Source organism: Oceanobacillus alkalisoli (assembly GCF_021556485.1).
Classification (GTDB): Bacteria; Bacillota; Bacilli; order Bacillales; family Amphibacillaceae; genus Oceanobacillus; species Oceanobacillus alkalisoli.
In genome coordinates this window covers 115,343-172,111 of the sequence record NZ_JAKGBW010000002.1, presented here as the reverse complement: position 1 = coordinate 172,111, position 56,769 = coordinate 115,343, and the positions used below count along the sequence as shown (strand labels likewise).

63 protein-coding genes, 1 tRNA gene, 1 pseudogene, 1 riboswitch and 1 other annotated feature (2 of these 67 only partly in view) are annotated in these 56,769 nt (G+C 39.9%); of the genes and pseudogenes, 27 read left to right on the top strand and 38 right to left on the bottom strand.

Features of this window, described 5'->3' with window-relative positions; genetic code table 11:
• Window positions 1–307 carry the 5' portion of a protein adenylyltransferase SelO gene (locus tag LZD48_RS03025; RefSeq protein WP_235761259.1) on the bottom strand. Its footprint begins 1,154 nt before the window's first position, so 307 of the gene's 1,461 nt are visible here — the first part of the coding sequence; it begins with the start codon at window positions 305–307; its stop codon lies off the left edge, out of view.
• 147 nt (window positions 308–454) lie between these two features.
• Window positions 455–550, top strand: a riboswitch (guanidine-I (ykkC/yxkD leader).
• Window positions 551–621: 71 nt separating this feature from the next.
• Here LZD48_RS03025 and LZD48_RS03020 point away from each other — a divergent pair.
• The gene (locus LZD48_RS03020; protein ID WP_235761258.1) at window positions 622–963 is read left to right on the top strand and encodes a DMT family transporter; all 342 of its coding nucleotides are present in this window, start codon (window positions 622–624) and stop codon (window positions 961–963) included.
• Window positions 963–1,277, top strand: coding sequence for a DMT family transporter (locus LZD48_RS03015; RefSeq protein ID WP_235761257.1), 315 nt, complete (start codon window positions 963–965; stop codon window positions 1,275–1,277). Before LZD48_RS03020 ends, LZD48_RS03015 begins: the two co-directional genes overlap by 1 nt.
• 27 nt (window positions 1,278–1,304) lie before the next feature.
• On the opposite strand, the gene LZD48_RS03010 is transcribed toward LZD48_RS03015, so the two are convergent.
• The 4 genes from LZD48_RS03010 to LZD48_RS02995 form a co-directional block, all read right to left on the bottom strand.
• Window positions 1,305–1,772, bottom strand: a complete 468-nt coding sequence (locus LZD48_RS03010) for a hypothetical protein (protein WP_235761256.1) — start codon at window positions 1,770–1,772, stop codon at window positions 1,305–1,307.
• Window positions 1,773–1,809: 37 nt separating this feature from the next.
• Entirely contained in the window at window positions 1,810–2,832 is a 1,023-nt protein-coding gene (locus tag LZD48_RS03005; RefSeq protein WP_235761255.1) for a DUF3231 family protein, read from the bottom strand.
• A gap of 126 nt (window positions 2,833–2,958) precedes the next feature.
• On the bottom strand, window positions 2,959–3,225 hold the full coding sequence (locus LZD48_RS03000) for a holin (protein ID WP_235761254.1): 267 nt from the start codon (window positions 3,223–3,225) through the stop codon (window positions 2,959–2,961).
• Between the two features lie 312 nt (window positions 3,226–3,537).
• Entirely contained in the window at window positions 3,538–5,004 is a 1,467-nt protein-coding gene (locus LZD48_RS02995) for a sodium:solute symporter family protein (protein WP_235761253.1), read from the bottom strand.
• Between the two features lie 124 nt (window positions 5,005–5,128).
• Between LZD48_RS02995 and LZD48_RS02990 the strand changes: the two genes are divergently transcribed.
• The 3 genes from LZD48_RS02990 to LZD48_RS02980 all read left to right on the top strand — a co-directional run bounded on the left by LZD48_RS02990 (window position 5,129) and on the right by LZD48_RS02980 (window position 7,282).
• Entirely contained in the window at window positions 5,129–6,556 is a 1,428-nt protein-coding gene (locus tag LZD48_RS02990; RefSeq protein WP_235761252.1) for an amidase, read from the top strand.
• Window positions 6,557–6,592: 36 nt separating this feature from the next.
• Complete coding sequence (locus LZD48_RS02985; RefSeq protein WP_235761251.1) at window positions 6,593–6,766, top strand: hypothetical protein; 174 nt, start codon at window positions 6,593–6,595, stop codon at window positions 6,764–6,766.
• A gap of 258 nt (window positions 6,767–7,024) precedes the next feature.
• Window positions 7,025–7,282: a hypothetical protein gene (locus LZD48_RS02980; protein ID WP_235761250.1), complete on the top strand. Its 258-nt coding sequence runs from the start codon at window positions 7,025–7,027 to the stop codon at window positions 7,280–7,282.
• 64 nt (window positions 7,283–7,346) lie between these two features.
• Here the strand turns inward: LZD48_RS02980 and LZD48_RS02975 are convergent, their stop codons facing one another.
• From LZD48_RS02975 to LZD48_RS02940, 8 genes are all read right to left on the bottom strand, one after another.
• Window positions 7,347–8,264 (bottom strand): acetamidase/formamidase family protein, encoded by a 918-nt coding sequence (locus LZD48_RS02975; RefSeq protein ID WP_235761249.1) that lies wholly within the window; start codon window positions 8,262–8,264, stop codon window positions 7,347–7,349.
• A gap of 371 nt (window positions 8,265–8,635) precedes the next feature.
• The gene (locus LZD48_RS02970) at window positions 8,636–8,782 is read right to left on the bottom strand and encodes a hypothetical protein (protein ID WP_235761248.1); all 147 of its coding nucleotides are present in this window, start codon (window positions 8,780–8,782) and stop codon (window positions 8,636–8,638) included.
• 87 nt (window positions 8,783–8,869) lie between these two features.
• Window positions 8,870–9,925, bottom strand: coding sequence for a calcium/proton exchanger (gene cax / locus LZD48_RS02965; RefSeq protein ID WP_235761247.1), 1,056 nt, complete (start codon window positions 9,923–9,925; stop codon window positions 8,870–8,872).
• A 190-nt stretch (window positions 9,926–10,115) separates the two neighbouring features.
• On the bottom strand, window positions 10,116–12,221 hold the full coding sequence (locus LZD48_RS02960) for a tetratricopeptide repeat protein (RefSeq protein ID WP_235761246.1): 2,106 nt from the start codon (window positions 12,219–12,221) through the stop codon (window positions 10,116–10,118).
• Window positions 12,222–12,557: 336 nt separating this feature from the next.
• Window positions 12,558–13,229, bottom strand: a complete 672-nt coding sequence (locus tag LZD48_RS02955) for a YczE/YyaS/YitT family protein (RefSeq protein WP_235761245.1) — start codon at window positions 13,227–13,229, stop codon at window positions 12,558–12,560.
• 480 nt (window positions 13,230–13,709) lie between these two features.
• Window positions 13,710–14,129, bottom strand: coding sequence for a GlcG/HbpS family heme-binding protein (locus tag LZD48_RS02950; protein ID WP_235761244.1), 420 nt, complete (start codon window positions 14,127–14,129; stop codon window positions 13,710–13,712).
• Window positions 14,122–14,454 carry a LysR substrate-binding domain-containing protein gene (locus LZD48_RS02945; RefSeq protein WP_235761243.1) on the bottom strand — a complete coding sequence of 111 codons (333 nt, stop codon included), beginning with the start codon at window positions 14,452–14,454 and terminating at the stop codon, window positions 14,122–14,124. The genes LZD48_RS02950 and LZD48_RS02945 overlap by 8 nt, the downstream gene beginning before the upstream one ends.
• A gap of 155 nt (window positions 14,455–14,609) precedes the next feature.
• Window positions 14,610–15,416 carry a 3D domain-containing protein gene (locus LZD48_RS02940; protein WP_235761242.1) on the bottom strand — a complete coding sequence of 269 codons (807 nt, stop codon included), beginning with the start codon at window positions 15,414–15,416 and terminating at the stop codon, window positions 14,610–14,612.
• A 473-nt stretch (window positions 15,417–15,889) separates the two neighbouring features.
• On the opposite strand from LZD48_RS02940, the gene LZD48_RS02935 reads away from it, so the two are divergent.
• Window positions 15,890–16,783 (top strand): SDR family oxidoreductase, encoded by an 894-nt coding sequence (locus tag LZD48_RS02935; protein WP_235761241.1) that lies wholly within the window; start codon window positions 15,890–15,892, stop codon window positions 16,781–16,783.
• A 131-nt stretch (window positions 16,784–16,914) separates the two neighbouring features.
• Here LZD48_RS02935 and LZD48_RS02930 read toward each other — a convergent pair.
• Both LZD48_RS02930 and LZD48_RS02925 read right to left on the bottom strand, forming a co-directional pair.
• Window positions 16,915–16,987, bottom strand: a tRNA-Val gene (locus tag LZD48_RS02930).
• A gap of 74 nt (window positions 16,988–17,061) precedes the next feature.
• Window positions 17,062–17,256, bottom strand: coding sequence for a YjfB family protein (locus LZD48_RS02925; RefSeq protein ID WP_235761240.1), 195 nt, complete (start codon window positions 17,254–17,256; stop codon window positions 17,062–17,064).
• 557 nt (window positions 17,257–17,813) lie between these two features.
• Between LZD48_RS02925 and LZD48_RS02920 the strand changes: the two genes are divergently transcribed.
• From LZD48_RS02920 to LZD48_RS02895, 6 genes are all read left to right on the top strand, one after another.
• The gene (locus tag LZD48_RS02920; protein WP_235761239.1) at window positions 17,814–19,553 is read left to right on the top strand and encodes an ABC transporter ATP-binding protein; all 1,740 of its coding nucleotides are present in this window, start codon (window positions 17,814–17,816) and stop codon (window positions 19,551–19,553) included.
• Window positions 19,543–21,372, top strand: coding sequence for an ABC transporter ATP-binding protein (locus LZD48_RS02915; protein WP_235761238.1), 1,830 nt, complete (start codon window positions 19,543–19,545; stop codon window positions 21,370–21,372). Before LZD48_RS02920 ends, LZD48_RS02915 begins: the two co-directional genes overlap by 11 nt.
• A gap of 64 nt (window positions 21,373–21,436) precedes the next feature.
• Window positions 21,437–22,162 carry an alpha/beta hydrolase gene (locus tag LZD48_RS02910; protein WP_235761237.1) on the top strand — a complete coding sequence of 242 codons (726 nt, stop codon included), beginning with the start codon at window positions 21,437–21,439 and terminating at the stop codon, window positions 22,160–22,162.
• A 474-nt stretch (window positions 22,163–22,636) separates the two neighbouring features.
• On the top strand, window positions 22,637–23,149 hold the full coding sequence (locus LZD48_RS02905; RefSeq protein WP_235761236.1) for a YjcG family protein: 513 nt from the start codon (window positions 22,637–22,639) through the stop codon (window positions 23,147–23,149).
• Between the two features lie 4 nt (window positions 23,150–23,153).
• Entirely contained in the window at window positions 23,154–23,579 is a 426-nt protein-coding gene (locus tag LZD48_RS02900; protein WP_235761235.1) for a GNAT family N-acetyltransferase, read from the top strand.
• Window positions 23,580–23,700: 121 nt separating this feature from the next.
• Window positions 23,701–24,405, top strand: a complete 705-nt coding sequence (locus LZD48_RS02895) for a DUF421 domain-containing protein (RefSeq protein ID WP_235761234.1) — start codon at window positions 23,701–23,703, stop codon at window positions 24,403–24,405.
• A gap of 24 nt (window positions 24,406–24,429) precedes the next feature.
• On the opposite strand, the gene LZD48_RS02890 is transcribed toward LZD48_RS02895, so the two are convergent.
• Window positions 24,430–24,687 (bottom strand): hypothetical protein, encoded by a 258-nt coding sequence (locus LZD48_RS02890; RefSeq protein ID WP_235761233.1) that lies wholly within the window; start codon window positions 24,685–24,687, stop codon window positions 24,430–24,432.
• Between the two features lie 221 nt (window positions 24,688–24,908).
• Here LZD48_RS02890 and LZD48_RS02885 point away from each other — a divergent pair, with 221 nt between their 5' ends.
• Complete coding sequence (locus tag LZD48_RS02885) at window positions 24,909–25,388, top strand: CotY/CotZ family spore coat protein (protein ID WP_235761232.1); 480 nt, start codon at window positions 24,909–24,911, stop codon at window positions 25,386–25,388.
• Window positions 25,389–25,459: 71 nt separating this feature from the next.
• Here LZD48_RS02885 and LZD48_RS02880 read toward each other — a convergent pair whose 3' ends face one another.
• Window positions 25,460–25,906 (bottom strand): CotO family spore coat protein, encoded by a 447-nt coding sequence (locus LZD48_RS02880; RefSeq protein ID WP_235761231.1) that lies wholly within the window; start codon window positions 25,904–25,906, stop codon window positions 25,460–25,462.
• A 156-nt stretch (window positions 25,907–26,062) separates the two neighbouring features.
• Between LZD48_RS02880 and LZD48_RS02875 the strand changes: the two are divergent.
• Window positions 26,063–26,403 (top strand): annotated as a pseudogene (locus LZD48_RS02875) (sporulation protein); the annotation flags it as partial.
• A 114-nt stretch (window positions 26,404–26,517) separates the two neighbouring features.
• Here the strand turns inward: LZD48_RS02875 and mgtE are convergent.
• Window positions 26,518–27,903, bottom strand: coding sequence for a magnesium transporter (gene mgtE / locus LZD48_RS02870; RefSeq protein ID WP_235761229.1), 1,386 nt, complete (start codon window positions 27,901–27,903; stop codon window positions 26,518–26,520).
• A 240-nt stretch (window positions 27,904–28,143) separates the two neighbouring features.
• On the opposite strand from mgtE, the gene prpE reads away from it, so the two are divergent.
• Window positions 28,144–28,884, top strand: a complete 741-nt coding sequence (gene prpE, locus LZD48_RS02865) for a bis(5'-nucleosyl)-tetraphosphatase PrpE (RefSeq protein WP_235761432.1) — start codon at window positions 28,144–28,146, stop codon at window positions 28,882–28,884.
• Here the strand turns inward: prpE and LZD48_RS02860 are convergent.
• From LZD48_RS02860 to yjbM, 3 genes are read right to left on the bottom strand one after another with little or no spacing between them, the layout of a single operon-like run.
• Window positions 28,881–29,771, bottom strand: a complete 891-nt coding sequence (locus LZD48_RS02860; RefSeq protein WP_235761228.1) for an RluA family pseudouridine synthase — start codon at window positions 29,769–29,771, stop codon at window positions 28,881–28,883. The genes prpE and LZD48_RS02860 overlap by 4 nt on opposite strands.
• A gap of 15 nt (window positions 29,772–29,786) precedes the next feature.
• Window positions 29,787–30,605, bottom strand: coding sequence for an NAD kinase (locus LZD48_RS02855; RefSeq protein ID WP_235761227.1), 819 nt, complete (start codon window positions 30,603–30,605; stop codon window positions 29,787–29,789).
• Window positions 30,606–30,644: 39 nt separating this feature from the next.
• The gene (gene yjbM, locus LZD48_RS02850) at window positions 30,645–31,253 is read right to left on the bottom strand and encodes a GTP diphosphokinase (RefSeq protein WP_235761226.1); all 609 of its coding nucleotides are present in this window, start codon (window positions 31,251–31,253) and stop codon (window positions 30,645–30,647) included.
• 134 nt (window positions 31,254–31,387) lie between these two features.
• Here yjbM and LZD48_RS02845 point away from each other — a divergent pair, with 134 nt between their 5' ends.
• From LZD48_RS02845 to LZD48_RS02830, 4 genes are all read left to right on the top strand, one after another.
• Complete coding sequence (locus LZD48_RS02845; RefSeq protein WP_235761225.1) at window positions 31,388–31,975, top strand: CYTH domain-containing protein; 588 nt, start codon at window positions 31,388–31,390, stop codon at window positions 31,973–31,975.
• A 95-nt stretch (window positions 31,976–32,070) separates the two neighbouring features.
• Window positions 32,071–32,457: a globin domain-containing protein gene (locus LZD48_RS02840; protein ID WP_235761224.1), complete on the top strand. Its 387-nt coding sequence runs from the start codon at window positions 32,071–32,073 to the stop codon at window positions 32,455–32,457.
• Between the two features lie 18 nt (window positions 32,458–32,475).
• Complete coding sequence (locus tag LZD48_RS02835) at window positions 32,476–33,336, top strand: DsbA family protein (protein ID WP_235761223.1); 861 nt, start codon at window positions 32,476–32,478, stop codon at window positions 33,334–33,336.
• A gap of 752 nt (window positions 33,337–34,088) precedes the next feature.
• Window positions 34,089–34,268, top strand: coding sequence for a hypothetical protein (locus LZD48_RS02830; RefSeq protein WP_235761222.1), 180 nt, complete (start codon window positions 34,089–34,091; stop codon window positions 34,266–34,268).
• A 36-nt stretch (window positions 34,269–34,304) separates the two neighbouring features.
• Here LZD48_RS02830 and pepF read toward each other — a convergent pair whose 3' ends face one another.
• The 6 genes from pepF to LZD48_RS02800 form a co-directional block, all read right to left on the bottom strand.
• Window positions 34,305–36,113 carry an oligoendopeptidase F gene (gene pepF, locus LZD48_RS02825; protein WP_235761221.1) on the bottom strand — a complete coding sequence of 603 codons (1,809 nt, stop codon included), beginning with the start codon at window positions 36,111–36,113 and terminating at the stop codon, window positions 34,305–34,307.
• A 105-nt stretch (window positions 36,114–36,218) separates the two neighbouring features.
• Window positions 36,219–37,394, bottom strand: coding sequence for a competence protein CoiA (locus LZD48_RS02820; RefSeq protein WP_235761220.1), 1,176 nt, complete (start codon window positions 37,392–37,394; stop codon window positions 36,219–36,221).
• A 96-nt stretch (window positions 37,395–37,490) separates the two neighbouring features.
• Complete coding sequence (gene mecA / locus LZD48_RS02815) at window positions 37,491–38,183, bottom strand: adaptor protein MecA (RefSeq protein WP_235761219.1); 693 nt, start codon at window positions 38,181–38,183, stop codon at window positions 37,491–37,493.
• 261 nt (window positions 38,184–38,444) lie between these two features.
• Window positions 38,445–38,840 (bottom strand): transcriptional regulator SpxA, encoded by a 396-nt coding sequence (gene spxA, locus LZD48_RS02810; protein ID WP_235761218.1) that lies wholly within the window; start codon window positions 38,838–38,840, stop codon window positions 38,445–38,447.
• Between the two features lie 283 nt (window positions 38,841–39,123).
• Window positions 39,124–40,341, bottom strand: coding sequence for a putative glycoside hydrolase (locus tag LZD48_RS02805; RefSeq protein ID WP_235761217.1), 1,218 nt, complete (start codon window positions 40,339–40,341; stop codon window positions 39,124–39,126).
• A 124-nt stretch (window positions 40,342–40,465) separates the two neighbouring features.
• Complete coding sequence (locus LZD48_RS02800; protein ID WP_235761216.1) at window positions 40,466–41,296, bottom strand: MBL fold metallo-hydrolase; 831 nt, start codon at window positions 41,294–41,296, stop codon at window positions 40,466–40,468.
• A gap of 1,176 nt (window positions 41,297–42,472) precedes the next feature.
• Between LZD48_RS02800 and LZD48_RS02795 the strand changes: the two genes are divergently transcribed.
• Together LZD48_RS02795 and trpS are read left to right on the top strand one after the other, a co-directional pair.
• The gene (locus tag LZD48_RS02795) at window positions 42,473–43,381 is read left to right on the top strand and encodes a nuclease-related domain-containing protein (RefSeq protein ID WP_235761215.1); all 909 of its coding nucleotides are present in this window, start codon (window positions 42,473–42,475) and stop codon (window positions 43,379–43,381) included.
• Window positions 43,382–43,995: 614 nt separating this feature from the next.
• Window positions 43,996–44,173 (top strand) — a binding site (T-box leader).
• Window positions 44,174–44,224: 51 nt separating this feature from the next.
• Window positions 44,225–45,214, top strand: a complete 990-nt coding sequence (gene trpS / locus LZD48_RS02790) for a tryptophan--tRNA ligase (RefSeq protein ID WP_235761214.1) — start codon at window positions 44,225–44,227, stop codon at window positions 45,212–45,214.
• A 43-nt stretch (window positions 45,215–45,257) separates the two neighbouring features.
• On the opposite strand, the gene LZD48_RS02785 is transcribed toward trpS, so the two are convergent.
• From LZD48_RS02785 to LZD48_RS02765, 5 genes are all read right to left on the bottom strand, one after another.
• Entirely contained in the window at window positions 45,258–46,016 is a 759-nt protein-coding gene (locus LZD48_RS02785; RefSeq protein ID WP_235761213.1) for a DUF3603 family protein, read from the bottom strand.
• 83 nt (window positions 46,017–46,099) lie between these two features.
• Complete coding sequence (locus LZD48_RS19320) at window positions 46,100–46,306, bottom strand: YuzI family membrane protein (RefSeq protein ID WP_235761212.1); 207 nt, start codon at window positions 46,304–46,306, stop codon at window positions 46,100–46,102.
• Between the two features lie 227 nt (window positions 46,307–46,533).
• On the bottom strand, window positions 46,534–47,775 hold the full coding sequence (gene fabF / locus LZD48_RS02775) for a beta-ketoacyl-ACP synthase II (RefSeq protein ID WP_235761211.1): 1,242 nt from the start codon (window positions 47,773–47,775) through the stop codon (window positions 46,534–46,536).
• Between the two features lie 23 nt (window positions 47,776–47,798).
• The gene (locus tag LZD48_RS02770) at window positions 47,799–48,737 is read right to left on the bottom strand and encodes a beta-ketoacyl-ACP synthase III (RefSeq protein WP_235761210.1); all 939 of its coding nucleotides are present in this window, start codon (window positions 48,735–48,737) and stop codon (window positions 47,799–47,801) included.
• A gap of 161 nt (window positions 48,738–48,898) precedes the next feature.
• Window positions 48,899–49,855 (bottom strand): BMP family ABC transporter substrate-binding protein, encoded by a 957-nt coding sequence (locus LZD48_RS02765; protein ID WP_235761209.1) that lies wholly within the window; start codon window positions 49,853–49,855, stop codon window positions 48,899–48,901.
• Window positions 49,856–49,880: 25 nt separating this feature from the next.
• Here LZD48_RS02765 and LZD48_RS18690 point away from each other — a divergent pair, with 25 nt between their 5' ends.
• Entirely contained in the window at window positions 49,881–50,006 is a 126-nt protein-coding gene (locus tag LZD48_RS18690; RefSeq protein WP_255770386.1) for a hypothetical protein, read from the top strand.
• Window positions 50,007–50,008: 2 nt separating this feature from the next.
• Here LZD48_RS18690 and LZD48_RS02760 read toward each other — a convergent pair whose 3' ends face one another.
• Complete coding sequence (locus LZD48_RS02760; RefSeq protein WP_235761208.1) at window positions 50,009–50,638, bottom strand: hypothetical protein; 630 nt, start codon at window positions 50,636–50,638, stop codon at window positions 50,009–50,011.
• A gap of 170 nt (window positions 50,639–50,808) precedes the next feature.
• Here LZD48_RS02760 and LZD48_RS02755 point away from each other — a divergent pair, with 170 nt between their 5' ends.
• Window positions 50,809–50,985 carry a DUF2929 family protein gene (locus LZD48_RS02755; protein WP_235761207.1) on the top strand — a complete coding sequence of 59 codons (177 nt, stop codon included), beginning with the start codon at window positions 50,809–50,811 and terminating at the stop codon, window positions 50,983–50,985.
• Between the two features lie 52 nt (window positions 50,986–51,037).
• On the opposite strand, the gene LZD48_RS02750 is transcribed toward LZD48_RS02755, so the two are convergent.
• Window positions 51,038–51,355, bottom strand: a complete 318-nt coding sequence (locus LZD48_RS02750) for a hypothetical protein (protein ID WP_235761431.1) — start codon at window positions 51,353–51,355, stop codon at window positions 51,038–51,040.
• A 113-nt stretch (window positions 51,356–51,468) separates the two neighbouring features.
• Between LZD48_RS02750 and LZD48_RS02745 the strand changes: the two genes are divergently transcribed.
• Entirely contained in the window at window positions 51,469–52,281 is an 813-nt protein-coding gene (locus LZD48_RS02745; protein ID WP_438822743.1) for an undecaprenyl-diphosphate phosphatase, read from the top strand.
• Window positions 52,282–52,905: 624 nt separating this feature from the next.
• Here LZD48_RS02745 and LZD48_RS02740 read toward each other — a convergent pair.
• Entirely contained in the window at window positions 52,906–53,217 is a 312-nt protein-coding gene (locus LZD48_RS02740; RefSeq protein WP_235761205.1) for a metal-sulfur cluster assembly factor, read from the bottom strand.
• An 84-nt stretch (window positions 53,218–53,301) separates the two neighbouring features.
• Entirely contained in the window at window positions 53,302–54,063 is a 762-nt protein-coding gene (locus LZD48_RS02735; RefSeq protein ID WP_235761204.1) for an alpha/beta fold hydrolase, read from the bottom strand.
• Between the two features lie 146 nt (window positions 54,064–54,209).
• On the opposite strand from LZD48_RS02735, the gene LZD48_RS02730 reads away from it, so the two are divergent.
• The 3 genes from LZD48_RS02730 to LZD48_RS02720 all read left to right on the top strand — a co-directional run bounded on the left by LZD48_RS02730 (window position 54,210) and on the right by LZD48_RS02720 (window position 55,865).
• A complete protein-coding gene (locus LZD48_RS02730; RefSeq protein WP_235761203.1) occupies window positions 54,210–55,040 on the top strand; it encodes a Cof-type HAD-IIB family hydrolase in 831 nt (276 codons plus the stop codon).
• A gap of 240 nt (window positions 55,041–55,280) precedes the next feature.
• A complete protein-coding gene (locus LZD48_RS02725; protein ID WP_235761202.1) occupies window positions 55,281–55,472 on the top strand; it encodes a DUF3813 family protein in 192 nt (63 codons plus the stop codon).
• Between the two features lie 129 nt (window positions 55,473–55,601).
• Entirely contained in the window at window positions 55,602–55,865 is a 264-nt protein-coding gene (locus LZD48_RS02720) for a NifU N-terminal domain-containing protein (protein WP_235761201.1), read from the top strand.
• Window positions 55,866–55,912: 47 nt separating this feature from the next.
• Here LZD48_RS02720 and LZD48_RS02715 read toward each other — a convergent pair whose 3' ends face one another.
• Both LZD48_RS02715 and LZD48_RS02710 read right to left on the bottom strand, forming a co-directional pair.
• Window positions 55,913–56,326: a membrane lipoprotein lipid attachment site-containing protein gene (locus tag LZD48_RS02715; protein ID WP_235761200.1), complete on the bottom strand. Its 414-nt coding sequence runs from the start codon at window positions 56,324–56,326 to the stop codon at window positions 55,913–55,915.
• A gap of 5 nt (window positions 56,327–56,331) precedes the next feature.
• On the bottom strand, window positions 56,332–56,769 hold the 3' portion of the coding sequence (locus LZD48_RS02710) for a YitT family protein (protein WP_235761199.1). It continues 405 nt past the right edge of the window; only the last 438 of its 843 coding nucleotides appear in the window; its start codon lies beyond the right edge, outside the window; it ends in the stop codon at window positions 56,332–56,334.

Here is a 56,769-nt window from a genome sequence, read left to right as displayed (position 1 = left end):
CCGGTGTCACTTGTTCTCCAAGCAGCATGGCACGTCCATCACCGAGCATCGTGAAATGGCCGAATTGATGACCAGCATAACTTTGGGCAAGAGGGATCGCATTTGGCGGAAGAGCATTTCCCGCATATACAGCAACAGCATCCTCATGCTGCATTTGTTCATTGTTAAGTCCAAGTGCTTTGCCAAGTTCCTCATTATAGAAAACAAGTTGGGGTGCCGCAACCGGATTCGGGGTCAATTTTTGGTAAAAAATCTCAGGAAGTTCACTATAGGTGTTCTCCAAGTTGAAATTGAATGTTTTCGTCATAGGTTCTCCTCTTCTAGCTTGTCATTATCTTATAGTATACTTGTTTAGGTCTAGTCTATTCCAATACAAAAGCTTGGTTGAAATATTCAAGTCTTTCCTCTTGAAAAAACACTCCCACTCCTTTATAGTATACATTAATTGCATAAGTTGAATGTTTTCTAGGGTTCCGCAACTTTGTTGGTCTGAGACCGAGAGAAAACTCGCAGCTTTGCTGTGCCACGGAAGGATAAAAGCCTGGGAGATACTGTATTTTACAGTTTCTCCCAGGCTTTTTTTGTTTTTCCGGGGAAACTAAATTTGGAGGTGCAATACAAATGAATAATGAATGGATGAAAGTATTTATTGCTGCTTTCTTTGAAATTTTTTGGGTGATTGGTTTAAAGCATGCACATGATTTTTGGACGTGGGTTGGAACCATAGTTGCTATCTTCGTCAGCTTCTATTTAATGATTATGGCTGGAAGGAAACTCCCGGTCGGTACGGTATATGCGGTTTTTGTCGGCTTAGGAACGGCGGGAACTGTTTTCTCGGAGATTGTATTCTTCGGGGAGCCATTTGTGTTAGGTAAAGTATTATTAATTCTTGTTTTATTAACAGGTGTCGTTGGTTTGAAATTAGTGACACCGGATAAAACTCAGGAAGGCGGTGAATCCTAATGGCATGGACTGCGTTAGTTTTGGCAGGTTTATTTGAAATGTTCGGTGTTGCCATGATTAATAAATTGCATATCGACCGAAACTTTAAAGCATTAGCTTTATTAATTCTTGGGTTTGGTGCTAGTTTTATTCTTCTTGCTTACGCCATGATAACTCTTCCGATGGGAACGGCTTATGCGATTTGGACAGGGATTGGCGCTTCTGGTGGAGCAATTTTAGGTATGCTGATTTACGGCGAATCTAAGGACTGGAAAAGGATTGTTTTCATAGGTATGGTTCTTGGAGCTGCAGTTGGTTTGAAACTGATTTCATAAATCGGAAAAAAAGCGGAATCCCCTTTTTCAAGAAGGGGATTTTTTCATGTGTTGAATGATAGCTATGATAGCAAGCCCAATACACGCACCTATCACAAAAAATATAATCGGCAGGAAAACAGGTCCTATCAGTAGACCCAAAATTCTTAAGTTGGAGGAATATATTAATCCAACCGTTCCAAAGTATGCACTGAAAACAAACGGAAGAAAAGAGTAAGGATTCCTCCCTCCCCCAGCATCACGATAAGCATCCCAAATCGCAAACATATACACACACGGATAGAACATAAGCCAGAGATAATTTGTCTCCGCAATAGCCATTTGCATGTCACCATGGAAACTATAAATGATCACCTGATTCAAATTCGCTTTCACATTAATAATGAATTCTGCTGTAATAAAAATAAGACCTTTCACAATTTTTCCATTCAACAACTGTCCAAAGCCCGGCAGCGCAATACTCCAAAATATTTTTTCGAGCGGTGTTTGCTTCATCCTTTCACATCCTACAGATTAAACGTTTGAAACGAGATTAATTATGCTTGGTTTTATTTTTAGCTAGCTTTTCCTTATCGACTGTACCAGGAGGTTGCTCCAACCATTCGTTTTCTATCATAATTTCTGCACCGTCTTTTGCATATTGCGCGACTTCAAGGGATAAACGTTCATAGCCCACCACAAGATCATTCCGCTGACTGGCACCGGCTGCCAATGCGTAATTTCCGATTCCGATTGCACACAACTCCGAGAACAAGAACATCCCTAGCTTTTCAGAAAAAGGAGGGATCGTTGAATCTGTAATCGAAATATCTGACGAAAGGGGTGCCTGTATATCATTATCAGCAAGAATTTTCGAAAAGATTTCAATATGTTTCTTCGTCATATCCCTTCCTCTGAGCATCCAACCTTGCACCTTCTTAATAGCTGAAGTTTGCGCAAAGCTTATGGCGAGCTTCCCTCCAATCATATTTGTCCGTATATTCATATGGAGATAGGATATTTCCACCGCATTCAATGGTCGTTTGCTGCTGAATGGGTTCATTCCACTAAAATATTTCTTGCTAACTATCATGTCTGTTTTCATTGGATAAGGAATATATGGAGGTCTCACATATAACCCTTTATCCATGGAAATATCTGTCGCCTTGTCATATAGCTCCAATACTCCTATGATTCCTTCTTTAAAAAGTGTTTTAATATCTTTTCTGGCACTAGTAGTCGTTAAACCGCTATATGCAAGTAACCCAACCCTAGTTAAATATCCAATATATTCCAGCATAAATGCGTCAGTATATAAACGTGGTGCATTCAGATTAATATCTTCCTTCCCAAAGCCAGTAGGAAGCGGAAAGGCTTCTTTAATAAAAAGTTGCTCTAATTTAGTTACATGTGTATTGGTAAAATCATAGGCTTGCTGGACAAGTGAGCGAATTTCCATATCCTCGGCATCTTTCAAAAAATATTCTAATATACATCGATTCATACTGTCATTCATGTAAGACGTCCAAATCGCTGCGATTTCAGAAGTCGTTAATTGTGCATTATAGTTCGTCATCCCATTACCTCCAACGAATAATTACAAGCATTTTTATTCTTCACATATAATGTAAATTGATACATAAAAATTGAGCGCCCCTTAGCGGGAACGCCCTTTAGTAATGCATGTATAAGATGAATAAGCTTACTCTTCTTCTGGGTAACTGTTATCTTTTCCATTCTTGCTCAATTCAAACAATCCCGTAGCAGCAAGTCCACTAATTCCTCCAGCCCAGCTTCGTACAAGGAGATCCGCACCGAGAAATGTTGCAGATGCACCAAGACCAACCCCAATAAAAATAGCGGCTAAAGGTAAAAAGCGCTTAGGAACTATTTTCGAAACTTTTAATGCCTGAACAATGCCAGAAGTAACAGGAGCAATTACGGTTCCCATCATAAGAATCTCTATCATGGTTAACCACCTCACCATCTTACAACATCTTATGAAAAGCAATCATAACATGTCTCTGCGGTTTGCTTAGATAGCATTCAGATTGGTTGCTACGCTGAAAATTAATAAGGTGTGTTCCCTTTCCATAAAAGAACAAACCTTTTTTAAATTTAGTCCGTATTTTTCTCTGATTTTCCTTTCCCATAAAACTTCCATAAAATAATTCCCTGTATAATTAAACCTCCTATTGCCATAAATAACCAAATGGATAACATAGGATTAATCCACATCAATTCTTAAGCTCCTTTCCTTATTGTTTTTTAACAATTAAAATTAACCATTCTGATCATCTGGCCGTTTTAATACATTAGCCAAAATGACCATCACCGCAATACCGACACAAGTTGCCCAACCGCCGGCTGCAAGCGGACTCGATTCAATTCCTGTGAGCACAATGATTAAATAGGATACAAGCCCAAAAATCATAGACGCTTCGGCCGCACGTGGTGAAGCTTTTTTCCGGCTGAAAACAGCGTACATAATAGGACCAAGTGTACCTGCAGAAACACCTGAAATCCCAATCCACATCAAGTCCCCAAGAAATGGAGGCGGACTTAAAACAAGAAAACACGCAAGTACTCCGACTACAATCACAGCCCAGCGACTAATGCGCATCGCCGTCTTTTGCATTTGTTCTTCGGTTACTTTAACAATACCCCGCTTAACTAAAAATTTTCTATAAATGTCATTCGCAAAAACGGTAGACATGACGACAAACAATCCATCTGTAGTTGATAGCGCAGCAGCTAAAATCGTAACGACAACAAGTGCACCTAAAAATGCCGGCATGCCCCACTCGACATAAGCAAGTAAGCCTAAATCAGGATTTTGCAGCTCCGGTACAGCAACACGGCTATAAAAGCCACCGAATAAAACAAGTAAGCAAAGGATCGTCGTAATAATATATACAATAAACATTTTCCGTAAATCTTGAGGCTTTTTAAGTGACAATACTTTGTTGAATAGCTGAGGTTGGGATGCAAAAGCAAACTGAATGATAAATAATCCCAACACTGCTGAAAATGCGTAATAATTCGATTCCGGGTTAAGAACTTTTAATAAATTCCCGTCTTGTCCTTTAAAGTTCTCCGTAATATTAGTAAAAGCTGTATTCATATTTCCATCACCGAATATAACAATACCAGAAATAAATACAATGATAGCAACGATAATCATTAACATTGCTTGGATGGCATCTGTATAAATGTCAGCATAAGAACCTCCTACAAACACATATGCTATAACAATAACCGCTATGATAACTAACCCTACACCATAACTGGTTCCAACAATCGTTTCAAATATTTGTGCACCAGCAGAGAATTGAGCAGCGATATAAAACAAGTTAAATAACATGATTAATCCAGAACCCACTCTTAGAAAGTCACTATTATAATAGTCTCCAAGCCAATCTGGAAGTGATAAGGAACGTTGGGTCGTATTTACTTTTCGAATCATTTTTCCAACTGTAAGAAAGCCGATAGGGGTAGCTACGGATAATGATAAATACAACCATAAGTTACTAAATCCCCATGCATGAGAATATCCTGGATAGCCCATAAATGTCGCAGCACTCATTACCGTTGCAGCGAAAGATAAGCCTAAAACAACGGGTCCTAAGTTTGCTCCACTTATAGCAAAGTCATCGATTGTTTTTGTTTTTTTCGTCGCAACTACGATTACTGCAATCATCGCTAAAATAAATATCGCCAATTGAATCCAAAACCATGTTGATAACATTATCTCCCTCCTAATGATTAGAATTTTTAAAAACCAATTTATTTCATTTTAATAAGCAATAATGTGCTTTTAAAGACATAAAGTGGTTGTACTACTATCAACATATCTAAAGGGGGAAGGTTTTATGAATGAATTCTTATTTAAAGATATTCATCGTCTGGCAAAACAAGTAAAAAAAGGAGAAATATCTCCAGTGCAAATTGTCAAAAGCGCGCTAGAACGAATTAAAAAAATTGATTCTAAATTAAATACGTTTATCACAATTAACGGAAAACAAGCTATTGCAGATGCGAAAGAAATGGAAAAGGATATTAAAAAAGGCAATTATAAAGGACCGCTTCACGGTATTCCACTCGGAATTAAAGATAATATTTTCACAAAAAATATTAAAACGACAATGGGTTCTGAAATATATAGGGATTTCACACCAGCGAAAAATGCCTTCGTAATAGACAGACTAATACATGCAGGTGCCATTATTATCGGTAAAAACAATACACATCAGTTTGCTTATGGCCCGACAGGAGATCGCTCTCATGTTGGGCCAGTACACAATCCTTTTAATACAATGAAAATGTCAGGCGGGTCCAGTGGCGGTTCAGCTGCCGCAGTTTCAGCTTATCTTTGTTATGGTTCTTTAGGAACAGATACTGGTGGCTCTGTTCGTGTCCCAGCATCTTTTTGCGGGGTTGTAGGCATGAAACCTACTTTTGGCAGTATTAGTAACCGTGGCGTCTATCCCCTTTCTTGGTCACTCGATCATGTTGGACCTTTGACAAGGTCTATAACGGATAATGCTTTATTATTAAATGCGATGGTTGCTTTTGACCGCGAGGATCCTAAGTCGATACAGCGAAAAAAAGAGGATTTCACTCGTCTATTGGGGATAAATGTGAGGGGGAAAAAAATCGGTATTCCTGCAACTTATTATTCCGAAGCCATCGATGAAGAAATTCAGCTTGCCGTCACGAAGGCCATCACTATTTTTGAAAAGCTGGGAGCAGAAGTAAAGCGAATTAATCTTTCCATTAGCGAAAAAAGTTTAGAAGCGCAAAGTATAATTCTTAAGACCGAAGCCTATGCCGTCCATGAGAATAATCTCAAGGGATATCCAGATCTTTGGGATGTGGAAGTAAAAGAGAGATTACTGACCGGTGTTCTAGCAAAAGGATTTGAATTTGCTCAGGCGCTTCGGCAGAGGGAAAATGCAAAACAGGAGTTCAACGAGGCGCTCAGTGATTGTGATATTCTCCTGACCCCTACCATGTCTATTTTGCCGCCTGAAATTGGAAGTAGAGATACAACAAGTAGCAATGGAGATAAAAGTCATATCCGCTCGACAATTACGCGACTGACCTCTCCGACCAATTTAACGGGACTTCCGAGCTTATCCATTCCTTGTGGTTTTTCAAAAGATGGCCTGCCTATTGGAGTACAACTGATAGGAAAAGAATTGGATGAAGCAACTTTATATCAGTTCGGTTATGCCTTAGAGCAGGAACTCGACCATGAAATTAATAAAAAACGTAATGCTGTCATGCTATCTTTATAGGTAGCATTTTCCAGCAAAGTTAAAGGAGAGAACGAAATGAGCATGAAGGCTACTATATTATTTGCAAATGATCCATTAATTACGGGCAACGAATCCCTAAAGCAATTTGTAGAAAACAGCTCAACATCCATTAATAAGGTATACAAGGATGGCGAGTTATTTGTTGTTATAAAAAAACGGAAAGAGGAACGAAATCCTATGAAAATGTGAGAATGACAGCTGGATCCATTGCCCGTGAGTTAAGCAAACAGAAGGTGGAATATGCTTCTATAAATGAAAATGCGCTTACAGGAGCATACGACTCGTTAGAAAAATGACTGGTCGTAACGGCTTTTGTTGAGGGGTGGGCATTAGGTTCCTATCAATTCCTGAAATATAAATCGATAAAAGAGGCTTTTAAGACAAATTTACAAGTAGATGGCTATGGCAAAACACAATCCTATATAAATGCAGGTCAAATACGAGCAGATGCTGCTAGTTAACGCATATGAAAGCTACTTAGCAAGTGATTATGCTGATTTCAACAATACCGGCAGTAAAGCGGAAGCCGGGTCAATCGTTGCAGCATTGTTCCTCCGTCGTTCCATTCCAAAATCCAGTAAGTGGCTGCATGTCGATATGGCGGGCATGATGACCAGTCAAGAAACAGGTTATTACGCGAAGTCCGCTACTGGGTTTGGTGTGAGATTATTAGCTGACTTTACGGAGCATGTATCGAAAGACTAGTGTGCGTATATATAAATAATCGTGGATAAGGTCGATGGCAAGATCTTACCCACGATGATTATAACTATTTCTTAATCAAGTCAATCTCTAATTGTTTGAGCAACCATTTCGGCACGACAAATCGAGCTGTTTTTAACGGATTGACAACTTGACAGACTTCCAACTGAGCGTTCATGCTCACGAGCATGGTCACTTCACTCAACGAACGGCCCGACTTTTCGGCAATACGCCGAGTCATGAGTGCTGTAGCAAGATTAGCCGCTTCATCAAACGTTTGACCTGTCGCAATCTGCGTAAACACTTCGTCATTTTCAAGCATTGGCTGCTCCAGCTTGTCACTTTTTATTACATCCAACCTAACGGTGACCTCGCCTGCTATCTCTACACCAGTTCCACTTACTTCCCCGTCACCCATTGCTGCATGGAGATCTCCGAGGGCAAAAAGAGCACCATCAGCAGACACCGGGAAATAAAGGGTTGCTCCTTCTTTCACCATCGTATTATCCATGTTTCCACCGTGAGCACCTGGTGTTCCGGAGTTCACTCCTTCACCTTCAGGAGCAACACCGATAACACCTATCATTTTGTTTACTGGGGCTTCCACTCCGTTAAACCGTACTTTATCATCTTTTATCTGCATGATTCTCGCTTCCATTTTTTCGATGGACTCACCCATGACACCCAATTCTGGCACAACAGCCATCACACCTTGATCCTTAACATCAATCTTTTCAATCTTGACCTTTAGAATATCTCCCGGCTTGGCGTTTTCAACAAATACAGGGCCTGTTGCTGGATTGATTCGGTTCCAATCGATTCTGCCGATAACCGTGTCTTCTGATTGAATCTGATCTTCAAAGCAATCATAAGTCTCAATCGTTAACGTTGTTCCTGATGCAACCTTCTTTGTTGGCACATTTTCTTTATTGAATTCATAAATAATACCTGAATCTTTCGTTAGTTTTGTGATTACTTCTGCCATTGTCTACTCCTCCTATGTTTCTATTATAATTATAAATATAATGAATTTCATAATACGTATTTAATGCTTCACCATCACCATATGTAGTTGAGTTGGTTCGTTCCCAACTACATATGGTGATGGAAAAGCCGACTTTGGTAATTATGAAATTCTTTCAATAAATTGAATGAAGCAGTTGAGAACCATCATGAAGTTTTATGTAATATTGTATCAAACATTTGTGATCACTGCACTTGATACAGCTTTTATCAAGAAATAAAAGTCTGGTAAGTGTTCCAGAGAACATACAAATAAGCGCACTTCCCTGTTCTCATTTAAGGGTAAGTACGCTTCTTATAATTCCCTGTTATTGGCAAGGGAAAAGTAGCATTTTAATTCCGCATGGCTCCTGCTTCTCGAGATGTCATTGCACCTTGTCCCCGGCTCACATCTTTCCGAATCTCCTGTTTTACCTTATCTGGATTTGTTCTAGATTTACTGGATTCTAATTTCTGTTTAGCTTGGTGACGTTGCCGCATCTAATACCTCCTATGCTGATTGCTTAACAGGTATATTATTTACATAATCAACTGGAATATCCGCGGAACCCTCGTCTTCCCTTCTCATCAAATAAAATAAAATCCAATCCCCATAATAAAATACGCTGCAATTAACGCTAATCCATCAAACCAATTCGAATCGCCATCACCCGACAGGATAATCATTAAAAATACCGCTGTCACCATACTGATTAATTCCGGCCACGTGAAAACAAGCGGCATGGATGTGGTAAAGAATTGGGATAGAATAACAAGAATAGGCAGGACAAACATTGCTACTTGCAAGGTTGAACCGACAGCAATTTCAATTGCGACATTCATTTTATTTTTATAAGCCATGATGACGGCTGACGCGTGCTCTGCCGCATTTCCAACAATGGCAACGATAATCACACCGATAAATAGCTCCGACCAGCCAAATGTCGCCCCTACCACATCGAATGTCGAAACCAAGCCTTCTGATACATAAGCAACGGCAATTGTTGCGAGTGCTAATATCATGATAGCTTTTCCTTTTCCCCATTCCGGTATTTCCTCTTCTTCATTTGATTGCTTTTCCGCGGGCTGGTAAACCCCGCGGTGTGTTACAAATTTAAAAAGCAGAGCGGCTAAATATAATACGATTAAAATGATGGAAACACCGACACTAAGAAACATGGTTTCCTGTTCATTCATCGTATGTGTAAACACCTCAGGAATAACAAATGCAACAATAACAGCAAACATGAGAAGTCCAGCATTATGCCGCGCTTCAAAAATATCGAATGATTGACGCTTATACTTCAGACCACCTACAAAAAAGGAGAGTCCTCCAACAAGAAGCAAATTTCCTAAAACAGACCCTGTTAATGAAGCAAGGACGATACTAATCAATCCTGCTTTAAGCGCAAAAATGGATATAATAAGTTCAACAGCATTACCAAAAGTGGCATTAAGTAACCCGCCGACCCTAGGTCCCAATACGATTGCCAAGCTTTCCGTAGCCCTTCCGATAAAACCTGCTAAAGCGATAATGGTTAAACAATATATAATAAACATGATCACTGCTGACCACTGAAAAATCGATCCCGTGACAGCAAGCGGTAATCCAATACAAACGAGTGCAGTAAATAACTTATTCATTACCTATCTCCGCCTTATATGATGATAAAGTTAGCATTCCCGTTGTGAAAGCAAACTAATCAGGAGAGGAAAGCCTCAATAAGCCCACATCTATTATTCAGATGTGGGCTTATTGAGGTTAAATGAGTACGTTGTTAATAGAATAAGTCTTCTTATAGAAGCTAGGTCTATATATGCTCTCCAGTAATAATTAACTTATCGCACCTATCTCATTCATTAAATCATAATGACGAAGTTTTAACTCAAACAAGATAAGGGGATCTTGATATAACTCGGGCTGTTCACGCATCTTATTTAAAGAACCGTTCTGTTCTGCTATAGCTGCTTGTACTTCCTCGATTATATGATGAAGCTCTTCCTGTGGATGTAAGAAAAACTTGTTAACATCCCATTCGATGGATTCCTCAAAAAACTGTAATTGCTGGGTAAATGTGTTTGTCATTTCCCCTGCCACTTCACTGTAATCTGCATTTTCGATATAGTCCTTATACCTACCGAGGAGCATCTCTTTATTTTTTGATAAAGGAGCTAACAATTTCCCCGCACCTTTTAATAACAGCTGGGAAGGATTATTCCGCAACAATATATTTATTTCTTCAAAACGTGATGCTCCCCTTGATATTCGCTCAATATCCCGTTTCCAGTCATCCAATACTTTAAAGTCGCCGGACAATACAACTTTCTCTTCTTTAAATTGCTCGTTTATATTTTCACTCACTTCATTAAAGAGCATCTGACTTTCTTGAAACTCTCTTTCACTAGTTTCTAGCCATTCCTCTGTGGCAGATTTAAAATCAGCTAAGACTTCCATTTCCATATACTGTGCCATCCGGTTATTCATTTCCTCATTTAATACAAGATGAAGTTTGGAAAAGTCACTGTCCTCCTTCACTAAATCGGAACAGTTCTTCAGCAGCTCGGGTAATTTAACCTGCACCTTCTCCATTAATTTATGCTCTAAATCACGGAACGAACTTGTCATAGTCTTGGCCTTTTCTTTTTCCACATCAAGTATCTCTTGACGGAATTCATGCAATTCTGTTAAGACTTCTTCGCTCCAGTCGATTTCCCGCAAAACAACATTCTCGAGTTCCGCCTGTTGATCTGAAATATATGCTAATGCATCTTTAATAACATCTCGCACCCTTGTTGGGCCTACCTCTTCTATTTTATATTCATCAAGTCTTGGCCCCATATATTCTGTTAACCCTTCCAGCATGCCTTCTTTCTCCGCCCACACTTTAATAGAATCCAAAAGCTCTATACCTTCTTCTTTAGCGTTTTGACTCGGACTTGCATTTTTAAACGCTTGTTCTGCTTCTTGAACCAAAGCTGCATCGAGCGCTGACGGGAAGAGCTCATTCCAAGCCAGTATTGCAGCTGAAGAGCTGAGCCTGTCGGAAACTTGGGAGACCGCTAACCAATTCGTTAAATGATCCGGTACTAGAGCCGAAATATCGTTCATGAAAAATCTGCCACTAATGAAATAGAAATACCCTTCCTTAAATAAGGATGGTAGCTTCTTCCAGTTGTAAGAGGCTTCCATGTTCTCATACAAGAGAAGCTGATTTATCTCTTCTAGCCAACGAAAATAAAACTCACTCTGTTTAAAGCTGTTCCATAATCCAGCCGTCAAACGTTCAAATTGATATTTATCTATAGAATATAATGTCACCAACACGTTATTGAAAAAGCTTGGCTCATGGTTAGCTGTCACGCCGAGGTTGGCATACCCTTCCAACACCTCAAACCAATGGAGAGATTCCGTCCGGATTGCCTCGTTAATGGCGAGCTCTATTGCACTATCCCAATCTTGAATACTTTCAAAATAACGCTTTGCTATTTCTGTTACATCGGCATAATCCGGATTTAATTGAACCGCCTTCTTAATGATATCAACAGCCTTTTCTTGTTTGTCTTGTTGGATATACAGCGAGAAAAGTTGCAGTAAGACTTCCGTTTTCAATAGAACAGAATCCGTCTCTACTTCCTGATAAAACTTCTCTGCGTAATCCAATAAGCCCATTTCCATGTGCGCATCCGCTATATTTTTCTGTCCCCATGGTATGAAGGCTTTGTCCAAAGGATGCTGCCACTTATAAATCGCAGCTTCATAGTCTTGATTCAAGAAATAAACTTCTCCTTGAGCAAAACGGATAGCGGAAAGTTCGGGCTGTTCCCCTTTCATTTCTTCCATATACATCACACCCAATGTCTTGATTGGATGCTCTTTTTCATTTTCATCTATAATCGTTTGATAAAAGGATTTCATAATTAATTCATTCTCAGCTGTCACAATCATCCCTCCGTATCTTATAATAATTTCGACTGACTCATTTTCACACTGATACATAATTAATCGTATTCATTCGTTCACGTATCAATCACCAAATTTTACTACAGGATGGTAAAGGGTACAAATCTTATCGTCAAAAAATGCTCCTCCCCCACCAACTTGCTTCTTAAAACGTACACAAATGGCTAGAGCGCCAATCTATCACTGTAGAAATAGCGCTCCTTGATTTCAAAAAGTGATTCGATTAAACGATACTTCATTCAGTGAGAGCTTTATGAGCAGTTCAACGCGGTAAATTTCTGGATAGGCTGGATTATTCCCACTCGGAACATGGATTTAACCAATTTTATCCTCGGATATGAATCCATCCCTGCTTCCAGCATAAGTAGACACCTGTTTTTCTGTCATCAAATCGTCTAATATTTTCTTACTGTATCCTAATGCAGTCTGCATCACCGGGCCAAGTCCAAAAGCCATGATGACCGTACCAAGACCGATCGGCCCGCCTAATAAAAATCCAGCGAACGCAACAATGACTTCTATCATCGTACGTGCAACACGTATACTAAGTTTAAGTTTTTTAACGATAAGCAGCATTAAGCTATCTCGCGGTCCTGCTCCCAGATCCGCCGAAATGTAAATACCAGAACCACTACCCAGCAATAAAATGCCTAGAATAAAACTGACAAGTTGCAGAGGAAAAGTTTGGGGATCAGGGATCAGCCAGTTAAAAAAGTCGATAAATAAACCGACCAGAATCATATTCAAAAAGGTGCCTATTCTTGGAAATTCACGTAGACCAATAGAAGCAATCGTAATAACGATAATTCCAGCAATAATGGACCACATGCCAATCGATAGCCCTAGATTTTGGAATAATCCGATATGCAGCACATCCCAAGAACCAACACCGAATCGCTGACCTTTAATGGTTAACGATGCTCCGAGACCTAACAGCATGATTCCGATAAAAAAGAATAGCCAACGGTAAACAAATGCTTTAGTCATCTATATCCTTCTTTCTTTTTATGTACGGCAGAAAATGCGTATATTTTTCATCATTAATAATTACTCAACTTAATGAATTTCATAATACGTATTTAATTTTGGTAATTATGAAATGCAATCAACTAATCTATTATAGCAGATAAAGCTTACTTATTGAAATTAGTTGACCAATATGACTAAAGCCGTCAAATTCTTTGAGTCAGCGGAAACTCGCTACCAATTGCACACTTCTAAGGGAAATTTTAAGAAGGAAGATAAAGCTAGATTTAAACAGATTAAACACTTGAATTTTAATGCTTAAAGTTGTATCCAATAGACAAAATCGCTCAAATCAACCACAACCCGTTGAAAGAATATGGAGTGTTAAACTTTCTATATGGAATAGAAAAAAATCAGTCCCCTGCCATGCTAATCCTTTAGCACAACAAGGAACTGACCCTACCACTTCAGAGATTCGCCTCTATGGAACAATTGCTCCACTCATCTTACTTTTATATTTTCAAATACATCAACCGCAGCCTGGGCAACTTGGATATCATGCTCAACAGCACTTCCACTTGCGCCGACAGCACCGATTACTTCATCATTTTCCACTAAAGGGATGCCTCCGCCAAAGAGAACTAACCGTCCATTATTTGTTGTGTTCAAACCATAGAGCTCTGCGTGCGGAACAGTCGCTTCAGCTAAATCTGCTGTTGGCATTTTTAATGCAACCGAAGTCCATGCTTTGTTTTGCGCGATATCAACGCTAGCTAACCATGCATCATCCATACGATGTACTGCAATTAGATTTCCACCTTCATCCACCACAGAGATAACCATCTGGATTCCAAGCTCTGCTGCTTTTTTCTCGGCTCCTTCGATAAGCTGTTTGGCCAACTCAAGATTCATTTTAGTCATGTATGATATTCCTCCCTTTTTTATTAACAATAACTTCAATAAAGTCTACAAATCTAGATAAAATCGCCGAATGACGGGCACTGCTTGCCCTAGAGGGTCCCCGACTATTTTTTAGACTGTCATAACTTACTTTTTTGTTATCTGCTATTAAAACAAGTTCCTCTTTAAAAACCTCAATCTGCTCAATGTCAGGGTGATTCCCAAAGCCTATAACAAAGGCACCGTCTAATTTGCAATTCAAAATATCTCGTATTAAATCATTGTTGACACCTGTTTTCATGGTTAACTCTACATTTGGATAATTATTATGATTAATGAATTTCATAATATGTATTTAATGCTTCACCATCACCATATGTAATTGAGTTGGTTCATCCCTAACTACATATGGTGATGGAAAAGCCGACTTTGGTAATTATGAAATTCATTCAACTATTTAATAAACATCTAGTTAGACCTTCATACAAAAAGGCAGTCTGATCACTCTATAAGCGTGATGTTTACTGTTTTTCTACCCCAGTTGTATGCTTCCTTCTTTGTCGGAAGATGTACATCTATTTTATATCCTTTGATGGCACCGCCTGTATCACCTGCCACGGCATATCCATAGCCTTCTACAAAGACCTGTGTACCTAGCGGAATAACATTAGGATCTACGGCAATGACTTTTGCGTATGGATCGTTATTCAGATTAATTCCAGTTGCCGTAATACCAGAACAGCCAGAGCAGCCTGCAGTATAGGCGGTTGCTTCAACTGCAAATGTTTCCCCTTGAACGTCATTGGTTGTTGTTTCCTCTACCTTTTCGGATGATTCAACTTGCTCTTCTTCTACTTCTTCACTTGCATCGGCGCCTGTCTCAACTACCGGTTCATCAGCTGTTTGCTCCACCTCTTCGGTTGTTGTCTGTTCAGCTCCAGTTCCATTCACCGTTAAACTCTGCCCCGTTATTATCAGATCAGCAGATAGATTATTCCATTCCTTCAATTTATCAACTGTTACATTATCACCATATGCATTACTAATATGTGTAAGGGTATCTCCCTCCTGCACAATATAAGCCTCTGCTTCCGTCTCTTCCACTCCGAGTTTCAATACTTGTTTCGGATGAATTAATGACGTTTTGAGTTCGTTTATTTCCATCAATACTTCAACAGTTGTATTATGTTCATTCGCTATTTTCCAAAGACTGTCTCCCTTTTGCACCTCATAATCAGCTGCTGACACTGATGTCGCAGCAATACCAATCATAACCAGACCTATCAATACGGATACTAACTTTTTCATTAGTAGTCCCCCTTTTGTTATTGATAAGTCTAATCCTAGCATGAGGAAGTCCCTCTGTGGTTACAGCTTGTTTAAGAGGTTATTACAAATAATCCTAATATATTAAAAATTTGATAAATATTTACTTTTAGGTTCTATTTACTTTTTTTAAACATATGAATGAATTTCATAATTACCAAAGTCGGCTTTTCCATCACCATATGTAGTTGGGAACGAACCAACTCAACTACATATGGTGATGGGAAAGCATTAAATACGTATTATGAAATTCATTAATATAAGAAGCATTTCTATACTCCAAATTCTAGTTAATTGACGTAGTGCAGAGTGAGTGAGAAAAGGGTAAGGTTTGGAGAAGTTTAAAGAAAATGAACTTAGGGAAAATCATTAAAGCACAGGGTGACAATACAATTGCGCAACCTGTTTAATAGGGTATTCAGATCTTTTTGCTAACAGATAGGAGATGATTTTTAATGAAAAATTCATATCTAACCGACCCACGAAAGATGTTCCATACGGAAGAGTTTCCGGATCAGGAACAGAACACTCCAGCGATACAAAATAAAATGAGACCTAAACCTGACAGCGGAGAAGAAGCTTATAAAGGAAACAATCGCCTGGAAGGACGCAATGCCTTGATTACTGGTGGCGATTCCGGGATTGGCCGTGCCGCTGCTATCGCTTATGCACGCGAGGGTGCCAATGTTGCCATTCAATACTTCCCCGGAGAAGAAGAAGATGCCAACGAAGTCAAAGAATTAATTGAAAAAGCAGGCAAAAAAGCATTATTGCTGCCGTATGACTTGCGGGATGACGGAGCAGCAACGGAGATTGTTACAAAAACAGTGGAAGCTTTTGGAAGACTAGACACACTTGTATTGAATGCCGCGCAACAAATCGCTCAAGCCTCCTTGAGTGATCTTCCAATGAAGCAAGTGCATGACACCTTCAAAGTTAACATCATCAGCATGTTTGAGACGGTAAAAGCGGCTGAAGAACATCTCGAACCAGGAAGCGCCATTATCACAACGACATCCGTTCAATCGTTTGATCCTTCCACCCCTTTATTGGATTATGCAGCTACAAACGGTGCAATCAGCAACTTCACGGTTTCCCTGTCTTCGTACTTTGCGTCAAAGGGGGTACGTGTCAATGGTGTCGCTCCAGGTCCTATTTGGACGCCGTTACAACTCGATAACGGAAAATTGGAAGGGCAAATCCCTGAGTTTGGGCAAAACGCTCCTCTTGGCCGTGCAGGACAGCCGGTAGAGCTTACGCCGGTGTATGTTCTTCTTGCATCCGATGAAGGGAGTTATATCACCGGTCAGATTTACGGGGTGACTGGTGGAAAACCGATCAACTTGTAATCTTCAGTGTGAGACAAACAAATCCCAGAAATCAGTGATGCTTCATTGTATCGGAATCTATTACTGGAAGGGGCACGAAAAAAAAGGCGTCAATCCTCTGATATACAAAGGATTGACGCCTTTTTAGATAGTGATTCCGATTGGGCTCGAACCAACGACCTCTACCCTGTCAAGGTAGCGCTCTCCCAGCTGAGCTACGGAATCGTTTTTTCAACTGCAAGATTTAGTATACAATAAATTTACATTTCTTGCAAGCAACATTTTACATTTCGTATTTTTTATACTTGAATATCAATTTTTCCACCTAAATACGGATGACCTGCATCCGGTGCACTTACACCTTCATCCAGCATTTCAAGCATATCATTCGCTTGAACTTTTCCAGTGTCCATCATCATTTTCATTACTGAAAGGCTTGCTTGCTGCTTCACTTGGGATTGGCTTAATACTGTAGAAAGCTTTGCAATATCCATTTCCTTACCCCTTTCTCTGTAAATCATTTGACTATATCTATTATACCATATCTATGAACGTTTCCAAGTCTCTCTTTCTATCAATTTGATAGCTAGGAGCAAACGAGAAGCTCCCACTGTATCGAACCAACGACCTCTAAGCGCTCTGCCAACTGAGCGATGAACAATCATTCTAAGCGTAAGATATTGTATATACTGACCTATATATTTGCGTTGAATTAAGGATTCTGTTTTCCTTTACTGTCTATTATTGAAAATGCTTTTACATACAAAGGTGTTAGGATTATAAATGTAACCGTTACAAGTAATCCATCAGCCATTAAGTCAATAAAGGCTCCATTCATCACAATGATGGATAGTAAAATTAAAACTATCAGTAAATAAACATAATCAAAACTCATTTGTTTAAAAATAGGAGGTTTCAAATAAATGAAACAAAAAACACCAATCATTATACAAAACTTCGACCCCCGAAATATGATAGTGGATAAATAACCCGGTTCCCCTTATAATAATTAAATAATTGCTATTATTTTTCTTGCTTGGAGGGTCAGCGTTTGAAAAATGTTTTTTCCTTTTTAAAACCTTATAAAATATCCATTATTTTGGCTTATATATTTATGTTTTCTGAACTGATTATCGAGCTCCTTCTCCCTTTATTTCTCGGGTTGATGATCGATCAGGGAGTGCTGCAGGAAGATGTAGGAAATATTGTCATGTGGGGAGGCATCATGATTGGACTCGCAGCTTTATCCCTCGTTGTCGGAGTGTTGAACTCATTCTATTCTTCTCATGTCAGCTTTGCATTCGGTTATGACCTAAGACAAAAGCTGTTCTCCCGCATCCAATATTTTTCCTTTAAAAGCTTAAGTAATTACCCAACTTCAGCACTTGTGACACGCTTTACGAACGATATTCGCCAGATTCAAAATATGGTCTTCATGGCGCTTCGGATCATGGCAAAAGCCCCTTTCCTTGTGCTTGGCGGAGTGACGATGGCATTTATTGTAAATACACGCCTAGCGTTGATCTTTCTTGTGACAGTTCCTTTACTCATACTCTTTTTATTCCTTGTGATGAAGTATGCCAGTAAGATGTTTTCGAACGTTCAGGCGAATGTCGATCACGTCAACCGGGTTATGCAGGAGAATCTTGCAGGCATGCGGCTCATTAAAGCGTTTGGGCGTAGGAATTTTGAGAAAGACCGCTTCACGAGTGCAAATGAGAATTTAGCGACTTCAACGAAAAGTACTTTCCGCTTTGTGGAATCCACGATGCCGATCCTTTTATTTATTATGAACTTAAGCCTCATCTTCATCATCTGGTTCGGAAACGTCCAGTCGCTTGCCGGGAATGCAGCAGTTGGAGAAGTTGTTTCTATTGTCAATTATGCAATGCGCGTTGCGATGGCAATTTCGATGTTTTCCTTTATTATTATCATTCTCTCAAGAACGAAAGCATCGGCAGAACGGGTAAATGAAGTACTGACATTAGAAGATGAAGGTGAGTCAGAGTATGATGAAGCTGAAACAGAGGGTAACATTGCAATTAAGGATGGTACAGTGGAATATCGCAATGTATATTTCCAATATCCTGCAACAGATGAGGTTATTTTAAAAAATGTTTCCTTCACGATTCAAGCAAAAGAAACCCTTGCGATTATGGGCGCCACCGGATCGGGCAAAACATCAATATTCCAACTGATGCCAAGACTTTTCGACCCGACTAAAGGAGAGGTGCGGATTGACGGACAAGCAATTAATTCCTATGCCTTTCATACCTTAAGGGGCAGTATTGGATATGTACCGCAAAATCCGCTCCTATTCACCGGAACGATTCGAGATAATATCGTTTGGGGAAAAGGTGGTGCGTCTGATGCAGAAATGATACAAGCCGCAAAAGATGCACAAATTCACGATACAATCATGCATTTACCTAAACAGTATGATACGAGAGTCGGACAAAAAGGAGTGAATCTCTCCGGCGGACAAAAACAGCGGATTTCGATTGCAAGAGCACTGATCCGGAAACCGAAGATACTCATGCTTGATGATAGTACAAGTGCACTTGACCTTGCGACAGAAGCACGATTGCTGCAGGCAATTGAAGCATACAGCTGTACCATCATGATTATTACACAAAAAATTTCCACCGCAAGAACTACTGACCGGATCCTATTAATGGATGAAGGAGAAGTGCTTGCAATAGGGACACATGATGAATTACTTAAACAATCCAAGCTTTATCAGCAGATTGTGGAATCCCAGCACGGAAAGGAGTATGCAAATGTCGAATAAAGACTGGAAGGCTCCCTTCCACTATGAGAAGATCAAGCTTGATTCTATCCAGGTCAATCAAGACAAACGGGCGAAAAATATGGGAGCTACCCTAAAACGGATTTGGGAATACCTCTCCCGGCAGAAAGGGATGCTTTTTCTCGTCATCTTCATGGTGTTTTTTAGTTCTAGTCTCGGTTTACTTGGTCCCTATCTGATTGGGATGGCGATTGATGATTATATTGTAACCAGAGAAACAAGTGGACTTGGAACGCTGCTTCTCGGCTTGATTTTTGTTTTCCTCTTCCATTCACTTACGATTTTCTTACAAAACTTCTGGATGATTGGCATTGCCCAGAATACGGTATTTGACTTGCGAAAGGATTTATTTGAACAATTTCACAGACTGCCGATTTCTTATTTTGATAAACGGCAACACGGGGAATTGATGAGCCGACTGACAAACGATATCGATAACGTCAATAATACGCTCAACCAATCGGTCATTCAAATCTTCTCAAGTGTTCTGACGCTTGCCGGAACCTTGATTGTCATGCTTATACTCAGTCCGATCCTAACGGTTGTTACGCTCGTCATTGTTCCTCTCATGTTTTACGCGATGAAATGGATCACTTCCCGCACCGGTCCGCTCTATAAAATGCAACAAAGACATCTTGGGGAAGTGAATGGTTATGTAGAAGAAATTATTTCCGGTCAACATGTTGTGAAGACGTATTCGCAGGAAGAGAAAGTGATTAACGGGTTTGAAGAAAGAAATAATGAATTAAAGCGCACTGGTTTCTGGGCGCAGATGATTGCCGGTCTCATTCCGAAGATCATGAACATGCTGAACTTCTTAAGCTTTGGATTAATTGCCCTTGCTGGTGGCCTGCTTGCGATTTACAGTAATCAGGAGCTTGTTACAGTTGGGATTATCGTTATATTCACGGAGTATGCCAGACAGTTCACCCGGCCTTTGAACGAGCTTTCCAACCAGTTCAATATCCTTTTATCCGCGATTGCCGGCGCAGAGCGTGTATTTAATGTGATGGATGAGGAGATAGAAGAACGGGATGAACAGCATGCAAAAGAACTAATGGAAACGTCCGGGCACATTATATTTGATGAGGTTCAGTTTGCTTATGAAGCGGATACCATCCTGGACGGGATAAGCTTTGAAGCAAAACCCGGCGAGACGGTTGCCTTTGTCGGACATACTGGTGCAGGGAAAACGACAATCATTAATCTGATCTCCCGCTTCTATAATTATAATTCAGGGGAAATTACCTTAGACGGCATCGATATAAAAGACATTACGAGAAGCAGCTTAAGAAAACAAATGGCTTTCGTCCTGCAGGATGCCTTTCTGTTCCAAGGAACCATCAGAGAAAATATCCGTTATGGAAAGCTTGATGCAACGGATTCAGAAGTCGAACAAGCTGCAAAAGATGCGAATGCACATGACTTCATCACAAAACTTCCCAATGGGTATGATACAATTCTCGATCAATCGGGAAGCGGTATTAGTCAGGGACAGAAACAGTTGCTCACGATTGCTCGCGCACTGATTGCCAATCCATCGATTTTGGTTTTGGATGAAGCGACAAGTAATATTGATACGATTACAGAACTCAAAATCCAGGAAGCTCTTAAACGGCTAATGGAAGGCAGAACAAGCTTCGTCATCGCCCACCGGCTGAATACAGTCAAAGAAGCAAATACCATCATCATGCTCGAACACGGAAAAATCATTGAAAAAGGAAGCCATGCTGAACTTATTAAGCAAAAAGGTGCTTATTATAATCTTCATGAAAGTCAACTGCTTGAACAGGCAAACTAAGCAATAGAACAACAACTACAGACATGATATTATAAAGTTAACATATGAACAAGAGGTGGAATCATTGGCACGAAGAGGGAAAATGGTCGACAAAGAAATCGAGAGCAAATATTTAGGAGAAACAAAAGTATTAAAAGTTTATTACCCGGAAAGCTTCTCAGACTTATACAAGTACAACATTTGCATGATGTTCGACGGGGATGATTATTATCAGATGGGACGGATTGCAACCTTTAGTGACCGACTGCATGAAGACTATGAACTTACGAACACAATATTTGTTGGGATCCATTACAAAGATGCGGAGGATAGACGGAGAAAATACCATCCAAATGGAAATGAATACGACGCTTTTACGAAGTTTGTCGTGAAGGAAGTTGTTCCGCTGCTTGATGACCTCCTTCCTACGTATCATATGGGGAAATCGCGTATTCTGATGGGAGACTCACTTGCCGGAACTTTTTCGTTACTGACTGCTTTGCGGTATCCGAATACATTCGGAAAAGTAATTCTGCAATCCCCTTTCATCGATGAACCGGTGATGGAACAAGTAAAACAAGCAAAAGACCTAGCCGCACTTGATATATATCACACAATCGGCGCAAAAGAAGACGAGGCGAAACTAACGGACGGAAGCACCGTAGACCAATTAACTCCGAACCGCGAACTAAAAGCCTTATTGGAAGCTGGAAACAGCAATTATCTCTATTACGAGTTAGAAGACGGCGAACATACGTGGAAATATTGGCAGAAAGATATGATCCGTGCATTAACGTCCATCATCGACTAGAAAAATACAGCAATTTTCATCTATATTATTAACTTTCTGAAACAAATGTAGCATAATTTTCTAAGTTTGTTATAATTGAAAACAAAGGTGGAAACGCCCGTTTAGCAACGCATAAACTGTGCCTCCCAGGATGGGAGGTAGTCCGATGTTGCCCCAGGAAGGGGCGAACTTAATCGAACCTCCTTTTTACCGGAAGGGAGATAAAGGAAACTCAGGCGAGGATGGTGAGTTGATGTTGAGTTTCACCACAAGGGTATAAGTGCGACTAAGCCTCTGGCTGAAGCCAATCGGCAAGTCTTCTTTATCGATTAGAGGAGTGTGAAGTTTGATTGTTGTTGGGCGTTGGAACCGGACGTGGCTAGGGTTAGCGATGTTGGTTAACCACAGCATTTTCGATTTAGAGTTTACTACGCAAAATAAAATTACCTATCTATGTGCACTCAAACAGACTACTAATAAACGGGAGGTTTTATGATGAACTTTGGAATCGCTTTTTTTCCGTCAAAAGAAATTCAAGATGCAGCCAACTCCTATAGAAAACGTTATGACCCACGCTACACACTCATCCCGCCTCATATTACGTTAAAGGACAGTTTCAAAATTGAGGATGGTAAGATGGATGAGACTGTCACGGAGTTGAAACGAATCGCAATGGAAACAGCGCCTTTTCCGATTCACATTACAAAGGTAAGCTCCTTCGAGCCTGTGACCAATACAATTTATTTCAAAGTTGAAAAGTCTGAGGAAATCATAAAACTGGAAGAGAAACTGCATAGTGGAAAATTTGAAGATACCCGGAAGCATCCTTTTGTACCGCATGTCACCTTAGCACAGGAACTGACTCATGTGGAATTTACGGATATCCTTGGGAGACTCAATATGGAAAATCATACGTATGAAGATACGTTTGACCGTTTCCAGTTATTATATCAATTAGATAACGGACAATGGACGGTCCATGAAACGTTTGTACTTGGAAGGGAATAATCGAATGGATTTACGCATTGTGACAACAGAGAAAGAAAGAGATGACGCCACCCTCGTGCGCATGATTGTCTTTGTAAAAGAACAGCATGTTCCCGAAGAAGAAGAGCTTGATCAATACGACAAGACAGCTATTCACTTTGTTGGATATGTTCAAGATGAACCGATTGCTGCCAGCAGACTGCGTTATGTGGACGAATATGGTAAGCTGGAACGAATCTGCGTACGAAAAGAGTTTCGTGGTAAACATTTTGGCAAGATGATAATAGATGAAATGGAACGAAAAATTCGAGAGGACGGCTACCTGAAAGCAAAGTTGAACGCTCAAACCCATGCAATTGGATTTTATGAAGACCAAGGTTACACGAAGTTATCCGATGATGTTTTTATGGATGCCGGAATTCCGCACGTAACGATGATAAAAGAATTATAATGAATAAACCGTATGAAAGCATGCGGTTTATTTTTTTAGCTTTTTCCCCAATTGATAAGTGGTTACCGAATAAAATGCTTGGTAACGGTTAAGCTATACTCGTTGATTGGAGGAGATTCCTATGTCTGGCTATGCCGAAATGTTTTTTGACCTTGTCTTTGGCTTCTTTGCCTTATTCGCATTGACGAAAATTCTTGGTAAAACACAAATATCCCAAATCACAGCATTTGACTTCATTTCAGCAATTGTCCTTGGGGAACTAATCGGTAATGCTCTTTATGATGATAAAGTCGGTATTCCTCAAATTGGATTTGTCGTCATTGTCTGGGGTGGTTTAATGTATACGACAGAATATATTACCCAGCGATTCAAAGGTTCACGTTACCTGTTGGAAGGAAGTCCGGCAATCGTTATCTATAATGGAAAGCTTATCCGTGACGTAATGAAAAAGAATAAATTGGACGTCAATCAATTGAAACATATGCTGCGGGCGAAGGACATCTTTTCTATGGATCAAGTGGAATATGCAATCCTTGAAGCGAACGGGACAGTCTCGGTGTTAAGGAAATCGGATTACCAATCACCGACAAGGAAAGATATGAAACTCGCGGCACAACCGGTTCAATTGCCGATTACATTAATTAATGATGGAGAAATAATTTATGATAATCTCAAGGAGAGAAACTTAACGGAGGATTGGTTGCTTGGGGAACTAAAAAAACAAAATTACAAGCTGGAAGATATTTTTCACGCGGAGTATGAAAAAGATAAAGACCTGCAAATATACCCGATTCAAAATCGGAACCATCAAAAATGGGATGTTTAACCGTTTCTTAAACATCCCATTTTTTTATATTGTTTCGCTGAAGATCCTCCCTTTTCCTGTTATCTCCGCATACGTCTCCTCTACTGCTTGCTGATGTTGTGGTGTCCTCGTTTTATAATTACTCGGGAATAAACGTTCATATTCACTGGACACTTCTTGATGCTTTCTTTCCAATATCGGACGAAAGCTGGCATTTACCGGTGACACAGATAATTTATCCGAAACCGCCCGTTCTTGATAATTGATGTACTGATATCGATCAACCGGCATAATATAACCCATCAGCTCCCCCTCCCTTTCGTCTTTACTTTGTATTATATGTTTCGGTATTGAATATTGATTTCTGACGGTACTCCTATTAAACGATACCCTTTATTCTGAAAAATATGCCTACTTTAGCTAGACAATCACACTAAATTTGGATGAGATTTGCCCACACCAACCACCTATTCACACATATGTTATTACAGAAAGTCAATAATTTGTGAAAGGAGTAATTATGTATGAGTTGTGGTTGTGGAAAAGATTATAACACAGGGAACTGTGTCATCGACGTGTTGAAAGAAATAGAGAGAGCACAGAAAGATGTAGTGGAGCAATGCTGTAACACAAGTTGCGAACGCTCAATCAATGACCTGCTTGGCGAGACAGATACGAACAATGGTTTAGATACTGTACCAGTTATTCTATACTGTAAAGACGGGTGTAAGCCATTTAAAGGATTTGGAGCAGACCGTAAATGGGAGGAAAAAATTGGCCCAATTGTAGCAAGCTTCATTTTCCGTGTGAAAAGCATTGATGATGATGGTTGTGCAGTCTTAGAGTTGTTATTAGCACATGAACAGCCATGTGGCTATAACGACTTGAAAGATCCAACCGAGCAAAAAACAAAAAATTTACAAGCAACAGGAATCTGTATTACGGTTGACTTGCATTGCTTCTGCCACGTTACATGTCTTCCGGCAATTAGCGTCTTTAACTAAGCATGATGAAATAAGCGCCCGAATGATGAATTCTTTCATCATTCGGGCGCTTACCTTTTTTGACTCGGAAATTATAGACTAAGCAAGCGAATCCGTTCGATTGTTTCATAAGGGAGCTGGAGGCTTCTTCTTCCGCTTCGTATTGTAGCTGCTCCGTCCTTATAATCTAAAACAATGCCCTTATAACTGCGTTCGGTCGTTCTAATTTCACAAATCAGCCGTGGTGCATAAGAAGGTTTATCGGCTAAGTAAATGAGCTGCTCCTCAACCGTCATATCCTGAAAGTTTTTATCTTTCTCTCGTTCCGTGTCATCTGTTTCGCTTTCATCTGAAACTGAGTTATGATTGTAAATCGGTACCGTTCTTTTAATCCGGCCGGGATTGGATGGTTTTTCTTTTTTTTCTGCAGCTTTCATTTTGGATGACCGATAGTACTCTTGCATATTGGCATTGATCTTCTCTGTGCGAGCCTGGTGAATATATAATAATGGAGCCTTGGCATACCGTTCCTTATCCAATATCCGTCTCCCCTTCAATTATAAATTTTCATAATCAGTATATGCCGAAGACGCCCAGCCGTGTGTAAGTATATTGGAACAAAATAAACGGATTGAAATATACTGTTTAAAAAGCCTAATCATTTAACATCCATTAGGTCTTTAGAGAGGATGGATAGTTCTAAAATAATCCTTGGGGTGCCATTATATGGATACGACTGGGAACTACCTTATAATCCCAATACGATAGCAACTGCCATTTCGAACCATGATGCAGTCGATCTTGCAATGCGTTCTGGCAGTCCGATTCGTTTCTCCGCAGAATATGCGTCACCTTATTTTTACTACGCTGATCAATTCGGACAAAGCCACGTTGTTTGGTTCGAAGATTCTACGAAAAGTTTTCGCTTGTTAGAGAATACGGGCTTCTCGGTACGGGAGCTTGGCAAATTGGTCTTGGCTTTACACAAGGGCCTTGGATTTTGACTAAGTTTTTTAATATTAGAAAGGTGACATGATATTTATTTTCCCGATTTAATTCGGGTATTCTTTGAACCTCCCAACACGGAGGTCACGAGTGTTCTTGGTTTATTTTAAAAAAAAGGGGGGATCACTCCACCCCCAGCTTCCATTCACACAAGATACGACATGAAAGTTGTTGCCATGCCGAAATAGATTAGGATCGATGTAATATCGTTCAAAGTCGTGATGAATGGCCCAGATGCAACCGCCGGATCGATGTTCAATCGTTCCATGAGCATTGGAATGAAAGCTCCTGCGATTGTCGCTACAATCAGAGATGCCATAATCGATACTCCAACAAGCATCCCTAAAACCAGATTCTGTTGCCAAATAAAAATAACGATAGAAATAATGACGCCGGATACGCTCCCTGTGATAACACCTGTCCCAAGTTCACGCAGCAACCATTTAAGGTTCCCCTGCTTGCCGAAATTGCCTGTTGCAAGCCCTCGAACTGCAACAGCTAGCGACTGTGTTCCAGAATTACCTGCCATCCCGGCAATTAATGGGATGAAAATGGCAAGGACTGCAACCTGTTCCAACGTTTCTTCAAATTGTCCGATCAAACTTGCAGTAAAGAGACCAAGGAATAATAAAATGATTAACCATGGCAACCGTTTTTTGGCTGCTTCAAACGGTGTATCGGTGTGATGTTCGCCATCTGCCACCCCAGCAAGCTTGGAATAGTCTTCACTCGCTTCCGCGTCTACAACATCTAAAATGTCGTCGACCGTAATAATCCCGATGAGATGATTTTGAAAGTCAACAACCGGAACAGCGAGAAAGTCGTAATCCATAAACAATTGTGCTACTTCTTCTTGGTCTTTGCCGACGGATACTGTAATGACCCATTCGCTCATGATGTCTTTAATCAACATATCGCTGTCAGAAATGATAAGGTCACGAATGGACAGTACTCCCGCGATCTTCTTCATTTCATCAACGACATATAAATAATAAATCATCTCCGCATCGGGTGCTTCTTCTTTTAACACTTGCATGACCTGCTCGACGGTTTGAGTATCGTATAAGGCGATAAACTCCGTCGTCATAATACTACCGGCTGTTTTCTCCTCATAATTTAAAAGGATTTTAATTTCTTCAGCAGCTTCCTGATCCATCAGCGTCAAAAAACTTGCGACTTCTTCTTTTTCTAATAAATTCAGAATATCAACCGCATCATCCGCTGGCAGTTCGGTCAAGATTGCCCCGGAATATTGTGGATCCATCTCCGTAAAGTATTCCAACGTATCTTCAAAATCCATACTTTCGATAATTTCGGCAAATTCCGCTGGAGACAAGTATCCATATATCCACTGGCGGAGCGGCTCAGGCTGTTCCTTGAAAAAACTTGCCTGTTCATACGTGTGCATATCAAGAAAATCTTCCCTAAAATTTTCAATATCATCTTTTTCAAGAGACGTTTGTAATGTATTAAAGCGAGCTTGATAGTTTTCTTCTTTTTCTGCTTCATATCTCTCTAATGATTCACTCATGTTCACCAATCCTTTCCTACAAACCTCTCTATGTATATATCCTTTCCACTAATGAACATTTAAAAACTACAGAAACTACTAATTACTTTCATTCAGTGTTCATTCACTAATTTTAGCTTTCTAATCGCCGTTCAGGAGCTACGAGAGGTGTTTGGACTGCGGACCTCCAGAAGAGAATAAGTTCTTATTTCATAATACGAGCGATATTGTGTACAATAGTTCATAAAGGAGGTACGAATGATGAAAGTTGATTGTATTGGAGATGTGCACGGATGTATCGATGAGCTGCACGATCTTTTCCAAACATTAGGATACCATTATGAAAATCAAGTTTTCAAACATCCCGGCGGACGCGTTCCTGTTTTTCTTGGTGATTTAACCGACCGCGGTCCGAACTCGCTTGCAGTTATTCGCCTCGTTTACCGAATGGTCGTCACAGAAAAGATCGCCCGCTATGTACCAGGAAACCATTGCAATAAATTATATCGCTTTTTTCTTGGTAATAATGTCCAACAGAAGCATGGACTGGAAACAACCGTTCAAGAATATGAAACCCTCGATAACAAAGAAAAGCAGCACATTCGAGAGCAGTTCATGTCTTTATATGAACAGGCTCCTCTCTATCTTGAAATTCCTGAAGTAAATGCCGTCATCGCACATGCCGGAATAAAAGAAGAATATATCGGTCGTACGGATAAGCAAGTGAAAAGCTTCGTCCTTTACGGAGATACTACCGGCAAGTCCGATAATTTGGGTAGGCCGATCCGACGTGATTGGGCAAAACATTATCACGGAAAGCGTTGGATTATTTATGGCCATACCCCAGTTAAGGCTCCACGAATCATCCATCATACAATAAATATTGATACTGGCTGTGTGTTCGGAAATGCATTGACCGCTTATCAGCTTCCCGAACAGACTATCGTTTCGGCCCCATCCACACAACCGTGGAATGAAGAGAAATTTCGTTCGTTCGATTAATCACTTGATAGTTGATTCATTGCCTTCACCATATCTTCCGGCAAATCAGTAACGACCGTAAGTGCTTTTCCTGTAAACGGGTGTAAAAAACGAATCTCATGGCAGTGGAGAGCCTGACGATTCAAGCTATCTTTTTTCCCGCCATATAAATCATCGCCTAATAAGGGGTGATTTATATATGAAAAATGAACCCGAATCTGATGCGTTCTCCCTGTTTCAAGTTCCACTTCCACAAGTGTATGTTCAGCTAACCGTTTCTTCACTTTATAGTGCGTTACTGCGCGTTTTCCAGTATCTGTTACCATGCGTTCTACAATGGAGGCTGGATTCCTTCCAATAGGCGCATCAATCTTTCCTTCTTTCCTGTCCATATGGCCCTCTACAATCGTCATATACTTCCTGTTGATTGTGAAGCGCTGTTGACTTTTTGCAAGGAGGCTATGGCTCAATCGGTCTTTTGCTATTAATAATAAACCAGAGGTATCCTTGTCCAATCTCGTGACAATATGGATTGTATGAGGGTTTCCGATTTTTTCATAATGGGCAAGGACTCCGTTTGCGACCGTGCCTGATTTATATTTCGGTGATGGAAGAGTTGGCATTCCCGGCGGTTTGTTGATTACGAGTACCGCTTCATCTTCATATTCAATTGTAAGATCAAGCTGTTCAGGAAAGAGCCACTTACTTACAGGCTCGGGAGGCAACTGTACTTCCAATATATCCCCTGCCTTCAGTTGTGCCCTTACCGTCTCCCTTACCTCATTCAGCAAAATATTACCTTTATCCGATTTTGCCGCAATTAAGATTCGTCTTGAAAAACCGCCTACTTGTTGTAAAAAGTCTCGGATTAACATTCCCGCTTGCTCGTTCTTGATTGTCCATTTCATTTATTGATTGCCTCTCTATTCTCCCATCCTATAATTCCCATCGGAAACGAATGAATCACGTACTCGGTTCCAGAATGGGAATTGCCTAAATCTTGCAAAGCGCGCTTTTTCCTTTGCTACGCGGCACTGGATGGACTTCACTTCTGAGTATGTGTTTGTGTAATGATCAATTGAAATCAGAAAACTGCTATCACGCATTGGACGCAACATGCACGTATGGTGCTGTGGCAAAATAAGCGGTGAGCCTATCGTACGGAAAACCCGATTATTAATCGAAGCCATTTCCGTTAATTGAATCGCTTCGAGTGATGGGTGGATAATCGCGCCCCCCAGTGCTTTATTATAGGCAGTACTTCCCGATGGTGTAGAAATACAAATACCGTCTCCTCGGAAAGTTTCGAAATGTTCACCCTTAATTTCAACATCGAGGACGACAGAAGAACCATCTGCTGTCTTGATCATCACTTCATTCAGTGCGAGTAACCGGTCTTCTTTTTCTCCCGTTTTCGAACGGATAATGACTTCGAGAAGCGGGTACTCTACCGTTTGGAATGGGGTCTTCGCAATCTCAATAATTAGTTTTTCCAACTCGTCAGGTGTGTAGTCGGCGTAGAAACCAAGATGACCGGTATGAACCCCAATAAAAGCAGTCTCCTGCAGGCGATGATGATAACGGTGAAAAGCTTCCAGAAATGTACCGTCTCCGCCAACTGATATGACGAGTTCCGGCTCTTCCTTACTATATTCCAAATCAAATTCCGTTAAGTATTGTTTCATCGTTGCTTTAATTGTTTTTGAACGATTATCGTCTCTTGACACAATTACAAATTTCATGATCTTCTCCCCCTTAAATGCGGTTGTCTTATTACATGATTACAACCGGTGGAAAATCCGGTTTGCTTCTTGAATTTCATTTTTAATTTTTGACATTTCTTCATCTAGATTAAAAGCTGCTTCTGCTGCAAGCTGTAATCGTTTTTGGATTTTTTCAGGTATTCTTCCTTTATATTTATAATTTAAGGAGTGTTCATTCGTCGCCCAGAAGTTCATGGCAAGTGTACGGATTTGGATTTCCGCAGTAACGAGCTTTCTTCCGTGAATCGTTTCGGTAGGATATTGAATAATCATATGAAAGGATCGGTAGCCACTGCTTTTCTTACTTTTGATATAATCTATTTCTTCAAGAATAGTAAAATCGCTTCTTTCACGCAACATGTCGACTACGGTATAAATATCATCGACAAATTGACAAACAACACGGATTCCCGCGATATCTTGGATTTCATCTGCAATCTCGTTCAGCGGTACTTGTCTTCTCTCCGCTTTTTCCAAGATGCTCGGAATCGGCTTTACCCTTGCTGTAATAAATTCAATTGGGGAGTGTCTTGATTCATGTTCAAATTGTTTGCGCATTCCTTTTAGTTTCACTTTTAATTCTTCTACTACCTGTTCATAAGGAGCTAGAATTACTTCCCAATTCACTGTCACCACTCCTCTTTCTTTTGAGTCTGTACCTAGTCTATTTTAACACATGCAGAGAAAAAGGCTATTCATTGCATATTACTTGAGAAATTGCCATAATCAATTATAATCACTTTACAACGGAGGCATTTAGAGTGGCACAGGAAATTGAAATTGAATTTAAAAACTTATTGACGAAAGCTGAATTTGATACATTACTGGAGACATTTCCCTTCCCTAAAGAACCAATCAAACAAACGAACCATTATTTTGAAACAGAAAACCTAGAGTTGAAAAAGCATCATAGCGCCTTAAGAATTAGGGAGAAAAACGGGGAGTTTACGTTAACATTAAAAGAGCCTTTTGGTGACAGCCTACTGGAAACGCATGATCAATTAACGCAAAAAGAAGCCGCAAGTTGGCTAAATGGGAAGCCTGCACCGAAAAAGAATGTTGGAAAACAGTTGGAACAGTTAGAAGTCGATTTCACCGATCTAAAATACTTCGGTGAGCTGTCAACCGAGCGCTGGGAATATCAGAATAAAGACACCCTCTATGTCCTTGATTACAGTACGTACAACGAACAGGATGATTATGAATTCGAGCTGGAAGCGAAAAGCCGTCCAGATGGGGAAAAAGTGTTTAAATGGGTACTGGAAACAAATCATATTCCAAAACGCCGGACACCGAACAAGATTGAGCGATTCTTCATGAATTTGAAAAATCTGGATGGAAAACATTAGATGCTATGTAAATAATCCCTGTTATAAATCAGATTTGTTGCTCATATACTAAACCCCTGCTACAATAATGAAAAACAAAATTAGGAGAAATCCATATGCAGGACATCAGACACCGCTCTATTTATGAAGCAATTGGCGGCTATAGTGAAATAGAGAAGATAGTTGACAGTTTTTACGCACGAGTAGCAAAACATCCGTTACTCATTCCGATTTTTCCGGAAGATTTGACGGAGACGGCAAGAAAGCAAAAATTATTTCTTACCCAGTTCTTCGGCGGACCGAGGCTTTACGAAGCAGAAAGAGGTCACCCGATGATGCGCAGAAGGCATCTCCCCTTCCCCATTACACCAAGCAGGCGTGACGCCTGGCTGGATTGTATGGAAGAGGCACTGGAAGAAGCACGTATCGATGAACCTTATCGGACGGTTATTTTTGAGAAATTGACGTTGACAGCTAATCACATGATGAATACACCAGAGTAAAAGAAAGGAGGACTTGATGTGAGCTGGCAGCAACCTGAGTTATTGAGTATGAATCACTCTAACCCATCAGCCACTTATACTGATTTAGATTCTGTTCAGAAGCCTGTAGAAGTTTATCTGTTTTTGGATCCTTTTTCCGCGGAATGTTGGTCTCTGCAATTTTATTTAAAGAAGTTAACATTAGAATATGGCAGATTTTTCACTGTGCGAGTGATTGTAAACAGCCGCTTTTCTTTAGTGAACAAGCAACAGGTACATGCTCCCTTCATTAGTCATGCAGCAATGGTGAGTGAAGGCAGAGAACGCTATCCAGTCACACATCCACTGATTACCTCCCTTGCCATTAAGGCATCTGAGCTGCAAGGTAAGCGGGCAGGGAAAGAATTTTTACAGAAGTTACAAGAAAAGCTGTTCATCGAGCACTTGAATATCTCTGAATTGGATGTCCTGTTCGCTTGTGCGAAAGAGACAAAATTAGATATGCAGGAATTTAAGAAAGATATCGTTTCACCTTCAGCAAAAAGAGCGTACCAATGTGATTTACGCCTTACGAATGAAATGGATGTCGATGCAATGCCGACGATGGTGTTCTTTAATCAGACAGTGGAAGAGCATGGTATTAAAGTTTCTGGATTATACCCTTACGAGATATATGAACTTGTTTTAAGTGAAATCTTACAATATCATCCGATTCCATCCACGAAACCTTCTCTGGAAGATTTGATAAGCCGTTCAACCATTATCGGCAACAAAGAAATTTCCATTATTTATGACTGGTCAGAAACAAAAACTTTAAGGGAAATGAAAAAATTACAATTAAAACAACTAGTGGAGAAAATGGAAATAAATAATGAAATCTACTGGAAACCAAAAATTTGACGGACTATTCATTAGTCGGTCTATTTTTTTGGTTTGGGACAAGGGGTCAGGTGGAGGCTGCTGAAAAAGTACACTAATTTCAAGCGAATGGAAACCGATTCCCAAATTTCATGTAAAATAACCTATGAAAGTGGGGAATAAATACCTGTTTTCACTCGATTTTGGTTATCAAAGTGGGAAAAATAATTTCCAAAATATGTTTTTCAGCAGCCTCGGTCAGGTGCACTGTCCCAAAATAAACAAAAAAATAAAGGATATACGGGGCAGCGTATATCCTTATTCCGTCTTTGTATGAATACAAAGGGGGGATGGGAGAAAGTTTCATGATCAAACAAAAGGGGTTTTTGTTTGTTTCAACTTATGTATATATCATAACAACTCATAATCAATTTGACAATAGTTTTGTGTGATAGTTCACAAAAAGTTCAAATTCTGGACATTTTGCGCCCGGGGTGGTAATTTTCCGTCCCCCTAAAACTTCTATTTAAAAAGAGCAAAAAAAAAGAGAATATACGGGGCAGCGTACATTCTCTAATATCCGTCTTTGTATGAATACAAAGGGGGATGGGAGAAAGTTTCATGATCAAACAAAAGGGGTTTGTTTGCTTCAACTTACAATTATATAGTAACAGGTATTTTTTCAGTGTGCAAGGGATATGTTCAAGTTTTCACAAATTGTTCAATAATAATTGCTCACAGTTGGTATATTTACGTTTCTGCATCATATTTTATACTAGACGAGGAGGATGCGTATGAATCAGTTGTATCCGATTTTATTGTTTATTTTAGTGGTGATTGCTTTATTTGTTAACATGATTGGTTTGATGCGGTTGATTCCATTATTTATAACGTTGCCTCTATTATTTATTTCGATTTATTTCATGATTTATTCTATTCTGAATCGAAAAAAAGTATATCGGCGCATGCGGTAAATAGGGGAGCGGTTATACAACCTGCTCCCTTTCCCATTATCCTAATAACTTTTCTAATTCCTCTAATCTTTCTTCAAATACATCTAGCGCGTCCAAGATTGGCTGCTTGGAGTTCATATTGACGCCCGCTTTTTTCAAAACTTCAATCGGGTAATCGCTGCTTCCTGCTTTTAAGAAATTCGTGTAGCGTTCGACTGCTGAGTCCCCTTCTTCCAGGATTTGTTTGGCAAGTGAAGTTGCTGCGGAATAGCCAGTTGCATATTGATATACATAATAGTTGTAATAGAAATGGGGTATTCTTGCCCATTCAAGGCCAATCTCCTCATCACTTACTACAGATGGACCATAATACTTCTTGTTCAAGTCATAATAAATCTCTGTCAGTCGATCTGCAGTGAGTGCTTCTCCGTTTTGTGCACGTGCATGAATGTCATGCTCGAACTCAGCAAACATTGTCTGGCGGAATACTGTTCCCCGAAAGCCTTCCAGGAAGTGGTTAAGGATATACATCTTTTCCTTTTCGTCTTCCAGGTTTTCCAGCAAGTAATCATTAAGTAGCGCTTCATTCGTTGTTGAAGCAACTTCAGCTACGAAAATTGAATAATTCCCATAACGGAATGGCTGATGCTTCCGCGAATAATAGCTATGCACAGAGTGGCCAAGCTCATGCGCAAGTGTAAATGTATTATTAATATTATCCTGCCAGTTCATTAAAATATAAGGATTTGTTCCATACGCACCAGATGAATAAGCTCCACTCCGCTTCCCTTTATTCTCTTCCACGTCAATCCAGCGATTCTCATACGCTTCTTTTAATATTTGCTGATAATCACTACCGAGTGGCTCAAGTCCTTTAGAGACATATTCTTGTGCTTTCTCGTACGGAACTTTCATATCAACCTCTGTCACTAATGGTGTATAGAGATCATACATATGCAGTTCCTCGACACCAAGAACCTTCTTCCTCAATTCTACATAACGATGTAATAATGGAAGACGCTCGTTCACCGCTTCCACGAGATTATCATATACTTCCTCTGGAATATGGTTGGCTGAAAGTGCCGCCTGTCTTGCAGATTCATAGTTACGTACTTTTGCATAGAAATTATCTTTCTTTATATTTCCGCCTAACGTTGCTGAAAAGGTGTTTTTAAATTTACCATATGTTTCATACATTGCCATGAATGCATCTTTCCGCACGCGGCGGTCTTTTGATTCAAGAAAAGTCGAGTATCTGCCATGAGTGACATCAACCTCTTCCCCGTCCTCATTTTTAATCGCTGGAAACGTCAAATCCGCATTATTCAGCATGCCAAAGGTCTGTGCACCTGTTCCAAGAGCTTCCCCTGCTTCTGCAAGCAATGCTTCCTCTTTTTCACTCAGGACGTGCGGGCGGCGTTTCGCGATATCCGCTAACACTTTTTCATAAAGCTTCAGTTCTTCCTTCTCCTCTAAAAATTCGTCCAGCTTGCCTTCATCCATAGCAAGGATCTCTGGAACGATATAGCTCATCGCACTGGATGCTTTCGTAAGCAGCATTTCCGCTTCCGCATTCAACCCTTGATAAAAGGAATTCGTTGTATCTTGATCATAGCGCATATGAGCGTATGTATATAATTTTCCGAGCCTGCTGGACAATTCATCCTGCAGTTTCAATAGATTATATAGCGTATCCGCGGATGTTGCTAACTTTCCTTGATACGCTTCGATTTCTGGAAGGTCTTTCCCAAGTTGAGCATGTTCTTTTTTCCATTCTTCATCATTTGGAAAAATATCTTCCAGCCGCCATGTACGCTCCTCTGGAACTTCACTTCTTGATTTCAATTTTTTCGTCGTATTTGACATCAAATTTCCTCCTTTATATCTGCTTACTATATTAATTCTAGAAAAATATAGAAAACCCCTTCTTTTAGTATAACGAATTAATGACGATTCATGCTCGAATGATGTTTATTTCTTTTGAAAAAGCTCTGTAATGAAGTCACCATCTTCTATCATTGCGGTCTCAAGCTGGTCAGGAAGATGAATCTCCGCTATTTTATGAAAGGAGTCAGCAGAGACATGCCGTAAAATGCCAGCCGAACAAAGATGTCTAAGATATTCGCGGACGGGTTGTACTGGAGTCACAATTAAGGGGAAGTATTCAGAGGGGAACAAATAATTTTGAACGATATGGTTGCAGGCTTGCGTCGTAATTACAGATCCGTTCGGTTTCACAGCGATCACCTCAAACAGAATCCAACTTTGCCATATCCAACCGGGCAGCTTCATGCGGTAAGCTCCTGAAACTGGAAGGTGAACAATCGCCGGCAGCTTTTCGAATTGCAGATCTTTCCTATATAACCAACGATGCCAATTCCGTTCTTCTCCAAACATCCTGCCTCGCCCTCTTAATCTGAAATAGTTCTTTTCCTTTTTCCAGATTGTTGCAAATTGATAGTTCGGTAAAAATTCCTTTGCAAGCAGTCCGGGAAACGTCAATGCTTCTAGTCGATTAATTGTAAGTTTCCCCATTGCACGGTTTTTATTTGTAAAAGTAAAATCTTGGAATTTAATGAGATTACGAGTGAAGGGGCAGTAGTAGAAAAGGCTTAATGGGTAAGCTTCGGTAAATTGATGGATGAACATGCGGGTAAAGGAGTCGATTTTCAGTACTTTATTTCCTTTTCGTTTTAATAATCTTTCGCCGAGAATCCAAACAACGTGGATGCCGGTTCTTTTATATCCGTTTGTTCTGCTAATAATTTCATCACTAGAAATCCTCGAACATTGATATTCTATTGCAATTTTACGTTTACGATAATAAAGCAGCAAATCTGGACGCTGGTTGATTTCCGGAAGATGCGCTTCAAGCTCTACGGTAAGATCTTGACCAAGAAGCCATTCATATAGATGAAGCTTCCCTTGCTCATGATAAGCACCCTCCCCTCCTCCTGATGATGGACAATTTGCGTTAGCTGTATGGGCAAAGTGAGCAACCACTTTCTCGCCAGCCCGCAAAATGACCTTCTCTTCACAAACCGGACAATAAAATGATTCACTATCAGCTTTTAATTGCAGCAGTCGATTCTTTGGAAGCAGTGCTGGGGTGATATATTTTCCATTTTTTGATTTTGCTTGCAGCATGCAAACACCTCCATGCCACTATATTCGACAAAAAATGAAAAAATCCTGCTATTTTTTCACATTTCCCCCAAAAAAATAGACATCCTATCCAGATGTCTATTTTTCTCGCGGAAAGTATTTTCTTATCTCAGCAAACGTATTTTCCTCGATAATTTTTTTCCCGTATTCTTCTAGTACATGGAGGGAAATATCAGAGTTTGTTGCGAATTCATGAATCTTACTCGTAAGGTTCGTTTGAATATTGTCATCATCCAGAACTTCTATGCCGAACTGTACATACAGATAGTACGCTCCTTCATAGTGGTAGAGGGTTTCTTCTATAATTTCATAATCACGCTTCATCAGGTGACTGAGTTGAATCACATCTTCAAAGTCAGCGAACTTTACAATGACCCATAATTTTTCTTCATGGAAACCAGGCTTATCATGCACATGTTCTTCACTCTTACCAAATGTGTCTTCGAGGATTTCATCAATATCTTCTTCCCCGTGCAATTCAAAGCTATCGTCATCCTCATCATCCAGTTCGTATTTGTCATCCTGTTTAGAGATTTTAGCTTTTGTAACGATGATTTCAAGACCTTTTTCCATCGCTTGCACTTGGATCCAGAGCGGACCATCCGGACTGAAGTCTTCTTTCTGATTTACTTCATCCATCATATGCCAGAATAGTTGTTCACTGCGTTCTCTATTGTACCAAATGTCTTCCTTTTCATACCCTAAATCTTCAATATCCAAGTACGAGATATAAAACTTAATCGTATTTTCATTTATTCTTTCTATTTCCATTCTTCTACTCTCCCTTCAAGCGAAAGATTTGAAATCTATTAAAATAATATGCGTAAGAATTTATTCAGCCAAGAAAATCGTACCGCTTCTCAGCTTATAGCTATTGTATGATAAAGTATGGTCGTTTGGAAATGAATATGCCTATAATTAAATGTTTATTCTAAAGCAGTTTGAACAATTTGTCACGCATTTTCTTCTTGTTAATCATAAAAGCACAAGACAATGAACTTTTGTCCTGTGCTTTTTAATGTATAATTTCCTTTAGTTTACCATTCGTTGGGCTTCTCTTAATTGGAAAGTACGAACAGTTCTAGGAAGAAAACGTCTGATTTCATCTTCATTATATCCAACCTGAAGCCGTTTTTCATCAAGGATAATCGGTCTTCTTAACAAGCCGGGATTTTTTTGAATTAGATCAAACAAATCCTGCATTGGTAATTGTTCAATATTTACGTCTAATTTCTGGAATACTTTTGAGCGTGTCGAGATGATTTCATCCGTACCATCTTCCGTCATCCGTAAGATGCCTTTTATTTCTTCAATTGTTAGCGGTTCCGAAAAAATGTTACGATCCTTGTACGGAATATCATGCTCTTCCAACCAAGCTTTAGCTTTTCTGCAGGATGTGCAACTTGGTGAGGTATAAAGTGTTACCATGTACTTCACTCCTCAATATTTATTTCTATCGATATGCAAGCAATTAATTAAACTCATTTCTCATTCTTATATTAAAATAAGTTTAAATAAAACCCTTTTATAGTATACTACATTTACCACAAAAAAAGTAGGGGTAAACCTCGAATCTTTGCAGATTTCCCAATCCACCTGCATAAACGACTGTCTACTCGATATTGTACCCGAACTGTTTTCAATTAAACCCTTAAATTCTTAATTGGTTAAAAAAATGGGACACGCACTCTCATTGCCGTGTCCCAGATTTCTATTCTTTTCCTATTAAGTAGTCAACATTTTCAGTATAGACGTTGCTCGCATTCCAAAGCAGAAATTCGTTAATGCCGTTTTCATAGAGCGCCTTGATCTGTGCCTCTACTTCGGCTTTCCCATATTGTTTTGTTGGTCCGCTGTACAGCCAAGGTGCTTCGAAGTCTTGAAGCCATGGTCTGGATACCGGTGGATTGTCAAGTGCACCAAGTACTTCATTTTCCGTTTTAGCATACTCGGTCACAAGTCGATACGGTTCTGTATCCGGCTTTTCAATTCCGAAATAACTTGTCCAATGACTCGGATAAATCATAGATGAAATGACATCGACATTATCTGAGATCCTAGAGAAATTTTGTCCAATTCCAGGAGTTTCCTCCAGTGTCGCTGCATAACCGAATATATCAACGGACACGTCCACTCCGTATGTAGATAATTCTTCCCTCGCATAAGCTACAAAGTCAGTAACGGCTTCAACACGCTTCTTAATATTGTTCATATCAAGATCCGCATAATCCCCGTACGTATACGATAAGCTTTCATCCTTATTTTCAAAGCCTTCCGGGAAACGGACATAGTCAAATTGAATTTCTTGGAATCCGAGTTCCACAGCGAGTTTTGCAATCTCCACATTATATTCCCAAACTTCTTTTTCAAATGGATTTACAAAGGCTTCACCGCGATTATTGACCCATACTTCGCCATTTTCCGTAAATGAAAGCTCCGGACGCTCTTTAGCAAGGACGGAATCTTTAAATACGACAATTCTTGCAATCGGATAGATTCCCTTTTCTTCCAAAACCTTCATCATTTCTTCTGGATCAGAAATATAATTCTGTGCAATATCTGCATAAGGAGAATCTTCGTCAGGTTTAAATGTTAAGTTGCCATGGTCTTCTTTAATATCAATAACCATCGCATTTAAATCAGTCGTTTCGACCAGATTAAGAAGGTCCTCAAATTTGCTGCCGCCAGCCGAGTTACCTGTCACATAAATGCCTCGCACTGCATCCGGATATTCAAAGTGATATGCAGAGTCAAAAGCAAATCGCTTCATCCGCTTTTCAACATCATATAGTTCAATACTCGTCGCTCTCTCGGCATGCTTGCTGATCGATACGGATTCTTCTGTCTCCGCATACACCTCATTTGGTAAAATAATCCCTATCAGGATAATTCCTGTTAATAGTTTAAGCCAATTCTGTACGTTCCCCATTACCTATCAATCTCCTAATCTGCTAATCTCTCACCCTAGTATATAGGAAAAACTTGTATAATTGAATGGTAAAAAACACTTAAATTGAAAAAGTTGTCGAGTCTTGTCATACCCGCTCCTCTCCTTATTGTGATAGAGCCGCTTTGGATGAATCCTTCAAAACAGAACGAATAATGTGAATGGAATCCCACTCCCCACGTGATAAGTATGTAATCGGATATTTTTTCTTAAATAATTCTTTTTGGATTTCTTTCTCATGGCAGCCTCGCTTATTCATCTCCAAAATTTTTTCTTCTAATTCCTCTAAATACTGCAACTTTTTACCAAGCATCTTTTGTCCCTGCTTGACATATCCTGCGTGACAACAAAAGATTTCCTCAAAGTTTAGCTTTAGTACACGTTTAATTGAATCAATAATCACCGGCACATTCTCATCTGCGAGTATCAATTTTGTCGATGGAGTAACAAATAAATCCCCTGAGAATAACTGCCCAGTTTCTTTGTTCAAGAAGGAAAGATGGTCTTTTGTATGACCCGGTGTACCGATTACCTCCCAAGTTGCAGTCCGTGAGGCGAATGTTCTCCCAATTGGTTCTGCGAGAAATGGTTCCCTTCTCCCCCAGAAAATTTTCCGGTATAAAGGATAATCTGCTTTTTCCGCACACTTTCTCGCACCTAATTCATCCATAAACACAGGAAGATTATACTTTTTCTGCAAATAAGCAGCACCTCCGACATGGTCTTCATGGGAATGAGTTAGAAGCACTTTCTCAGCATTCGACCTTTTAAAAAACGGCTGAAAATCATGCAGCAATCTTGGTGACCCCGTATCAATTAAAATACCATCTATTGCGAAACTATAAACATTTAATTTTATTTTTCCAAGAGCTACCATTCCTTCGATAAACCCGACGCCACTGGCAGAACCTTCATTTATGTCTGTTCGGATGATCAAATAAACCGCCCCTTTATTTTTTTATTTATTTCAACTTACCATATATTGAATGATTATTCATTCATGATGACTGGGTTATCATGGCGATTATAACTTGGCAGCGTTACTCCATTCCTCATAATCGAATTTAAAACATTAAAATTGCCTCATTGAAATTTGTTATAAGACAATAAGTCGTCTGAAAAAGTGCAACTGTCTCATAGTGCTGCTCTATTAGACAATATCTGGCGGGGGTGCTGCGAAACTGTCTCAGAGAACTGTTGTACTAGACAATATCCGACGAGGGAGCTCTAAAACTGTCTCAGAGAACGGCTGTACTAGACAATATCTGACGAGGGAGCTCCAAAACTGTCTCAGAGAACGGCTGTACTAGACAATATCTGACGAGGAACCTGCGAAACTGTCTCAGAGAACGGCTGTACTAGACAATATCCGACGAGGGTGCTGCGAAACTGTCTCAGAGAACGGCTGTACTAGACAATATCCGACGAGGGTGCTGCGAAACTGTCTCAGAGAACTACTATATTAGACAAAATCCGGATATAAACGGTAAGGATGTCCCATAGAACCACTCTATTAGACATAAGATTGGCTGATACTCTAAAACTGTCTGATAGAAGAATTCCATCGTATGATGCACGTCCTCCGGGAAACTGTGCTGTGGTTAGTACTCCAATGCTAGTGAATGAGCAAAATACTTACGCTAAATGAAAGTACCAGCAGTTTCTTTGGTTGCTTTTATGAAAGAGTTATTTGTTAGCAATAAAAGGTGGACAATCATTTTTCATTAATTGTCCCTGTGATTCATAGTACCTTATCCTTTTACTGCGCTATAAAAGCATTTTTAACATCGGTTTTATTTAATGTTGACACGATGAATATTAGCGTTACGCCCGTTTTGACAGCTCTGTTAAATAAATAATGAGTGGCCCCCAGTCCCTCTACTGTCATTGATACTTTAATGATAAAGTTCTTGTAGCCGTCGCTGATTTTATGAAGTGCTTCAGCTTGAGCATTCCTTGCCAACAAAATTGTCAGTAATCAAACACCTTTTATATTTTAAAGTACATATCCGCCCTCTTCATGATTCTATAAAGGTAAATGTGCTATAATGATTGGAATAAAGATGGTAGTTTTTATTAATTATTTTATAATTTAAAAGAAAGGATGCGGATCATGCTATATCAACCCCGGACCAAGTCCCAAGAATTAACGACCCTTGAGTTATTATCAAAACGAAAGAATTTAACAAGTCAAGAAAAGCAACTCTATTTGAACTTGGAAAAAGGATATGAGGGTGAAAAGCTTTTTGATCGTTATATGGAGGAACTGCTGCAATCTGATTGTCTGATTTTAAATGATTTATTGCTTCAAGTGAACAATACTACCTTTCAAATTGATTCTTTAATTATTGCGCAAGGGAAGACTTATTTATATGAAGTAAAAAATCATGAGGGCGATTATTATTACCAATCGGATAAATTTTTCAAGAAACCCAACTTTGAAGTTGTTAACCCGCTTCATCAGTTAAGTAGATGCGAATCCTTATTTCGTCAATTACTGTTGAAGAACGGTTTCAATCCCCCAACTCATGCCTCAGTTGTTTTCATCAACCCCAATTTCACCCTTTACGGAGCACCTCGTGATAAACCAATTATTTTCCCTACCCAAATCGAATGGTATGTTAATAATTTAAAAGCCAAGAATTATAAAGTAACAGACAGAGATATGAAAATCGCTAATAAATTAATGGAGTTACATCAAGCCGACACACCTTTTAGTCAGTTACCTCACTTTGAATTCGAACAACTCCAAAAGGGAATTGTTTGTTCAGAATGCTACTCCTTTTCAATTGTTATCGAGAAAAGCTTGTATACATGTAAGCATTGTCACTATAAGGAAAAGATTACGAATGCTATTTTAAATGCTATACGAGAGCTTCAAATTTTATTTCCAGATAAAAAAATAACGACGAACCTTGTTTACGATTGGTGCAAAGGAATTAAATCAAAGAAAACGATAAGTCGGATGTTGAATACCCATTTTAAAAAGGTCGGGGAACATAGATGGACATATTATGAGTAGAATTTACGGAATAGACGATTTATTTCCGATTGATTGAAAACAAATTGAATAATCTGCTGTACAAAAGTTCTCTATGAGACAATTTTAATCGTACGCTGTTATATATTGTCTCATAGAAAGCTTCTATAAGACAAATTAAGTTGTATGCATGGGATTGTGTCCAATAGAGCCTCCCTATCAGACAAATTCAGCAACTTGCTCGGGATTGTGACCAATAGAGCCTTCCTATGAGACAAATTCAGCAACCTGCTCGGGATTGTGTCCAATAGAGCCTCCCTATCAGACAAATTCAGCAACTTGCTCGGGATTGTGTCCAATAGAGCCTCCCTATCAGACAAATTCAGCAACTTAATCGAGATTATGTCCAATAGAGCCTCCCTATCAGACAAATTCAGCAACTTGCTCGGGATTGTGTCCAATAGAGCCTCCCTATCAGACAAATTCAGCAACTTAATCGGGATTATGTCCAATAGAGCCTCCCTATCAGACAAATTCAGCAACACGCTAAGCTGATCTGTCCAATAGGATCTTGAAAAACACCCACCAACACCTTTCTCCTCTACCTCTCCCTTGCATTTTCTCCCCAAAATCTATATAATGAATTGAGAATAAATATTCGAGCGTTGAAGAAGATATAGTACAATTGCCTGCTGGTTAATAGAGAGCTTGTGGTTGGTGGAAACAAGCACCAAGGCAGATTGGAATTGGGCTTCGGAGCTGTTGAGTAATTTTAAAGCGATCCTGCAAATAGCAGGATAATAAGGGTGGCACCGCGGTTCATTCGTCCCTTCCACAGGGATTCGAATGGGCTTTTTTTATGGACAAATTAAAGGAGTGTTTCGTATGCAAACGATTTTTTCAGGAATTCAGCCGAGTGGAACGTTGACACTTGGGAATTATTTAGGCGCAATTCGCCAGTTCGTGGAGCTTCAAGAAGAATATCAATGTTACTTCTGTATTGTGGATGAGCATGCCATTACCGTTCCGCAAGACCGTTTGGAATTAAGGAAAAACATTCGCTCGCTTGCAGCGCTGTATTTGGCTTCTGGACTTGATCCCGAGAAAGCAACACTTTTTATCCAGTCTGAAGTCCCAGCGCACACACAGCTCGGCTGGATGCTGCAATCGATCAGTTATGTCGGTGAGCTCGAAAGAATGACCCAGTATAAAGATAAATCAACTGGTAAAGAAGCGGTATCCTCCGCACTGCTTACCTACCCTGCGCTAATGGCTGCAGATATTCTGCTCTATCAGGCAAATCTTGTACCTGTTGGAGATGATCAGAAACAGCATATGGAATTGACGCGGGACCTTGCACAGCGATTTAATAATCGTTTTAATGATATCTTCACGATACCGGAGATTCGTATACCGGAAGTCGGTGCACGTATCATGTCGCTGCAGGAACCGACAAAGAAAATGAGTAAATCCGATGAAAATCAAAAGGGATTCATTTCCATGCTTGACGAGCCGAAACAAATTGTCAAGAAAATTAAGAGTGCGGTGACAGACTCAGAAGGAATTGTAAAATATGATAAAGAGAATAAACCTGGTGTTTCCAATCTGTTAACAATCTATTCGAGTTGTACAGGTGAATCAATTGAAACGTTAGAGAAGAAATACGAAGGGAAAGGTTATGGAGACTTCAAACAGGGTGTTGCAGATGCTGTAGTCAGTTTGCTCGAGCCAATCCAAGAAAGATACAAGGAATTAGTTGACTCTCCAGAACTTGACACCATTCTAGATGGCGGAGCAGATAGTGCATCCGTAATTGCCAATAAAACCGTCGCCAAAGCGAAAAAAGCAATGGGCTTAGGACGCGTGAAAAAATAAAATAAAAATACCGATTCACTTAAGCGATGAATCGGTATTTTTATTATGACTTGGATGTGTCTTGGGCATGTTCTTTTTCCAAGTCCCACAGTTTTTCTAAAAATGGCTGGCCGCGGACGATTTTTTCACAGAACTCTTCATGATTTTTATTGAATCCTTCCTTAATACCGGAGTAGAGCCGCTCCCACACTGCATCTGCATTCAAAAACTTCACTGTCGGATAAAGTTTCGGGTCCCATTCGGTCAACCAGTATCGCAGTTCCTCTTGATTACCGGAATTTTTCAATTGATCCAGGGCTATCATGAGAATATGCTTAATCTCTCTTTCCCGCCTCGTTAAACCAAATATTTGTTCAGGCGGCATGGATAAAATATGATATTCTTTTTTGTAATTTCTCTTTTTAAAGCCATAATTCTGGGGTTTCGCAGATTTGATCATATCGTAGACGAGCTGTTCCTGCCTTGGTATAAGCCGGCTTTTTCGGACAGGTATCGTATAACCGATTGTATCAAACGCAAGTATCTCCACTCCATTTGTAAGGACACAAGCATAATCAATCGCTTTTCGGTTCTGACCTTTCCGATTGTAAGAACGCTTATAAATTGTATCTAATAAGCTCTCAGGAATCTCTTGCAAATCATTTTCAATATACTCAAATAAATCACGCTTTATGTATAACAAAGGTGTCTGGTCCAATAATTCGATCTTATCTTCCTTCCTCCACTCATGGTAACGGGCAACTTGATAACCATTCTCTTCACTTTCAAACCAATTTACCCAAACATCATGTAAATATAGCATTTCACCCTCACCTCTTTGGAAAATTAATCTAGAATCATTATGACCAATAAAGAATGAATTTATTCTCTTCCGCTTGTAACGGTTCAGGAATTATTCGGGTAACAATACAGAACAAAGAGCATGATGACGATGCCAAGGGGGAAAAAATAACATTCAATCCGAAACATTATAAAATTAAAAAACTCGAGCCAGGATACACCAGCAGGAAGTAAATTCATATAACTAATTATTGTCACTCCCCCAGTGACCGTTAATCCAAAACCGATTAAAAACCAAAATATATAAAACATGAAAACACCACCCACATAGACCGTTCAATTGTCCCGTTTCTTTTTACATCGTATGCTTGTCCTGTGTTTTTCATGCTTGCTCGTCCCATCAAAAGATCTGCTAGTCGCCGGGCATAGAGCCGACGTGTGGCTAGTACCAGTAACTTGAGTTAAAAACAGCATCTTTATTTTATAATACACACAAAACAAAAAGAAGCCGACCGCTAAAGGATCAGCTTCTCTATCTATTAGGCTTCGTATTTTTTAAATACAAGTGACACATTATGCCCGCCAAAACCGAGCGAGTTACTTACAACGATGTTTACATCTTGCTTTCTCGCTTCATTAGGCACATAATCGAGATCACACTCTTCATCTGGTGTTTCATAGTTGGTTGTTGGTGGTACAATACCTTCCTGAATTGCTTTTAATGAAATAACAGACTCAACCCCACCTGCAGCTCCAAGCAGGTGTCCTGTCATTGATTTTGTCGAAGAGACAGTAAGCTTGTATGCATGGTCACCAAATACTGCCTTGATTGCAGTCGTTTCGTATTTATCGTTTAAGTCTGTACTCGTTCCATGTGCATTAATATAATCGACGTCATTCGGTGAAATTCCAGCAGCATCCATCGCCATTTGCATTGCACGGGCTGCTCCTTCTCCATTTTCTGCAGGTGCAGTGATATGGTAAGCATCTCCTGTTGCACCGTAACCGATAATTTCTCCGTAAATGGTTGCACCACGCTCAAGGGCGGATTCCAATGTTTCTAGAATTAAAATTCCAGCACCTTCTCCCATGACAAAACCATCACGGTTTTTATCAAATGGACGGCTCGCAGTTTTCGGATCCGGATTCGTTGATAAAGCTTTCGCAGAAGAAAATCCGGCAAATGCCATATTGGAAATCGGTGCTTCCGTTCCACCTGCGATAATATAGTCAACGTCACCACGCTTGACCGCATGATACGCATCTCCAATTGAACTCGCACCAGAAGCACAAGCAGTTACCGTACAAGAGTTAATTCCTTTTGCACCTAATTGGATGGACACTTGGCCTGCTGCCATATCTGGAATCATCATTGGGACAAAGAATGGACTAACCCGGCGCGGCCCTTTTTCAATCAACTTCAGATGCTGATCTTCCCATGTTTTCATTCCACCAATACCCGAACCAATCCAGACACCTACCCGGTGAGCATTACTATCGTCAATAACAAGCTTTGCATCCTCTACAGCCATTTTTGCAGCTGCCACCGCATATTGCGTGAATGGGTCCATACGACGGATCTCTTTTTTCTCCATAAATTCTTCCGGTGCAAAATCCTTCACTTCTGCCGCAACTTTAGCTGGATACTCATCTACATCAATTCGTGTTGCGATATCAATTCCGGATTTCCCGTTAATAATACTTTCCCACATTGTTGCTACATCATTACCGACTGGTGTCACGGCACCGAGGCCGGTTACTACTACTCTTCTTTCACCCATCGTTCTGCTCCTTTCTAATCTGGTCAGACTCCCCAGCGAATTGCCGCAGCTCCCCACGCCAATCCACCGCCAAATCCGACTAATACGATTAAATCATTATCTTTAATATTACCATTCTTTACGGATTCTGATAATGCCATAGGAATGGACGCGGAAGAATTATTTCCATATTTCGTGATTGTTTTCGCCATTTTATCTGAAGAAATACCGAGACGTTCTCTTGCAGCGTCCATGATCCGTATATTCGCCTGATGTGGAACGAGATAATCGACATCTTCTTTCGCAAGAGCGATTTTTTCTACCACATTTACCGTTGACTCTGGCATTTGCCGGACAGCGAATTTAAATACTTCCCGGCCGTTCATTTCCATAAATCCTTCTTTATTTTGCAATAAATCTTTCCCGCCAGAACCTTTCGAACCTAATTCAAAGGAGAGGACTCCTTTCCCTTCTCCAACTTCACCGACGACAACCGCACCTGCACCATCACCTAAAAGAACACAAGTTGAGCGATCTTCCCAGTCAATGATTTTTGAAAGCTTATCCGCCCCGACAACGAGCACATGTTTATATGCTCCTGCTTTGACAAACTGAGTGGCTGTGACAAGTCCATAGACGAACCCGGCACAAGCAGCCCCGATATCCAACGCGGCGGCATTTGTTGCACCGAGCCGGTCTTGAATCGTACAAGCTACCGATGGAAATGGTGTATCCGGTGTCACCGTTGCAACAAGGATCAAATCAATTTCTTCTGGAGAAATATTCGCCTCTTTAAGCGCCTCTTTTGCAGCATGGTAAGACATATCGGATGTATCAATCCCATCTTCTGCAAATCTTCTTTCCTCAATTCCAGTACGAGTGCGGATCCATTCATCTGTTGTGTCTACAATTTTTTCCATGTCTTTATTCGTCATGACCTTTGTTGGTACATAATGGCCAGTTCCCAAGATACCTACGTTCATTTTAACATCTCCTTCATACTTTATACGAGGTTTAACTATTATCAACTATCTATTTCACATCACTTCAGCTAGAAGCAATCTATACGAGTAAACATTATGACTTGGTACTAATTTTAAAACAAAAAACCCCTCCTGACAAGAGGAAGGTTTAAACATCATCCTTATTTCTCAAAAGGAAGTAAATTAGTTTTTTTATATTCTTCTATTGCTTCTGTAATTTCTCTCTCAAAATTGCCGTCTATCTTCTCGTTGAATGTTCCTAATGTAATGAAATCATCATGAAAATCATAGGAACGGATACCGCCCATTAACACCTCATCATTAAAATCTTCCGCTGCATTCACATAAACTGCTTCAATATCCTGAATCATACTTGTCAACACATGTTCCGGCGCTATTTTCTGCTGGTCGGCTACGTATCCAAGTGTGTATACATCGTCAGCTGCAGCTGCTTGAATCACCGCCTGGCTATACGCATTGCCGACAGGGACAACTACATCGGTTCCTGCCTTCAGAAACTCATCATAGATGATCATTGCTTGCTCCAGGTCATCCCAATCATTCACAAAATCAATATGAATCTCAGCATCCGGATTCTGATATTTTACACCTTCATAAAAGCCTTCCAGTTCTGGTTGCCAACTAAAGACCGCGATTACACCAATTTCATCGCTCTTTGACATCTCCCCGGCAACCATGCCACCAAAGAAACCCATCGCATTGGAATCAAAGTTCAAGCTTGTCACCTTAGGGTTATACAAATCCCCATTCATATAGATGAAATGAACCTCAGGATACGTCTTCGTCAAATCGACAAAGTGATGTCCGTAACTATTTCCGTGTCCGATAATCAGGTTGACGCCTTCATTTACAAATTCATCAACTGCCTGGATAATATCATTTTCCTTTTGAACATTTTCCTTGTAGAAGACATTCGTATTAAATTCCTTCTCAATTGCAAGCAAGCCATCATAGCCTTTTTCATTCCAGGCATTGCCTTCAATTTCCGATTCGAACAACATGCCTGCATTCAGCAAATTATTGTGATCTGAAAAATAACTACAGCCAGGCAGTATTATAATCATGAATAGAACGATAAAAGTCAATTGCTTTTTCATACTGCCCCTCCTGTTCATCTATTGAATGAATTTCATAATTACCAAAGTCGGCTTTTCCATCACCATATGTAGTTGGGAACGAACCAACTCAACTACATATGGTGATGGTGAAGCATTAAATACGTATTATGAAATTCATTATATTGATTAATTTCAGGTCTTTTTATTCACAGCGGGATAAAGAGCCTGAAACTTACGAAAATGTGCAAGTACTTGATTTATATTTTCCTTTATAGGAATATTTTCTTCTACTGAGAAGATTTTTTCAAGTTTTTTCCCTTTTAAACTTTGATTTCTTACAGATTCCACCCGAATTTCCTGATATGCCGGCATATCTTTTAGCCACTGGAGCAATTGGCTGAGAAAATCTGTAATATAAACTCCTTTTTCAAGAAATGCTGGTGAGGAAAAACCGATATAATTTTCTCCAACATATATTCCTTCTTCTGTCATAGGCATCCATTCACCAAATAAATAGGGCGCATCAATGTAGGTTGCGTTCTTAACAGATGAACGCTCACCATTAATTTGGAGCATTCGTTCAAACCGATTTTCATCCATTTCAGGAATATCTTCCACAAAAATTGCAAGCTGGTATTTTCTTTGATTGCTCGTTGTCATTAATTCGAAATTACTGTTTCGCTGGAAGAAGTCTATAAGATGATTATTGTCACCTTCCTCTTTTATCTCTTTTATCCCTTTTACCTCGTATCCTTCATGCAAAAGCCGTTCAGCAATATGGTAGCCGATCCAATGAGAAACAGGATGAACAAGAACTTCCATTGTGCTAAAATCCCCCTTTTAAAAGATATATACCGGCATTTTTCCTTTTCATTAGTATATGTCAAAATTAAAGCTTTTATTTTTTTTCGTTCTTTGTTAAACTATATGGGGATATTATTTATGTAGCATTTAATTTTTTACATATGATTTTGAAATGTGGGGTGCTGAACATGCGATACATCTTCACGATTATTTGGTCACTGCTTATTAGTGCGGCAGTTACATACGTGCTTACGAGTATGGCTGGTGAACCATTCGTAATTTCTGAAGCCGTCATTCTAGCAGTTATCTTTATGATTGTCACATTCCTGATGGGCGACGTCATATTGAAAGTAAAGAAAAATTAACAAATAACAAACCCTTGCCGCCAAGGAAAGTGGCAAGGGTTTGTTATTTGTCTTAATACCATGCGAGCAAGCTGAGCGCTGCAAGGGCTGCGAGCGGGAGAACTACTCTCCGGAATCGTCTTGGGGGACCATATCCAAATCCTGGGCCATACCAGCCATACGGTCCAAATTGCCGGTAATCATGCTCCACGTCTCGGGAAACATTTGTCATTTGGGTTTGTGCATCGATGGGGACTGCCATATATACATATTCATCATCTAAACCGGTAATGATTCCATCGATACGCGCCCCTTCTATCGTTTCAATAAGCACATAAGAATGCATATGTTTTTTACATTGTTCATACATTTTTTTAGAATCATTTTTCATCGTCACGTTAATCAACCCTCCTCATCCACTAGACTATTCACCTAGCTAAAAAAAGGAACTTGTCTGCTTGAGGATGGATTCGATGAATTAAAGGGGAGAATATAATGGATTTCATGCAAGATTTAATTACAATTATTCAGTATTTTATTCTTGGACTTGTTCAAGGTGTTACCGAACCAATCCCGATTTCGTCAAGCGGGCATTTAATTATCTTCAGAGAGTTATTTGGAATTGAGGCGAGAGGACTTTCCTTTGAAATTTTCGTAAACTTCGCTTCTTTACTTGCTGTTTTACTAATTTACAAAGAAGATATTATTCGCCTGATTAAAAATACAATCCTTTTCTTATTCAAAAAGGATAAATCGGCAAGAAGCGACTTTATGTTTGTTGTTTATCTCGTGATTGCAACAATTCCAGTTGGGATTGTTGGTGTATTGTTTGGCGATTATCTTGGAAATGTGTTAAGTGGAACAAATGTTGTCGGGGTTACTTTATTAATCACAGCAGTGGCGATCTGGTTCATCCGTAACTTACGCGGAAGAAGACTGGAAGGCGATCTGACGACGAAAGATGCTGTTATCGTCGGACTAGCTCAAGCTATCGCTGTCACACCTGGAATCAGTCGTTCAGGTGCAAGTATTGTCTCAGCCATGCTTGTTGGGATGAGACAAGATACGGCACTGCGTTTTGCATTCTTACTTTATATTCCGGTCAGTTTAGGGACAACCATTCTAGAAGTTCCGACGCTTGTTGCAAGCCCGGAATTCCAAGCATTGCTTATTCCGAATGTGATCGCCTTTATTACTTCGTTTGTTGCGACTTATTTTGCATTGAAATGGTTTATGAACGTTATGGCGCATGGTAACCTAAAATATTTCTCTTATTACTGTGTCGTCGTTGGACTGCTCGTAATCTTTTTCTTATAACCTGTGTTTCACTTCGTAACTGCAAAGTACACGTTTGTAAAGTCTAATAATTACTTTCATTCAGCGTAAGTGATTTGCTCATTTATTTTATCAGAACTCTAGTCACCGTTCAGTTGCCCGGCGGACGGATGCGCATCCTTAGGCACGGCCTCAGCCTCCTCGGAAGAAGAGCACTTCCTGCGGGGTCTTCGGACACGTGCTTTTCCCGTAGGAGTCACCGTCCGCCGGGCAACTGGACTGGTATAGATAGTTATCTAAAATAAAAGTTATCCCATCGCAGTATATATTGGACTCTTCACACATAAAATAGCATTATAAAAAGCAGCTCCGTCATGGTAGCTGCTTTTTATTTGTTCAAAGATCAGAGAACTTCTTAGAAATTATATGTTTATTATAATTAAATGTTTGCTGTATAGCCACGTCCAGCTCCAGCCCCCAGCGACTAGTGGACTTCCTTCACCTCCGTACGATAAAGAAGATTTGCCGATTGGCTAAGACATAAGGCCTGGTCGCTCTTATACCCTTGCGGTGAAAGTCAACATCAGCTCCCTTTGGTCGCTGTGTTTCCTTTATCTCCTACGGCTCAGTCCATACGTCGCTAACCAGGCGCTTTCGCTTTTGATATCAATCCGGGATGCCTAGCGCTATTTTTGCGTAGCGGGACATTTTGTCTTTGCCCCATGGCGGATCCCAAACGATATTTGTTTTTGTTTCTTTTACTTCCGGCAGATCGGCTAAAGCAAATTTGATGTCTTGCTCGATGTGTCCAGCAAGCGGACAGCCCATCGTTGTGAGTGTCATCGTAACCGTACATAAGCCTTCTTCATCAAGATCAACGTCATATACTAAACCGAGGTTAACGATATCTATACCTAATTCAGGGTCAATCACGTTTTCCAGTGCGCCCATCAGATACTCTTTTGTCGCTTCATCCATTTTACGAACCTCCTTTTTTCCCTTCTTCCCTTTATTAAACCATAATTTCAGTAAAATATTAAGTATTTGAATCTGTATATATTGTTACAAATACGTATGGAACCATTTTACCAACTCAAGGATAGCATGCCTGCTTACTTTATGTCCGGCATTTGCCTCTTTGATAAACTTGATATGCTCTACGTTCTCATACTGCTCTTTCACTTCATCATAAAACGTAAACGAATGATCAAATGGAACGACAGCATCCTGCCCGCCGTGCCAGAACAAAAGTGGCCGTCCGTTTAGCTTTTCCGGTTGAAGTGATAAATCACACGTTTCCAGTTGATCGTACAAGACTTCAATCTGTTCATCCGTCACTGGAAGGTCTCCCCCGTTTTTAAAGCTTTCTACAAGTGTTTTCGCAAATATCGTGATGCGCGGGGAGCCCATCAAGATAACTGCTGACTTGATCCAATCATATTGGGTTAATGCTGCTGAAGTCGTTATTCCTCCCATACTTGTTCCTGCTACACCGATTCTATCGTCCAGAATTAAACTATCCGCATCGAGTGCTTCTTTAATTTCTCCAAGTTCGTGTACATTTCTGAGAACAATATCCCAGAATGAGATTTGCCGTTTCCGTTCAGATGTTTCCAACTCCCTTTCCCCATGAAATTCACTATCGGGAAGTATGACACGATAACCTTTTTCAGCAAGCAAAAAAGCTATCGGAAGATTGTGCTCTTTTGCGCTTGTAAAGCCATGGAAAAAAATCACAGTCGGTAATGCTTTATCCTTATCTTCGCTTTCTGCTACGATTAAACTCGGTATATTTCCTACTTTTTCTTTCACTATTCCAATCATTGCTTTTCACCTCACCCCTATGTTACCGATATTCCAATCAGTCTGCCAGTCTAAAACCTGAAAATTATCGTTGTTAAGTTAAATTTACTTTACTTGGGGACTTATCTCTTATAGACTAGGTTACAAGATGAGGTGAATGAAAACTTATGAAAAAACATATGATTGCACTCGATTTAGACGGGACATTATTAACAGACGATAAGATAATTAGTGAACGGACAAAGCAAGTGCTTTTTAGGGCGAAAGAAGAAGGACATATATTAGTTATCTCGACTGGAAGGCCACATCGGGCAAGTATTAATTATTATCATGAACTTGGCTTGGATACGCCAATGGTCAACTTTAACGGGGCCCTTATCCACCATCCTCAAAACAGGAACTGGGATGCGTTACATACGCCGATGCCGATCCGAACAGCACATAAGATCATTGATGCTTGCTATGATTTACGTGTTAACAATATTTTAGCTGAAGTGCTGGATGATGTGTATATCGACTCCTTCGACAGCAAACTGATCGGTTTCTTTGATGAAATTGAGGACGAAGCCCCATTTGTGATTGGTAACTTAAAGCAAAAGCTTGAGGAAGATCCAACCTCCATCCTCGTTTATCCGGAAGAGGAACAGGTACAGCAATTGAGGAGCCATCTCGACAACTACCACGCGGAAGTGATCGAGCACCGTAAATGGGGTGCCCCGTGGAACGTCATTGAAATCATTAAAAAAGGAATGAATAAAGCAGTCGGACTTCATAAGATCGCTCATTACTTTGATATACCAGAAGACCGGATTATCGCATTCGGGGACGAAGACAATGATCTGGAAATGATCGATTATGCTGGTGTCGGGGTGGCGATGGGGAATGCCATCGATGAACTGAAGTCAATCGCAAAGCATGTCACTGCAACCAATGAAGAAGATGGCATCGGTTCATTTTTGGAAGAGTATTTAAAATTAAAAGTGAACACACCTAGTTAAAGCTTGCGTGTATAGTGAAAATAGAAAGGTTCATACTAAGGGAGGAGAGCGTGAAAAACGTTCCTCCCTTTTTAATTTGCCAAAAGTGAAAATAGAAAGGAGTTATGAAAGCTGAGGAATTCAAAGGATCGGCAGCCCGGTAAAAAAGATAAACGGAAACAACAAGCATATCAGGTAAATTTCACAGATAAAGTACGCAAAAAAGCAGAAGCAGATCAACATACAAGAGGAGGGTTTTAAATGGAGCAATCACGATTCCAGCAAGCTAGACAACGTATAATGGATATGATGAATATGGGGCAGGATGTGACGGAAGCAGACAAGGAAGCAGTACAGCATGCGATTCAGGCCGCATATGAGGAAGCAACTCCACAAGAACAAAAAGAATTGGAACAACTGGAACAGCAATTAACGAATAACCAGCAGCTGTAATTTAAAATATAATATGATTAGCGGGTGGATCAGCGGTGAATCGCATTACCCGCTAATCTATTCTGCTTTATAATTTCCTCTATATCTGCTACTATATGGGTAAGTATGAACAAAAGAGGAGTGAGTGAGATGGCAATTCGTATGGAGGGTACTCCAAACCCAAACGCGATGAAATTCACATCGGATAAAATGATTTTTGAAGGTACTAAAAGTTATTCGCTGATGCCTGGAGATACGAGTGAATATGATATTCTAAATGAATTGATGACCATTGAAGGTGTAGATAATGTTTTTGGGTATCAAAACTTTATTACGGTCAATAAGCATTTTGATGTAGAATGGGAACAACTATCCCCGCACGTCATTGAAATGATAGAAAAACACGGCTATTAATACATAGATAAAGGGAACTTCTCAACTTATGAAGTTCCCTTTATTTTTTATTCCGCAATATCAATCGGAATAAAATTCGGGTGGAGTGCTTGTCCTTCTGGTGATTTACTGTATAGGGTCAAAATCGGCGCTTCTTCGCTATCAAAAGCAGATGCCGGGATTTCCCCGCTAATTTCAATATCTTCCCAAACTCCTGGTTCCCCCTCTAATTCGTAAACCGTTTCAGAGTGCAATTCCTCTTCACCTTGTTCCAGCTGATAATAGAATTGCCCATCCTCAGCTCGTACCTCTCCAGCTAAAATATAAGTATTAGCTTCTATCTGCAAGTCCAAATTCCGAAAAACAACTGTATGTGTTTCCTCTGTGTTATCCGGTGTATTTGCTTCCTCGTTTGATTCACTATCATTCCCACATCCAACAAGGATCAATAGGAATACAGCTGCAAATAAAATTTTCTTCATACTACCTAATCCTTTCTGAAATATCCATAGACTGCGGTCGTTTCTACAACATTCGTAAATGCTTCCGGGTCGACTTCTTTAATGATTTTTTCAACATCATATAATTCATATCGGTTCAAAACAAGATAAACCATCTTCTTCTCTATTTTTGAATAAGCACCTTGAGCAGGGAGAAATGTAATCCCTCTGATAAACCGATTATGGATTGCCTGCTGCATTTCTTCCGGCTTTTGCGTAATAATCATCGCTGTCAATTTCACGTGGCGAGTATGAATCATGTCGATTATCTTTGTCGTCGCATAAAGCGCAATCAGCGTGTACAAAGCATTTTCCGCGGAATAAAGGACACCAGCAAGCAGAATGATAATTCCGTTTAGTGCCATTAAATACGTGCCAACCGGTTTATCATTCATACGCGATAACAACATTGCAATAATATCCAT

What these genes read in the sequence shown, in the direction of transcription:
- LZD48_RS03020 (WP_235761258.1), top strand. Translation starts at nt 622, where the DNA reads ATGAATAATGAATGGATGAAAGTATTTATTGCTGCTTTCTTTGAAATT.
- LZD48_RS03015 (WP_235761257.1), top strand. Translation starts at nt 963, where the DNA reads ATGGCATGGACTGCGTTAGTTTTGGCAGGTTTATTTGAAATGTTCGGT.
- LZD48_RS03010 (WP_235761256.1), bottom strand. Translation starts at nt 1,772, where the DNA reads ATGAAGCAAACACCGCTCGAAAAAATATTTTGGAGTATTGCGCTGCCG.
- LZD48_RS03005 (WP_235761255.1), bottom strand. Translation starts at nt 2,832, where the DNA reads ATGACGAACTATAATGCACAATTAACGACTTCTGAAATCGCAGCGATT.
- LZD48_RS03000 (WP_235761254.1), bottom strand. Translation starts at nt 3,225, where the DNA reads ATGATAGAGATTCTTATGATGGGAACCGTAATTGCTCCTGTTACTTCT.
- LZD48_RS02995 (WP_235761253.1), bottom strand. Translation starts at nt 5,004, where the DNA reads ATGTTATCAACATGGTTTTGGATTCAATTGGCGATATTTATTTTAGCG.
- LZD48_RS02990 (WP_235761252.1), top strand. Translation starts at nt 5,129, where the DNA reads ATGAATGAATTCTTATTTAAAGATATTCATCGTCTGGCAAAACAAGTA.
- LZD48_RS02985 (WP_235761251.1), top strand. Translation starts at nt 6,593, where the DNA reads ATGAGCATGAAGGCTACTATATTATTTGCAAATGATCCATTAATTACG.
- LZD48_RS02980 (WP_235761250.1), top strand. Translation starts at nt 7,025, where the DNA reads ATGCTGCTAGTTAACGCATATGAAAGCTACTTAGCAAGTGATTATGCT.
- LZD48_RS02975 (WP_235761249.1), bottom strand. Translation starts at nt 8,264, where the DNA reads ATGGCAGAAGTAATCACAAAACTAACGAAAGATTCAGGTATTATTTAT.
- LZD48_RS02970 (WP_235761248.1), bottom strand. Translation starts at nt 8,782, where the DNA reads ATGCGGCAACGTCACCAAGCTAAACAGAAATTAGAATCCAGTAAATCT.
- cax (WP_235761247.1), bottom strand. Translation starts at nt 9,925, where the DNA reads ATGAATAAGTTATTTACTGCACTCGTTTGTATTGGATTACCGCTTGCT.
- LZD48_RS02955 (WP_235761245.1), bottom strand. Translation starts at nt 13,229, where the DNA reads ATGACTAAAGCATTTGTTTACCGTTGGCTATTCTTTTTTATCGGAATC.
- LZD48_RS02950 (WP_235761244.1), bottom strand. Translation starts at nt 14,129, where the DNA reads ATGACTAAAATGAATCTTGAGTTGGCCAAACAGCTTATCGAAGGAGCC.
- LZD48_RS02945 (WP_235761243.1), bottom strand. Translation starts at nt 14,454, where the DNA reads ATGAAATTCATTAATCATAATAATTATCCAAATGTAGAGTTAACCATG.
- LZD48_RS02940 (WP_235761242.1), bottom strand. Translation starts at nt 15,416, where the DNA reads ATGAAAAAGTTAGTATCCGTATTGATAGGTCTGGTTATGATTGGTATT.
- LZD48_RS02935 (WP_235761241.1), top strand. Translation starts at nt 15,890, where the DNA reads ATGAAAAATTCATATCTAACCGACCCACGAAAGATGTTCCATACGGAA.
- LZD48_RS02925 (WP_235761240.1), bottom strand. Translation starts at nt 17,256, where the DNA reads ATGGATATTGCAAAGCTTTCTACAGTATTAAGCCAATCCCAAGTGAAG.
- LZD48_RS02915 (WP_235761238.1), top strand. Translation starts at nt 19,543, where the DNA reads ATGTCGAATAAAGACTGGAAGGCTCCCTTCCACTATGAGAAGATCAAG.
- LZD48_RS02905 (WP_235761236.1), top strand. Translation starts at nt 22,637, where the DNA reads ATGAACTTTGGAATCGCTTTTTTTCCGTCAAAAGAAATTCAAGATGCA.
- LZD48_RS02900 (WP_235761235.1), top strand. Translation starts at nt 23,154, where the DNA reads ATGGATTTACGCATTGTGACAACAGAGAAAGAAAGAGATGACGCCACC.
- LZD48_RS02895 (WP_235761234.1), top strand. Translation starts at nt 23,701, where the DNA reads ATGTCTGGCTATGCCGAAATGTTTTTTGACCTTGTCTTTGGCTTCTTT.
- LZD48_RS02890 (WP_235761233.1), bottom strand. Translation starts at nt 24,687, where the DNA reads ATGGGTTATATTATGCCGGTTGATCGATATCAGTACATCAATTATCAA.
- LZD48_RS02885 (WP_235761232.1), top strand. Translation starts at nt 24,909, where the DNA reads ATGAGTTGTGGTTGTGGAAAAGATTATAACACAGGGAACTGTGTCATC.
- mgtE (WP_235761229.1), bottom strand. Translation starts at nt 27,903, where the DNA reads ATGAGTGAATCATTAGAGAGATATGAAGCAGAAAAAGAAGAAAACTAT.
- prpE (WP_235761432.1), top strand. Translation starts at nt 28,144, where the DNA reads ATGAAAGTTGATTGTATTGGAGATGTGCACGGATGTATCGATGAGCTG.
- LZD48_RS02860 (WP_235761228.1), bottom strand. Translation starts at nt 29,771, where the DNA reads ATGAAATGGACAATCAAGAACGAGCAAGCGGGAATGTTAATCCGAGAC.
- LZD48_RS02855 (WP_235761227.1), bottom strand. Translation starts at nt 30,605, where the DNA reads ATGAAATTTGTAATTGTGTCAAGAGACGATAATCGTTCAAAAACAATT.
- LZD48_RS02840 (WP_235761224.1), top strand. Translation starts at nt 32,071, where the DNA reads ATGCAGGACATCAGACACCGCTCTATTTATGAAGCAATTGGCGGCTAT.
- LZD48_RS02830 (WP_235761222.1), top strand. Translation starts at nt 34,089, where the DNA reads ATGAATCAGTTGTATCCGATTTTATTGTTTATTTTAGTGGTGATTGCT.
- pepF (WP_235761221.1), bottom strand. Translation starts at nt 36,113, where the DNA reads ATGTCAAATACGACGAAAAAATTGAAATCAAGAAGTGAAGTTCCAGAG.
- LZD48_RS02820 (WP_235761220.1), bottom strand. Translation starts at nt 37,394, where the DNA reads ATGCTGCAAGCAAAATCAAAAAATGGAAAATATATCACCCCAGCACTG.
- mecA (WP_235761219.1), bottom strand. Translation starts at nt 38,183, where the DNA reads ATGGAAATAGAAAGAATAAATGAAAATACGATTAAGTTTTATATCTCG.
- spxA (WP_235761218.1), bottom strand. Translation starts at nt 38,840, where the DNA reads ATGGTAACACTTTATACCTCACCAAGTTGCACATCCTGCAGAAAAGCT.
- LZD48_RS02805 (WP_235761217.1), bottom strand. Translation starts at nt 40,341, where the DNA reads ATGGGGAACGTACAGAATTGGCTTAAACTATTAACAGGAATTATCCTG.
- LZD48_RS02795 (WP_235761215.1), top strand. Translation starts at nt 42,473, where the DNA reads ATGCTATATCAACCCCGGACCAAGTCCCAAGAATTAACGACCCTTGAG.
- trpS (WP_235761214.1), top strand. Translation starts at nt 44,225, where the DNA reads ATGCAAACGATTTTTTCAGGAATTCAGCCGAGTGGAACGTTGACACTT.
- LZD48_RS02785 (WP_235761213.1), bottom strand. Translation starts at nt 46,016, where the DNA reads ATGCTATATTTACATGATGTTTGGGTAAATTGGTTTGAAAGTGAAGAG.
- LZD48_RS19320 (WP_235761212.1), bottom strand. Translation starts at nt 46,306, where the DNA reads ATGTTTTATATATTTTGGTTTTTAATCGGTTTTGGATTAACGGTCACT.
- fabF (WP_235761211.1), bottom strand. Translation starts at nt 47,775, where the DNA reads ATGGGTGAAAGAAGAGTAGTAGTAACCGGCCTCGGTGCCGTGACACCA.
- LZD48_RS02770 (WP_235761210.1), bottom strand. Translation starts at nt 48,737, where the DNA reads ATGAACGTAGGTATCTTGGGAACTGGCCATTATGTACCAACAAAGGTC.
- LZD48_RS02765 (WP_235761209.1), bottom strand. Translation starts at nt 49,855, where the DNA reads ATGAAAAAGCAATTGACTTTTATCGTTCTATTCATGATTATAATACTG.
- LZD48_RS18690 (WP_255770386.1), top strand. Translation starts at nt 49,881, where the DNA reads ATGAATTTCATAATTACCAAAGTCGGCTTTTCCATCACCATATGTAGT.
- LZD48_RS02760 (WP_235761208.1), bottom strand. Translation starts at nt 50,638, where the DNA reads ATGGAAGTTCTTGTTCATCCTGTTTCTCATTGGATCGGCTACCATATT.
- LZD48_RS02755 (WP_235761207.1), top strand. Translation starts at nt 50,809, where the DNA reads ATGCGATACATCTTCACGATTATTTGGTCACTGCTTATTAGTGCGGCA.
- LZD48_RS02750 (WP_235761431.1), bottom strand. Translation starts at nt 51,355, where the DNA reads ATGAAAAATGATTCTAAAAAAATGTATGAACAATGTAAAAAACATATG.
- LZD48_RS02745 (WP_438822743.1), top strand. Translation starts at nt 51,469, where the DNA reads ATGCAAGATTTAATTACAATTATTCAGTATTTTATTCTTGGACTTGTT.
- LZD48_RS02740 (WP_235761205.1), bottom strand. Translation starts at nt 53,217, where the DNA reads ATGGATGAAGCGACAAAAGAGTATCTGATGGGCGCACTGGAAAACGTG.
- LZD48_RS02735 (WP_235761204.1), bottom strand. Translation starts at nt 54,063, where the DNA reads ATGATTGGAATAGTGAAAGAAAAAGTAGGAAATATACCGAGTTTAATC.
- LZD48_RS02730 (WP_235761203.1), top strand. Translation starts at nt 54,210, where the DNA reads ATGAAAAAACATATGATTGCACTCGATTTAGACGGGACATTATTAACA.
- LZD48_RS02725 (WP_235761202.1), top strand. Translation starts at nt 55,281, where the DNA reads ATGGAGCAATCACGATTCCAGCAAGCTAGACAACGTATAATGGATATG.
- LZD48_RS02720 (WP_235761201.1), top strand. Translation starts at nt 55,602, where the DNA reads ATGGCAATTCGTATGGAGGGTACTCCAAACCCAAACGCGATGAAATTC.
- LZD48_RS02715 (WP_235761200.1), bottom strand. Translation starts at nt 56,326, where the DNA reads ATGAAGAAAATTTTATTTGCAGCTGTATTCCTATTGATCCTTGTTGGA.